Source organism: Rummeliibacillus pycnus (assembly GCF_050459865.1).
Lineage (GTDB): Bacteria > Bacillota > Bacilli > Bacillales_A > Planococcaceae > Rummeliibacillus > Rummeliibacillus pycnus_B.
Window position 1 is genome coordinate 1 of record NZ_JBCMNM010000102.1, and the last position, 50,533, is coordinate 50,533.

General features: G+C 33.6%; 50 protein-coding genes. 44 read left to right on the top strand and 6 right to left on the bottom strand.

Features of this window, described 5'->3' with window-relative positions:
- The first annotated feature begins 355 nt into the window (after positions 1–355).
- Positions 356–913 carry a superoxide dismutase family protein gene (locus tag ABE048_RS18060; protein WP_430312658.1) on the top strand — a complete coding sequence of 186 codons (558 nt, stop codon included), beginning with the start codon at positions 356–358 and terminating at the stop codon, positions 911–913.
- Between the two features lie 54 nt (positions 914–967).
- Here the strand turns inward: ABE048_RS18060 and ABE048_RS18065 are convergent, their stop codons facing one another.
- The gene (locus tag ABE048_RS18065; protein WP_430312659.1) at positions 968–1,906 is read right to left on the bottom strand and encodes an ATP-grasp domain-containing protein; all 939 of its coding nucleotides are present in this window, start codon (positions 1,904–1,906) and stop codon (positions 968–970) included.
- A gap of 175 nt (positions 1,907–2,081) precedes the next feature.
- Here ABE048_RS18065 and ABE048_RS18070 point away from each other — a divergent pair, with 175 nt between their 5' ends.
- Positions 2,082–2,534: an SRPBCC domain-containing protein gene (locus tag ABE048_RS18070; protein WP_430312660.1), complete on the top strand. Its 453-nt coding sequence runs from the start codon at positions 2,082–2,084 to the stop codon at positions 2,532–2,534.
- A 43-nt stretch (positions 2,535–2,577) separates the two neighbouring features.
- Here the strand turns inward: ABE048_RS18070 and ABE048_RS18075 are convergent, their stop codons facing one another.
- The 3 genes from ABE048_RS18075 to ABE048_RS18085 all read right to left on the bottom strand — a co-directional run bounded on the left by ABE048_RS18075 (position 2,578) and on the right by ABE048_RS18085 (position 6,678).
- Entirely contained in the window at positions 2,578–3,390 is an 813-nt protein-coding gene (locus ABE048_RS18075) for an MBL fold metallo-hydrolase (RefSeq protein WP_430312661.1), read from the bottom strand.
- A 346-nt stretch (positions 3,391–3,736) separates the two neighbouring features.
- Positions 3,737–5,083 (bottom strand): aspartate aminotransferase family protein, encoded by a 1,347-nt coding sequence (locus ABE048_RS18080; RefSeq protein WP_430312707.1) that lies wholly within the window; start codon positions 5,081–5,083, stop codon positions 3,737–3,739.
- Between the two features lie 59 nt (positions 5,084–5,142).
- The gene (locus tag ABE048_RS18085; RefSeq protein WP_430312662.1) at positions 5,143–6,678 is read right to left on the bottom strand and encodes a CoA-acylating methylmalonate-semialdehyde dehydrogenase; all 1,536 of its coding nucleotides are present in this window, start codon (positions 6,676–6,678) and stop codon (positions 5,143–5,145) included.
- A gap of 233 nt (positions 6,679–6,911) precedes the next feature.
- Here ABE048_RS18085 and ABE048_RS18090 point away from each other — a divergent pair, with 233 nt between their 5' ends.
- The 35 genes from ABE048_RS18090 to ABE048_RS18260 all read left to right on the top strand — a co-directional run bounded on the left by ABE048_RS18090 (position 6,912) and on the right by ABE048_RS18260 (position 41,068).
- Positions 6,912–8,501 carry a PucR family transcriptional regulator gene (locus ABE048_RS18090; protein ID WP_430312663.1) on the top strand — a complete coding sequence of 530 codons (1,590 nt, stop codon included), beginning with the start codon at positions 6,912–6,914 and terminating at the stop codon, positions 8,499–8,501.
- 750 nt (positions 8,502–9,251) lie between these two features.
- A complete protein-coding gene (locus ABE048_RS18095) occupies positions 9,252–10,493 on the top strand; it encodes a Zn-dependent hydrolase (protein WP_430312664.1) in 1,242 nt (413 codons plus the stop codon).
- A 13-nt stretch (positions 10,494–10,506) separates the two neighbouring features.
- The gene (hydA, locus tag ABE048_RS18100; protein ID WP_430312665.1) at positions 10,507–11,910 is read left to right on the top strand and encodes a dihydropyrimidinase; all 1,404 of its coding nucleotides are present in this window, start codon (positions 10,507–10,509) and stop codon (positions 11,908–11,910) included.
- A 201-nt stretch (positions 11,911–12,111) separates the two neighbouring features.
- Positions 12,112–13,455 carry an NAD(P)-dependent oxidoreductase gene (locus ABE048_RS18105; protein WP_430312666.1) on the top strand — a complete coding sequence of 448 codons (1,344 nt, stop codon included), beginning with the start codon at positions 12,112–12,114 and terminating at the stop codon, positions 13,453–13,455.
- A 19-nt stretch (positions 13,456–13,474) separates the two neighbouring features.
- Positions 13,475–14,746 (top strand): NAD-dependent dihydropyrimidine dehydrogenase subunit PreA, encoded by a 1,272-nt coding sequence (gene preA, locus ABE048_RS18110; protein ID WP_430312667.1) that lies wholly within the window; start codon positions 13,475–13,477, stop codon positions 14,744–14,746.
- 78 nt (positions 14,747–14,824) lie between these two features.
- The gene (locus ABE048_RS18115; RefSeq protein WP_430312669.1) at positions 14,825–16,315 is read left to right on the top strand and encodes an NCS1 family transporter; all 1,491 of its coding nucleotides are present in this window, start codon (positions 14,825–14,827) and stop codon (positions 16,313–16,315) included.
- A 12-nt stretch (positions 16,316–16,327) separates the two neighbouring features.
- On the top strand, positions 16,328–16,543 hold the full coding sequence (locus ABE048_RS18120) for a hypothetical protein (RefSeq protein WP_430312670.1): 216 nt from the start codon (positions 16,328–16,330) through the stop codon (positions 16,541–16,543).
- Between the two features lie 548 nt (positions 16,544–17,091).
- The gene (locus ABE048_RS18125; protein ID WP_430312671.1) at positions 17,092–17,388 is read left to right on the top strand and encodes a WXG100 family type VII secretion target; all 297 of its coding nucleotides are present in this window, start codon (positions 17,092–17,094) and stop codon (positions 17,386–17,388) included.
- 145 nt (positions 17,389–17,533) lie between these two features.
- A complete protein-coding gene (gene esaA / locus ABE048_RS18130) occupies positions 17,534–20,899 on the top strand; it encodes a type VII secretion protein EsaA (protein WP_430312672.1) in 3,366 nt (1,121 codons plus the stop codon).
- On the top strand, positions 20,889–21,371 hold the full coding sequence (essA, locus tag ABE048_RS18135; RefSeq protein WP_430312673.1) for a type VII secretion protein EssA: 483 nt from the start codon (positions 20,889–20,891) through the stop codon (positions 21,369–21,371). Before esaA ends, essA begins: the two co-directional genes overlap by 11 nt.
- Positions 21,364–21,615, top strand: coding sequence for an EsaB/YukD family protein (locus ABE048_RS18140; protein WP_430312674.1), 252 nt, complete (start codon positions 21,364–21,366; stop codon positions 21,613–21,615). The genes essA and ABE048_RS18140 overlap by 8 nt, the downstream gene beginning before the upstream one ends.
- A gap of 14 nt (positions 21,616–21,629) precedes the next feature.
- A complete protein-coding gene (essB, locus tag ABE048_RS18145) occupies positions 21,630–22,922 on the top strand; it encodes a type VII secretion protein EssB (protein ID WP_430312675.1) in 1,293 nt (430 codons plus the stop codon).
- Positions 22,923–22,934: 12 nt separating this feature from the next.
- Positions 22,935–27,380: a type VII secretion protein EssC gene (gene essC, locus ABE048_RS18150; protein WP_430312676.1), complete on the top strand. Its 4,446-nt coding sequence runs from the start codon at positions 22,935–22,937 to the stop codon at positions 27,378–27,380.
- 17 nt (positions 27,381–27,397) lie between these two features.
- Complete coding sequence (locus ABE048_RS18155) at positions 27,398–27,799, top strand: hypothetical protein (protein ID WP_430312677.1); 402 nt, start codon at positions 27,398–27,400, stop codon at positions 27,797–27,799.
- A 1-nt stretch (position 27,800) separates the two neighbouring features.
- Positions 27,801–28,106 carry a WXG100 family type VII secretion target gene (locus ABE048_RS18160; protein WP_430312678.1) on the top strand — a complete coding sequence of 102 codons (306 nt, stop codon included), beginning with the start codon at positions 27,801–27,803 and terminating at the stop codon, positions 28,104–28,106.
- Entirely contained in the window at positions 28,103–28,771 is a 669-nt protein-coding gene (locus tag ABE048_RS18165) for a DUF5081 family protein (protein ID WP_430312679.1), read from the top strand. Before ABE048_RS18160 ends, ABE048_RS18165 begins: the two co-directional genes overlap by 4 nt.
- Positions 28,768–29,079 carry a hypothetical protein gene (locus ABE048_RS18170; RefSeq protein ID WP_430312681.1) on the top strand — a complete coding sequence of 104 codons (312 nt, stop codon included), beginning with the start codon at positions 28,768–28,770 and terminating at the stop codon, positions 29,077–29,079. Before ABE048_RS18165 ends, ABE048_RS18170 begins: the two co-directional genes overlap by 4 nt.
- Complete coding sequence (locus ABE048_RS18175; RefSeq protein WP_430312682.1) at positions 29,076–31,082, top strand: pre-toxin TG domain-containing protein; 2,007 nt, start codon at positions 29,076–29,078, stop codon at positions 31,080–31,082. Before ABE048_RS18170 ends, ABE048_RS18175 begins: the two co-directional genes overlap by 4 nt.
- A 16-nt stretch (positions 31,083–31,098) precedes the next feature.
- Positions 31,099–31,494: a hypothetical protein gene (locus ABE048_RS18180; protein WP_430312683.1), complete on the top strand. Its 396-nt coding sequence runs from the start codon at positions 31,099–31,101 to the stop codon at positions 31,492–31,494.
- 72 nt (positions 31,495–31,566) lie between these two features.
- Positions 31,567–31,953, top strand: a complete 387-nt coding sequence (locus ABE048_RS18185) for a hypothetical protein (protein WP_430312684.1) — start codon at positions 31,567–31,569, stop codon at positions 31,951–31,953.
- A gap of 763 nt (positions 31,954–32,716) precedes the next feature.
- Positions 32,717–33,187 (top strand): hypothetical protein, encoded by a 471-nt coding sequence (locus tag ABE048_RS18190; protein ID WP_430312685.1) that lies wholly within the window; start codon positions 32,717–32,719, stop codon positions 33,185–33,187.
- Positions 33,188–33,481: 294 nt separating this feature from the next.
- On the top strand, positions 33,482–33,877 hold the full coding sequence (locus ABE048_RS18195; protein ID WP_430312686.1) for a hypothetical protein: 396 nt from the start codon (positions 33,482–33,484) through the stop codon (positions 33,875–33,877).
- Positions 33,878–33,904: 27 nt separating this feature from the next.
- Positions 33,905–34,300: a hypothetical protein gene (locus tag ABE048_RS18200; protein ID WP_430312687.1), complete on the top strand. Its 396-nt coding sequence runs from the start codon at positions 33,905–33,907 to the stop codon at positions 34,298–34,300.
- Between the two features lie 154 nt (positions 34,301–34,454).
- Entirely contained in the window at positions 34,455–34,691 is a 237-nt protein-coding gene (locus tag ABE048_RS18205; RefSeq protein WP_430312688.1) for a hypothetical protein, read from the top strand.
- 144 nt (positions 34,692–34,835) lie between these two features.
- A complete protein-coding gene (locus tag ABE048_RS18210; protein ID WP_430312689.1) occupies positions 34,836–35,105 on the top strand; it encodes a hypothetical protein in 270 nt (89 codons plus the stop codon).
- A gap of 666 nt (positions 35,106–35,771) precedes the next feature.
- Positions 35,772–36,008, top strand: a complete 237-nt coding sequence (locus ABE048_RS18215) for a hypothetical protein (protein WP_430312690.1) — start codon at positions 35,772–35,774, stop codon at positions 36,006–36,008.
- 195 nt (positions 36,009–36,203) lie between these two features.
- Positions 36,204–36,683, top strand: a complete 480-nt coding sequence (locus ABE048_RS18220; RefSeq protein WP_430312691.1) for a hypothetical protein — start codon at positions 36,204–36,206, stop codon at positions 36,681–36,683.
- A gap of 4 nt (positions 36,684–36,687) precedes the next feature.
- Positions 36,688–36,933: a hypothetical protein gene (locus tag ABE048_RS18225; RefSeq protein ID WP_430312692.1), complete on the top strand. Its 246-nt coding sequence runs from the start codon at positions 36,688–36,690 to the stop codon at positions 36,931–36,933.
- 202 nt (positions 36,934–37,135) lie between these two features.
- On the top strand, positions 37,136–37,384 hold the full coding sequence (locus ABE048_RS18230) for an Imm59 family immunity protein (protein ID WP_430312693.1): 249 nt from the start codon (positions 37,136–37,138) through the stop codon (positions 37,382–37,384).
- 57 nt (positions 37,385–37,441) lie between these two features.
- Complete coding sequence (locus tag ABE048_RS18235) at positions 37,442–37,699, top strand: hypothetical protein (protein WP_430312694.1); 258 nt, start codon at positions 37,442–37,444, stop codon at positions 37,697–37,699.
- A 126-nt stretch (positions 37,700–37,825) separates the two neighbouring features.
- On the top strand, positions 37,826–38,179 hold the full coding sequence (locus ABE048_RS18240; RefSeq protein ID WP_430312695.1) for a hypothetical protein: 354 nt from the start codon (positions 37,826–37,828) through the stop codon (positions 38,177–38,179).
- A 228-nt stretch (positions 38,180–38,407) separates the two neighbouring features.
- Positions 38,408–38,854, top strand: coding sequence for a LytTR family DNA-binding domain-containing protein (locus tag ABE048_RS18245; protein WP_430312696.1), 447 nt, complete (start codon positions 38,408–38,410; stop codon positions 38,852–38,854).
- A 1-nt stretch (position 38,855) separates the two neighbouring features.
- On the top strand, positions 38,856–39,281 hold the full coding sequence (locus ABE048_RS18250; RefSeq protein ID WP_430312697.1) for a DUF3021 domain-containing protein: 426 nt from the start codon (positions 38,856–38,858) through the stop codon (positions 39,279–39,281).
- 1 nt (position 39,282) lies between these two features.
- Positions 39,283–40,242 carry an ATP-binding cassette domain-containing protein gene (locus ABE048_RS18255; protein ID WP_430312698.1) on the top strand — a complete coding sequence of 320 codons (960 nt, stop codon included), beginning with the start codon at positions 39,283–39,285 and terminating at the stop codon, positions 40,240–40,242.
- Complete coding sequence (locus ABE048_RS18260) at positions 40,196–41,068, top strand: ABC transporter permease (RefSeq protein WP_430312699.1); 873 nt, start codon at positions 40,196–40,198, stop codon at positions 41,066–41,068. The genes ABE048_RS18255 and ABE048_RS18260 overlap by 47 nt, the downstream gene beginning before the upstream one ends.
- A gap of 94 nt (positions 41,069–41,162) precedes the next feature.
- On the opposite strand, the gene ABE048_RS18265 is transcribed toward ABE048_RS18260, so the two are convergent.
- The gene (locus ABE048_RS18265; RefSeq protein ID WP_430312700.1) at positions 41,163–42,155 is read right to left on the bottom strand and encodes a ketoacyl-ACP synthase III; all 993 of its coding nucleotides are present in this window, start codon (positions 42,153–42,155) and stop codon (positions 41,163–41,165) included.
- Between the two features lie 161 nt (positions 42,156–42,316).
- Entirely contained in the window at positions 42,317–42,664 is a 348-nt protein-coding gene (locus tag ABE048_RS18270; RefSeq protein ID WP_430312701.1) for a hypothetical protein, read from the bottom strand.
- A 497-nt stretch (positions 42,665–43,161) separates the two neighbouring features.
- Here ABE048_RS18270 and ABE048_RS18275 point away from each other — a divergent pair, with 497 nt between their 5' ends.
- The 7 genes from ABE048_RS18275 to ABE048_RS18305 all read left to right on the top strand — a co-directional run bounded on the left by ABE048_RS18275 (position 43,162) and on the right by ABE048_RS18305 (position 50,168).
- A complete protein-coding gene (locus ABE048_RS18275; protein ID WP_430312702.1) occupies positions 43,162–43,686 on the top strand; it encodes a sigma-70 family RNA polymerase sigma factor in 525 nt (174 codons plus the stop codon).
- Positions 43,676–45,127 (top strand): hypothetical protein, encoded by a 1,452-nt coding sequence (locus ABE048_RS18280; protein WP_430312703.1) that lies wholly within the window; start codon positions 43,676–43,678, stop codon positions 45,125–45,127. Before ABE048_RS18275 ends, ABE048_RS18280 begins: the two co-directional genes overlap by 11 nt.
- A 184-nt stretch (positions 45,128–45,311) precedes the next feature.
- Positions 45,312–46,496, top strand: coding sequence for a M20 metallopeptidase family protein (locus ABE048_RS18285; RefSeq protein ID WP_430312708.1), 1,185 nt, complete (start codon positions 45,312–45,314; stop codon positions 46,494–46,496).
- A gap of 324 nt (positions 46,497–46,820) precedes the next feature.
- Positions 46,821–47,321 (top strand): preQ(1) synthase, encoded by a 501-nt coding sequence (gene queF / locus ABE048_RS18290; protein WP_430312704.1) that lies wholly within the window; start codon positions 46,821–46,823, stop codon positions 47,319–47,321.
- A 545-nt stretch (positions 47,322–47,866) separates the two neighbouring features.
- A complete protein-coding gene (locus tag ABE048_RS18295) occupies positions 47,867–48,472 on the top strand; it encodes an MOSC domain-containing protein (protein ID WP_430312709.1) in 606 nt (201 codons plus the stop codon).
- A gap of 291 nt (positions 48,473–48,763) precedes the next feature.
- A complete protein-coding gene (locus ABE048_RS18300; protein WP_430312705.1) occupies positions 48,764–49,483 on the top strand; it encodes a Fe-S oxidoreductase in 720 nt (239 codons plus the stop codon).
- Positions 49,484–49,634: 151 nt separating this feature from the next.
- Positions 49,635–50,168 (top strand): cysteine peptidase family C39 domain-containing protein, encoded by a 534-nt coding sequence (locus ABE048_RS18305; protein WP_430312706.1) that lies wholly within the window; start codon positions 49,635–49,637, stop codon positions 50,166–50,168.
- The last annotated feature ends 365 nt before the right edge of the window (positions 50,169–50,533 follow it).

Genomic DNA, 50,533 nt, shown 5'->3' on the forward strand with positions numbered 1-50,533 from the left:
GCTAATTCCACATCATGCATCAGACATAATACTATTAATATTTGTTTAAACACTTTTTCAGTACCTAAAATGTAATGTAGTGACGAGGGGGTTGAAGCCAATCCCGTGGAAAGCGCCGTCTGAAGCGTAACATCCATAAAAAGGTATTGTGTTAAATTGTTTAGTATTTAGGATATATGAAATTGATTCAAAAGAATATTTGATTTAAATAAAGCTGAATTTTGAAATATTTAACCTTTTAATCTATGCAAAAATCCCATCATAATATTCATTATTTATTATCATCTCCAAATTCTAAGAAATTGGATTAAACGATTGTATTTTTGCACATTCTGACAGAAAGGAGTGTTGTTAGATGAAAAGGTTCATTTTAATAGTATCGACAATATTATTAGTAGCAGGCTGTAGTTTATCAAATGAGAAAAAAACAATGACACCAGTAAATGGTGAAAAGAGTACAAGTGCTACTGCGAAATTTATAAATTCTGATGGTAAAGATGTAGGAACAGCGAATTTATCTGAAGATGAAAATGGTGTGAAAATTAGTTTGAAGCTACATGATTTAACACCTGGTGAGCATGGTATCCATATACATGAAGCCGGGATTTGTGAAAAGCCGAAATTTGAATCGGCTGGAGCTCACTTTAATCCAACTCAAAAACAGCATGGTTATTATAATCCAAAGGGCTATCATTTAGGAGATTTACCGAATATTCGAGTGGAAAATGATGGAACAGTAGATGTTGAATTTACGACTAAAGCCTTTTCTTTAAAAACAGGGGTAGCTAACTCACTTTTTGACTCAAACGGTAGTACTTTTATCGTACATGCAGACAAAGATGATTACAAAACGGATCCAAGTGGAAATTCAGGAGGAAGAATTGCATGTGGAGTAATTGAAAAAAATCGTTAAATATAAAATAAGGTGTCATGCGTTTTTTTTGCACGACACCTTATTTTTAGGTTATTATAACTTTTCTAATTCGCGACCAAGTAATTTTGCAAGCTCAAGCATACCGAATTTTTGCGCATTAGCTTCAGCATCGCTATTGTAATTTGTATTTGTATTTACATCGTACGTATAAGCCGTACCATTTTCATCCACTATAAATTCGATGCCAGCAACCTCAATTCCATTTGACGTAAGGAACTTTCCGTATTTTTCGATAAGTTCTTTACGAGGATTTTCAACGATTTCGAATTTTGCTCGCATTTGTGGCTGTTCACCTGCTGGGCAAAATAGGTCACCAATCTGACAAGCATCCGCTGGGCAAAGTTCAAAACCTTCAGATGTATCTACACGTACAGAGTAAATATTTTTGCCACCCACAAATTCAACGCGAGTGATAAATGATTCAGGAGATTTGATATATTGTTGGATCAAAGTAATACCATCAACTGGTTCTTCATAGCTAGTACCATTTACATATTCCTCTAACGCTTGAAGTGAGTAAAATAATTGCACACCAAGACCTTTACCAGCGCGATTATGCTTCGTAATAAATGGTGTTATATTTAGTGACTTTGCAGCTGTTAAAATATTTTCCTTTCCAACTGCTACCACAGTTTTAGGTGTTTGAATGCCAAATTGTTCAAGTTGTGTATATTGTTTTACTTTACTTAACTCTAAACGAAGGGCATTACTACCATTTAACACTTTACGTCCGTAAAATTCTAACCAATCAATTACGGCACCTGTTAGCTCTGGTGCATATCTATGATCACGTGTATGAGATGAAGCACTCATACGATTATAGAAAATTCCTTCTGGAGGTTCTTCGGATAGATTGACTGTACCTGCATCTAAATGCCAAGTTTCATAGGGTAAATTAAGCTCTTCCAAACGTTTCTCAAGATGGTTTGTCCATTCATTATTTTCATGCAAAACATAGATTTTCTTCGTCATTTGAAACCTTCCTTTAATATGTTTTTTATTATTATAACAATATTTGAGGATTAAAGTATCGAAAACTTATGGATTTACTAAGAATAAAATTGATTTGTCACATGAAATGTTTGTTATTACATATTTTTTCAAGTAGGATAAGGTTAACGTGAGAGAAAGCAGGAGGGATGAGCGATTGGAAATTTTAAAATTTGAAATCAAACAAACAATGAAAGCTACATCTGAAAAAGTTTGGAATGTATTAACAAATAATGATGAAATTAAGAAATGGTTCCCTGAAATGAGCTATCATGAAAACGAAGGACTTGGTTATTATCGTTGGTTCGATGGAAATTTAGATATGAAGCTAAACGTTTTTCAAAAAGAGGACAAGCAGTTAATCGCATTTGAATGGGCTAGCAATACAGTACATATTCAGCTCACATCAAAAAATCATGAAACTGAATTCGTTTTTTTTGAATCATTAAAAGACATTGTTGAACATACACCAAAGGATCTAGCAGGTTGGTATGTTTGTATCGAAAAAATTCGCCATCTTGCTGAAGAAACTGGTGAAAAAGTAAATGATGAATTGTGGATAGAAAAATATGAAGAATATCGAAAGATTTTTGGTTTTGAAAAAGTTTAGGACGTCATTCTGACAAATAAACGATTCCTCAAAAGGAATCGTTTTAATTTCCCTCAAATAGAACCGATTCAACAATATGAATTGAATCCCAATCGCCAGAAGAAAAAAGGGTAATTGGATATTTTTTAGGGAAAAGTGATAATTGAATTTCCTTTTTTGAATACCCTTCGCTATGAAGCTTTAAAACCTGATATTGTATCTCCTCTAAATATTCCTTCTTGTGTATGATCATTTCACGACCGTTCGAGACTAGTCCAGCATGTTGACAAAAAACGTCGCCAAACTGATATGTTAATACAGTTTTCAAGGATTCAATTATAGTTGGAATACTTTCAGATTGCATTGTCACTTTTGTTTTGGGATTGACATATAAATCACCAGTGAAAAGTTGACCGGTTTGTTGATTTAAAAAGGCGAGATGATCATCCGAATGGCCAGGTGTTTCAATCATTTCCCAATTTGCATTTCGTGATTTCATTGTATTTGAAAGCGGAAGAGCTTTAAATGATTTTCGTCTACCCCAAAAAAGTTGACGATATATAGGATAATCAGCCTTACCCAAAACTTCCTCTATCGACATGTTATGAATATATACTGGAATGTTACGAGTTTTCTGTATAAAAGCTGCACCGCCAGTATGATCCTCATGATGATGTGTAATCCAAGCTTGATCATAATCCTGTTCAAGTAGAAAAGGTGCAAACTGTTTATGTAAGCTCTCACCACCTGTATCAATAAGTACCCCATCCGTGACATAACAAAATACATTCAAATTAACTCCTTGAAAAGATACTGTACCATTAATACTTTGAACGCCATTTAGCTCCTCTATGAACGCTTTTTTCTTTAAAATCATCATCATCTTCTCCTTTATGTTATTAAGATTTTACAAAAATATAAGTAGAAAGTAAATAATTTCAAATGTAATTATTTTTTATTAGAAACTCTAAATTCTAGATATAAATAAAGTAAAATTATTGCCAGGGAAATTTGAAATTTCAGAAAATTGTTGTCGTAGCTGAGTCGGTGATTTGAGAATTCAAACGGTACCATTAATCAATTAAATAAACAAAAAGTATACAAAATAATTGCCCCATCCAAAGTAAATATGGAAGGGGCAATTTTCATTCGTTACATTAATTATTATTAAATGTCGTCACTTAATAAATATAATAGAAGAAACTCGAAAAATAATTGGTTTTTTACAATGAATCAATGTTTCGAATACTATTCACCACGGTAGTTAAAACCTTTTCAAGATCTTCCTGTGAGATATTTAATGGTGGAGAAAGAGTTAACACATTATTAAAGCCTGCTACTGTTGCACCATTCTTCCCAACCAACACACCATTTTTCTTGCAATCAGCAATAATAGCATTTATTTTTTCGATTGCTAGTGGTTGTTTTGTAGCTATATCTGCTACGAGTTCAATACCGATTAATAGGCCTTTGCCACGAATGTTGCCGACATTTGGATGTTTATCAAGTTTTTCTTGTAGTGTTGCGAGAACTTCAGCACCTTTTAATGCAGAGCGTTCAAATAGTCCTTCACGCTCGAAAATTTCAATATTTTTAAGTGCTACTGCACATGACACAGGGGAACCACCGAATGTATTGACATGACGGAAATAGTCATATGCATCAGTGCCTGTAAAAGCTTCGAAAATTTCACGTTTTACAGCAGTTGCAGAAAGTGGTAAATAAGCACTTGTAAGTCCTTTAGCCATCGTTACAATGTCTGGTTGAACATCGTAATTCATAAATCCGAATGGCTTACCTGTACGGCCGAAGCCACAAATAACTTCATCGACTATCATTAATGCTCCATGTTTTTTACATACTTCTTGAATACCTTTTAAATAATTGTCCGGTGGCATAATAACACCACCACCTGTAATAATAGGTTCTAAAATCATTGCAGCAATTGTACCACTGTGTTCCCATGTCATCGTTTGATCCACTGCCTGAACACTAACTAATTGTTCTGGAGGAATGGATGGATCTTCTGGCTGGCGATACATATCAGGAGGAGCAACATGGATAAAGCCCGGTGCAAGAGGTTCATATTTATATTTACGCTCTGCCTGACCTGTTGCAGCTAATGACCCCATTGAGCTGCCGTGGTAGGCACGATAACGTGAAATAATTTTATAGCGAGAATGTTCACCTTTTTGCTGATGATATTGTCGAGCAATTTTAAATGCAGCTTCATTGGCTTCCGAACCACTATTTGAGAAGAATACGACATAGCCACCTCCAAGCATGTCGTTTATTTTCTCTGCGAGTTCTACTGCAGGAACATGCCCTTGTGAAAGTGGAGTATATGGATTTTTTAACATTTGATCATAGGCAGCTTTAGCAATTTCTTCACGACCATATCCAACATTGACACACCATAAACCAGCCATTGCATCAATAAATTGATTACCATCTGTATCTACTACAGTTGCACCATATGAATCATTGACAACATAAGTTGCTTGAGGGTTGTATGGCTTCATAGAATGCCAAACAAATTGCTCATCTTTTTCTAACATTTCATTATTCATATTTGTTTTTACCACAACTATTCACTCCTTTAATTATTGAATTCAAAAAAATGGATACTTTATTTATTTGATTTCAGTTCATCATTACTAGGGAAGGCAAATGAAGTTGTTGTATCTTCCGTTTCGTCTGGCCATCTTTCTGAAATAGTTTTCGCTTTTGTGAAGAATCGAGCTTGGTCAGGACCAAACATATGACCTTCACCAAATTTAGAACGTTTCCAACCACCAAAATTGTGGTAGCCAACTGGAATTGGGATTGGCACATTGACACCAACCATTCCAACTTCGATTTCTTCTTGGAATTTACGTGCAGCAGGGCCACTGTTTGTGAAAATTGTTACACCGTTACCTAGTTCATGATCATTAATGAGGTCAATTGCTTGTTGTAATGTTTCTACGCCAACAACGATCCGAGCAGGTCCAAATACTTCTTCTTTGAAAATCGTCATTTCTGGCTTTACATCATGTAAAAGAGTTGGGCCTAAGTAAAAACCGTTTGATTTTTCACAAATACTTGGTGTACGGCCATCAACCGCGATGCTAGCACCTTCTTCAAGAGCCAAGTCGATATGTTTAATAATGTTTTCTTTTGATTGTTTTGTAATAACTGGACCAAAGTCAACAGCAGGATCTGTATGAGGTCCAACTTTTAAGTTAGCTATTTTTTCTTTTAAGATTTCTATGAATTTTTTTTCTGTTTCTGTACCAACTGCAATGGCACCAGAAATCGCCATGCAGCGTTGAGAAGCGGCACCATAAGCGGCACCAAGGAATGCATTTGCAGTTTGTTCAAGGTTAGCATCTGGCATTACAATCATGAAGTTTTTACCGCCACCAAATGCAGCTACACGTTTATTGTTTTTGGTACCCGTTTGGTAAATATACTCAGCAACTGGTGTAGAACCAACAAATGAAATAGCTTGAATAGTTTCGTTTTCTAACAGTTCATTTACAGCATCTTTATCACCATTAATTACTGTCCAAATACCATCTGGTAAGCCAGCTTCTTTCCATAAATTGCTGATGTACAACGCAGAAATTGGCACGCGTTCAGAAGGTTTTAAAATCACTGCATTACCAACTGCAACAGCCATGCTTGTGATTGCAAGAGGTACCATGACAGGGAAATTAAATGGTGCGATACAAGCTACAACGCCAAGTGGTGATTTTGCAGAAAAGGCGTTAATATTGCCACCAACGTTAACGGAATACTCACCTTTTAACATTTGTGGAGCAGCAATCGCCATATCAACGGATTCAATACCACGGACAATTTCACCTTTTGCATCTTCTCTGGTTTTCCCGCTTTCTTCACAAATCACATCAATCAAATTTTCTTGTCTTTCAACTAATAATTGACGGAAACGGTGTAAAACTTCTACACGCTTTCCAATGGAAGTTTTTTTCCAACCAGGAAAAGCTTTTTTAGCAAGTTCAATAGCATTTTGAACTTCTTCTTTTGAGGCAAGTGGAACTTGTGCAATCACTTCGCCTGTTGAAGGATTAAAGACATCAGAATATCGAGCGCTTGTGCCATTTACCTCTTCACCATTAATAAAATGAACTAATGTTTTTACTTTTTGTTCTACTGTCATCTTAAAGCACCTCTTCCGATTACTGTTTTTGGAATTATTATTCTATTTAAGTCTATCAATTTTCCAATGCTAGACGAATAGACAAAACGTTAAATAAAAGATGCTGAAGTTTTACTAATCGTAAAAAGAGTGAAGATAATATAAACTAGAAAAAAATGATTTTTTTTAGAATAATAGGGATTTAGAAAGTGCTCTGATGTCGTAGGAATTATTTTATGATTGGAGGATTTCGAATGAATCAATATACAATGCAAGTTAAGGATGTTATGAAAAGTCCACTTTTTAATTATGCAGAAGTAGTTGCTGGGGAAAATGGAATGCAAAGGATGATTAAATGGGTTCATGTTGTCGAAGTTGTTCAAATTGAAAATTTATTAGCTGGTAATGAATTAATATTAACAACAGGGATTAGTCTAAAAGAGAGTATTCAACAATTTCAACTATTTGTAAACTCACTTATTGAATCTAATTGTGCCGGATTATGTATCGAATATGGAAAATACATTCAATCCATACCTGAAGAAGTTATTGAATTAGCTAATGCGCATGATTTTCCAATAATTGTTTTTCGCGAAGTAGTATCTTTCGTTAGTATTACACAGAATTTACATAGTTTAATAATGAATCAGCAGTACTTAATGATCTCTACACTTGAAGCCTATTCACAGCAACTTAATAAAAGTGCATTAAGTGATCAAAATATTGATGGTATTTTAAAAAATATGCATCTCCATATAAACAGTCAAATTTACTTGAATATTGAGGGAAGAGAACCGATATTTTATCCCAATATGACACAGAAAAGACGTCTAGATTATATAAATCGACTTGAAGTAGAGGAAAATAAACATCGTATAAAACAACAACCAATTTTCATACTTGATCAACATTATGCAGATTTGATGATTTATAAAGAAAATGGCGTATTTACAGAATTTGAGATGTTAATTTTTGATCGAACAACAACAGCGCTCGCTCAAATTTTAATGCGTGCATTCTATATTGAGGAAAAGCGTGATATTGAAGATGCCGAAACATTAAGTTACTGGATTGACGACAAGCTGACAAAAGAAGAGATTTACAAATATGTGCTTTCGCATCAGGCAAATTATGAAAATAATGGTGGAACAGTATTTGTTTTAGCATCACCTCATGCAATGCATAAATCTCATGAAGACATCGTGTATAGTAAACTATATTATCGTAATTTATTTGAACGGAATGGATTTATTCCTTTTTTACTTGAACGTAAAAACTACATTGCATTTATTTTATTAAATAAACAAAGATCACAAATGACGAGAGCTAATTTAAATAAAATCATCCAAACATTGAAGGATTCTAAATTTTACTTGAAACAACAAAAAAAGGGCTATCAATTTGCAGTGGGGAAAATTGTTTCTTGTATCTCAGAAATTTCAAAGAGCTATCAAACTGCACTAGACACACTATATATTTGCCGAAAAGTAAAAACGAATTCCTATTTTTATGATGATTTACACCTATTTCATTTAATCTATAAGCTTCAGATGCAATTGAATTTAAAAGAAGTCGTCCAAGATTATTTACAACCAATCATTGATTACGACGAAAAACATAATGGACGATTGATGGAAACACTAGAAACTTACTTACAGACAAATGGCTCAAAGCAAGAAACAGCCAATCAACTTTTCATCGTTCGACAAACGCTTTATCATCGATTAAAAAAACTTGAAGCTATTTTAGGAGAAGATTTTATGAACGGGTATAACCGAATCACACTTGAATTTATGCTTCTCGCCAATACACTAATCGAAGGCTCAGAAGAAAAAAATATATAAATGAATCGATTTCATAATGTAAAATTCATATAAAATATACGAACATTTTATAATGGTCAATTTTGTTCATTGTTGAGCGAAAGAAGGCGACTCCTCGAAAATCCATTCGAATTCCTTCATGCAATCTACGGGAAAGCTTGAGCTGAAAGCCCCTGAGTAACATAATGGAGGGCACTGAAAAAGTAAAAAAACCTAAATTTTTATGATAAAAATCTGGTATGGCTATCTTAGTTGAAGTGGAATTAGCGTAGACTCCTGTGGGAAAACGGACTAGACGAGACCCCGCAGGAAGCGAAAATTCTTTTTGCTTTGCAAAAGGAATTTTCTGCGACGAGTAACCGCAGGAGCAAAGGGTTTTCGCACGAGGAGGCTCGTCAGTTCGCCCACGGAAAGCGAAGCTAATTCCACTTCATGCAGAAAAATAAGCAAAAAAGAACCTTGAGCGGAAGATTTAATGTGAAAGCTTTTTTGCTTGTCCGTGAAGAGAACAGTTTTTATGTAACCGATGATAAATGAATTAATGAATTCTCATAAAAATCATCCATTCCATGCAGGTTAATGTCCCAAAAAATCCTCTATGATTAAACAAAGAAAATCATATATACATAAGCTTCCTCATATTATTTATTGCCCGAAATAGATTGACAGTTTAGAATACACCCATCTATAATAAATCTAAATTTTCTAAAAATTCCTTCATCTGGGTGATTTAAAGCTTATTAGGGAATGAACAAATTAAGGGGGAATATCATGTATACATGTAACAAAAGTAGACTTGAAGCTACGCTTAATGAATTTAGTTCGTTTGGTAAAACTCCTAATAATGGTGTTACAAGGCTTTGTTTCTCACAAGAAGATGTACAGGCGAGAAACTATTTTCGTAAGTGCTGTGAAGAATTAGGGTTAGATGTTTTGTGGGATGATATGGGGAATATGTATGCAAAACTTGAAGGTAAAAAGGACATACCTCCAATCGTCATTGGATCACATCTTGACTCAGTAGAAAAAGGTGGACGGTTTGATGGGGTTTTAGGCGTTTTAACCGGACTTGAAGTTGTTAAAACATTAATTGATCACAAAGAAGAGCTTGAGGCACCCATTGTGATTATGAACTTTACGAACGAAGAAGGAGCAAGATTTGATCCAGCGATGATGAGTTCAGGTGTTTTAGCAAACAAGTTTGATAAGGAAAAAATGCTTCATTCAAAGGATAAGAACGGAGTGATGTTTAAAGATGCACTTGACGCAAGTGGCTATGTAGGGGATGAGTCGAATCGATTAAAGAAAGCGCTTGCATACTTAGAGTTACACATTGAACAAGGTCCTGTTCTTGAAAGTGAACAACTTGAAATTGGTGTTGTTGAAGGCGTACTAGGCATGGTATGTTATGAAATCACAATTGAAGGTGAATCAAATCATGCAGGAACAACACCAATGAAATTACGAAAAGACCCATTCTTTTTAGCAACAGATTTGATCACAGAAATGCGAAAACAATTAAGCGATATTGATGATCAACTTGTCTTTACAATGGGCCGTGTCAACGTAACGCCAAATATTCATACAGTCATTCCAAATAAAGTTGTCTTTACTTTAGAAGCGCGTCATCAAGATCCTGGAAAGATAAAGGAAGTTGAAGAGGTTATTTTCGGTTTACCGGAAGAAGAAAATGGCTGTCGAGTTTCCTTTGAGAAATTATGGAGTCGAGATACAGTAGAATTTGATGAATCCATTTGTGCCCATGTTCAAAATGCATGTGAGGAATATAGCTACTCGTACAAACGTATGTATAGTGGTGCAGGACATGATGCACAATTTATGGCAAGTTATATTCCTTCTGCTATGATTTTCGTACCAAGTGTTAATGGGAAAAGTCATTGTGAGGAAGAGTTAACAAGCTTCGAAGATTGTGCTAAAGGAGCAAATGTTTTACTGCGTACGGTCCTTGCTTTACAACAAAAAATTTCAAAACAAGAATTGAAAACTTTGTAAGGGAGCAAACAGTATGAAAAAAATTATTACAGGTGGAACTATTGTAACAGCAGCTGATAAGTATGAAGCGGATTTATTAATAGAGGATGGAAAAATTACAGAAATTGGACAAGGTATTCGTTTAGAAGATGCAGAAATCATTGATGCGACTGGAAAGTATGTTTTCCCAGGTGGTATTGATCCACACACACATTTAGACATGCCATTTAATAACACAGTGACAGATGATGATTGGAAATCAGGCACTATTGCGGCTGCTTTTGGGGGAACTACGACGATTCTAGATTTCTGCCTTTCGACTGGTGAAGCTAGATTACTAGACGCGGTAGATAAGTGGCATGATAAAGCAAAGGACAAGGCAGTCATTGATTATGGTTTCCACTTAATGATTGCTGATTTAACAGAAGATACATTAAATCAACTTCCAGAAGCATTAGAAGTTGCTGGTATAAACTCAGTTAAAGTATTTTTGGCCTATGCCAAAGAATTTCAAGCAACAGACCGTACATTATTCCAAGCATTTAAAGTAGGGAAAGAAAAAGATGCCATTGTGATGGTGCATTGCGAAAATGGATCAGTTATCGATGAACTTGTTGAAGAAGCAAAATCATTGGGACATAAAGAACCAATTTACCATGCACTTACCCGTCCACCTCAATTGGAAGGGGAAGCGACAAAACGTGCGATTGAGTTAGCGAATCTTGCTGGTGCAAAGTTATATGTCGTACATGTAACTTGTAAAGAAGCAGTGGATGAAATTATTCGCGCACGTGAAAAAGGCTATCAAGTATATGGTGAAACTTGTCCTCCGTATTTAGTACTAGATCAAACAGCATTAGAAAAACCAAACTTTGAAGGGGCAAAATATGTTTGGTCACCACCACTTCGACCAAAAGGGCACCAAGAAGTTCTTTGGAATGCATTAAAAGCAAAACAGCTACAAACCATTGGATCTGACCAATGTTCATTCAGTTTTAACGGCAAAAAACAACTTGGTAAAGATGATTTCTCTAAAATTCCAAATGGTGGTCCCTTCATCGAAGATCGCTTGAGTGTTCTTTATTCAGAAGGGGTTGCGAAGGGAAGAATTACACTAAATGAATTTGTTGATATGGTATCAACAAGTGCTGCCAAAACGTTCGGTCTTTTCCCGCAAAAGGGAACTATCGCAATTGGTTCAGATGCCGATATCGTCTTATTTGACCCAAATGTAGAACGAGTGATTTCAGCAGAAACACATCATATGAACGTAGATTATAATGCGTTTGAAGGACTTGAAGTAAAAGGTGAACCAGTTAGTGTACTAAGTCGGGGTGAATTTGTCATTAAAGACAAAGAGTTTGTTGGCGAACTAGGAAGAGGACAATATATTCGACGTGAAGTGAATAAAGAAGAAAAGCCAGTTATTACGAAATAAAATACAATACAACAAAAAAACAGGGGACACTGAAAAGTCTAAATGATAGAATTTTTTAAATAAAAATTCTGTATTGCTATTTTTGATGAAGTGGTATCAGCGAAGATTCCTGCGGGAAAGCGTATGATTCCACTTCAGTAATAGCGGCTTTGTACTATATTTCAGTTTTCAGTGCTACCTAAAAAACAGGGGGCATTAGCTATGAAAGAGTTGAGCTCATTGGAAAAGAATTTTGATGAAGCGTATAGCGGTTTAACACCATACGCTGCTCTTGAAGAAGCGAATCGATGTTTATTTTGCTATGATGCACCGTGTATTCAAGCATGTCCAACAAGTATCAATGTGCCAAGTTTTATAAAGAAAATTGCATCAGGAAATTTGAAAGGCTCAGCACATGTGATTATGGATGCAAATCCAGTTGGGGCTAGTTGTGCACGTGTTTGCCCAACAGAAGAGCTTTGTGAAGGGGCTTGTGTACTCAATCATGCAGAGAAGCCGATTAAAATCGGTGATTTACAACGACATGCTACGGATTGGGCTAGAGAGAATCAGGTTTCATTGTTTGAAGCACCACCAAGCAATGGTAAGAAAATTGCTATCATCGGAAGTGGTCCAGCAGGATTATCTGCAGCACGTGAACTTCGTCGTTTAGGTTATGATGTCACAATTTACGAAGCTGAAGCAGAAGCTGGTGGTTTAAATCAATATGGAATCGTCTCATTCCGTCTACCACAACATATTGTTCAATGGGAAGTAGAACAAGTCGAAAAACTTGGGGTCGAAATTAAAACGAATCATCGAGTTGGTGACAACATTTCAGTAGACGAAATTGTAAATAACTATGATCGTGTGCTGATTGCTGTAGGAATGAATACAGTACCAATGCTTGGAATTGAAGGTGAATCATTGAATGGTGTGTACGATGCCATTGAATTTGTAAAAAGTACGAAGAATGATATCACAAATGATTTTGTTGGTAAAAGTGTTGCCGTTATTGGCGCAGGTAATACTGCAATTGATGCAGCGACATGTTCTATTCGCTTAGGTGCGGCACAAGTACAAATTATTTATCGTCGCACAGCAAAAGAAATGACAGCATATCCGTTTGAATTTGATTTTGCCAAGCAAGAAGGTGTCGAATTCCGTTGGCTATCATTACCTAAACGTATTATCGGTGATGATGAAGGCAATGTTATTGGATTAGAGTGTGTAAGAATGGAGTTAGGTGAAGAAGTGGATGGCAAAGCGAACCTCCATGAAATCAAAGAGTCAAATTTCATCATTCAAGTTGATGCCGTTATTCGAGCAATCGGACAGACACGCCATACAAATTTAATCGAACAGTTTGGTCTTGAGCATAACAGAGGAATTGTAAAAGTTGATCAAACAACATTACAAACATCAAACCCAAAAATCTTCTCATGTGGTGATGTCATCTATGGAAATGGTTATGGTGATGCAACCGTTGTATCAGCTGCACAACAAGGTAAAGATTGTGCTTACGCAATTCATCGACAATTAGAAAGTATAACCGAAATCGCGTAATTCCTTGGGGGGGACTATTATGGCAGATTTACGAATTAACTTAGCTGGTATTGAATCACCAAATCCATTTTGGCTCGCATCAGCACCACCAACAAACTCGGGCTACCAGGTCCAGCGTGCTTTTGAAGCAGGTTGGGGCGGTGCTGTTTGGAAGACATTAGGAGATCCTATTTTAAATGTATCATCTCGATTTGCTGCTGTTAGTTTTAATGGTCAACGTGTTGCAGGCTTTAATAATATTGAATTAATCACGGATCGACCGTTAGATGTAAATTTAAAGGAAATCTATGAAACAAAAAAGAGATTTCCCAATCACACCATTATTGCATCACTGATGGTGGAGCCAAAACAGGAAAAGTGGCATGAGATTGTAAAACGAGTAGAAGCTGTTGGCGTAGATGGTTTTGAATTGAATTTTGGATGTCCACATGGGATGGCAGAACGAGGAATGGGCTCTGCATCTGGGCAAGTACCTGCACTTGTTGAAAAACAAACAGCATGGGCTAAAGAAGCAGCGACAAAACCTGTGATTGTCAAATTGACACCAAATATAACAGACATTACTGTTACAGCGGAAGCTGCCGTCCAAGGTGGTGCAGATGCTATAAGTATGATTAATACCATTAATAGCTTAGCGGGTGTCGATTTAAATACATGGGATACAATCCCACATGTTGCGGGTAAAGGTGCACATGGTGGTTACTGTGGTCCAGCTGTCAAACCGATTGCATTAAATATGGTTGGCGAGTGTGCAAGAAATAAACATATAAATGTTCCTATATCAGGTATTGGTGGCATTTCAAATTGGCAAGATGCTGCAGAATTCTTGCTTATGGGTGCAACAGGCGTGCAAGTATGTACAGCAGCAATGCATCACGGATTTGGCATTGTGGAAGATATGATTGATGGATTAAATAACTACCTGGATGAAAAAGGACTTGCTTCTGTAATGGATCTAGTAGGGCGTTCCGTTCCGAAATACTCCGATTGGGGCGATCTAGATCTCAATTATCAAATTGTAGCTAATATTAACAATGATGTGTGCATTAATTGCAACAAGTGTCATATTGCATGCGAAGACACATCGCATCAATGTATTGAGCGCTATACGGATGTAGGCACAGGTAAACCAATGCTAAGGGTTCGTGAAGAAGACTGTGTTGGTTGTAATTTATGTTCCATTGTTTGTCCAGTTGATGGAGCAATAACCATGAAGGAATTGCCTCATAAAATACCTGCAATGACATGGAATGAGCGCCAAGCAATGCTTAAAACTTTTGCAAATAATTAGTTATTTGTAGTTATTTACGATGAAAGGTTACCCATTTCAAAAGCCAATGGACTATTCGAATATGGAGGTTAAGTGAAAATGAGCAATAACAATGATTATTTAAAGTCTCCAGATCTGTTGCCGATTACTCATGATCAACGAAAGATTAGTGCATTTGGATTTTCAGTTATTTGGATAGGAATGGCCATCGTACTTGCAGCATTCGCAATTGGTGCAGCAGGCATTATACATTTGTCAATGCCTATGTTAATTGTAGCAACATTAGTTGGATCGCTCCTTATTGGGATATTCATGGTGCTCATTGGTGATATTGGAGTTGAGCACGGTATCTCCTTTCCGGTTTATATGCGAGCACCATTTGGAACGATTGGGACTCATCTCCCTTCGCTAGCACGTGGGTTTACAGCTTCATGCTGGTTTGGAATCAATACGTACTTCGGTGCGCTTGCCATTAATGGGATATTAAATATTCTATTTGGTTTCGATAATTGGTTCATTTGTTTCCTTCTATTTGCGGCCGTGCAACTCTTTAATACTTCACTTGGCATTAAATCAATTGAACGATTTGCTGATTTAGCAGCTCCAATCATTATCTTAATCTCTCTTTGGATGTATATTACTTTAGCTGATAAAGCAGAGGCGTCAGGTAAAAATGTTTGGACATGGGTCGAATCACCGACAACAGGAATGGCAGCATTTACAGCGTTTATGATTGTAGTTATGGCGAATATGGGCTTCTGGGCAACCCTAGCTGCTGATATGCCAACCTTATCACGCTTTTTCAAAGCACCTGCCAATGAAAGGAACTGGTTTAAACGTAATCATACACAATTGGTTGGTTCATTAATCATAATGCCAATTGTCAATACATTTATGATTGTAATTGGTGGAGTGTGCTACATGGCAGTAGCATCAGCAGATCCGATTAATGCATTACAACAATCAGCAAGTGGCTTTATATTAGCTATCTTGTTACTCATGATCGTTCTAGCGCAGTGGTCAACAAATACGTCAGCAAACGTAATTCCTGCTGCTACAATCTTCTCCAATATAGGAGGTCCACGTGTACCTTTCTGGGTGGGGGTAGTCATTGCGGGCATCATCGGAACTTTATCACAGCCATGGAGTCTATTTGAAATGCTAAATTCTGTCCTTCTTATTATTGGAGGGATCTTAACATCTATTGTTGGTATATTATTTGCTGATTATTATCTATTACGGAAACGTCGTGTCAATGTACAAGGATTATATGAGGCAAATGGACAATTTAGATATTTAGGCGGTTTTAATTTAGCAGGTTTTATCTCCTGGATTATTGGAGGAATTATTGCAAATCTATTTCCTATGTATTCGTCACTTATTGGCTTTGTCGTAGGAGCTATTTTATATTATATTCTTGCAAAATATTGGTGGTTTAATAAGTATCCGCAACAAGAAATATTAGATCCAGATGATGGGAAATATTTGGGTATTACTATCGGAAATAGCTGGACAATTGAACCCGATGAAGACACAGCCTTAGTACCTGAAGTAGCACATAATAGCTCAACAAAAGTAGGGCACCAATAGAGGAGGGAGCATATGTCAGAATATGTACAGGTAGCTGCTGAAATTACGCAACTTGATGCGTTCTTAAATAAGCAATATCTGATTGAATCGATAATAGAAAACTTAGATGGTGCTCAAGTAGTTCTTGGATTTGAAAATCATCAAACAGATTTGTGCATTACAACAGCTGAAGCTCGTAAATATCTATCCGTAAAGTTACAAGAACAATTATCGAAACAACCGCAATAATTACTTATAGTTCTTCAAGCTATAGCCATTTTTAGTCTGGCTATAGCTTTTTTTATATAAATGAGAAGAGTATTTCCAATTATTAATCCTAATTTGTCCATTGTAAAAAATATATCAATATAGCATAAAGCGCTTTATAGAAGCAATTAGGCGGCTAATTGTATAATTAAGTAAAAAGAAGCAAATTGGCTATAAATATCTAATAAAATTGAACTTGTTGAAATTTGTCGAAAGGAAAATAAAATTAAAATTTTTAAGGGGATAGCGATTTAATTTATTATTTTTAATAGTATTTTATCAATCTAAATTTAGTGAAATTTTTAAATAAGTACTTTTGGGCATTATTTAGAATGATTCTAATTATATTACATTAAGCCCGGAAAATAAGCATCTTTACTATTTGTTACATACTATCTCTATTTCGAGATTTAATATATATTAATATAGTTTTAATTGACTATCTAAGTCTAATTCAATAAACTAATTTTGTAACAAAATTCCAATATTTTATATGAATTACAATTAAATGTGATAAGGAGCTGGTAGACGTGGCAGGACAAATTCGTATGACCCCACAGGAACTAAAAAGTAAAGCGAAAAAATATGATACATGTGGTGAACAAATTATCACAATGTTAGGTGAATTGGATGGATTGCAAGGTCAATTACGTTCTGAATGGGAAGGTAAAGCTTTTCAACAATTCGATGCTCAATTCGAACAATTAAAACCAAAAGTAAAAAACTTTGCAGAATTACTTAAAGCAATAAAGGAACAACTAGATCAAACTGCTGACGCAGTAGAAGAACATGACATGCAGCTTTCTAAAAACTTCGGATTACAATAAAACAAATTGTATATTCAAAGAGGGTTCACTTCGCTCATCGATGTACAAATATAGTAGTAAAACTACTAATATACGTAGAGTAATTTAAGGACCGTTGAGTTATCGACGGTCCTATTATCTTTATAGGAATTAATGAGGTGTAAAAATGACAAAAAAAAATCGTTTGCCACTTTTTATCGTACTAGCTTTTCTTCTTGCTGGGATAATTGCATACATACCATTTAATTCTGCAACGAAGGAAAAAACAGAGAAAGCAGAATTCAAAATGGATGTTGCAGTAGTTAATCTAGATGAACCTGTTGAATACCACGGCAAATCATATAACTTCGGAGAAGAATTTAAAAAGAGTTTAGAAAACAATGATACACATAGATTCCATTTAGTCGACTCTGCAGAAGCAGAAGATGGTATTTTAGATAAACGCTATAACATGGCTATAACTATACCAAATGACTTTACAAAACGAGCTCTTTCAATTGACAACGTAAGTCCAGAGCCAATTGAACTTTCTTATAAATTAAATGAATCGGACAATGAAATCACAAAAGCACAAGCACAAAAAATTTCTGGAGAATTATTAAACTCGTTCAATGAAAAAGTAATCGATGTCTTTTTTGCAAGTGTCATTGGAAACTTACAGTCTGCTCAAAAAAATTTGAAAAACATAGTAAAAAAACAAGATCAATTAGCTTCAACATATGCCACAAATATCAACGACCCTATAAAAGAATATACAAATAATTTAACTCAAATTAATGATAATACAAATTTTACAAAAGATTCTTTTAATGGGCTTAACAAAGATTTAAACATATTTCAAAAAGATGCAAAGAACAGTTTAGATAGCGCTACAACTACAAGCCAAACGATGTCAACTATGCAAGAATATCTTGTGAAAGGTAATGAAAGCTATAACAATCTTACTAATTTAATTAATGATAGTAATAATCAAGTTACAGTAGATAATGCGGAAGAAAAACTCCAAAGTATTAGTGATGAACAAAAATTACTAGGTCAAAAATTAGGGAAGGATATGACACTAGTTACATCTGGCATTGTTACCAACTTAACTTCAACACAAGAGAATATTAATCAATATACGGTATCTTTAAAGAAAAGAATTGATGAAGATATTTCAAAAGAAGTTGCTGAATTTGTGAATGAATCTTTAAACGATGCATTATCTACACCAGAAAATACAGCCAAAATTAATACTTTGTTTTTAGCACCTAAAAGTAACATTGAAAACAACTTATTACAAACCATTGATCAACTACCATCTTTGGATGAACAACAAGTAAATTATTTAGATGTTTCTCAATCAACAAAAGATCAACTAACTAAAATAATCTACGCAGCCAAGAAATATGCAAAGGAAAAAAATCATTCATATTCAACGGATGGTCAATTTTCAATTCAGTATTACATTCAGGAAATGAAAAACAAACTAATGACAGAAGGTACTGTATTATCAGATGAAATGAAAATTCCAGCACAAGAAGCTGGAAAAAGAACATTTATAATCAATGCTCCAGCAGGATTTGTAACAAAGAATATTGTTTTAACACTACCAGATGGCAAGGTTTTAAATGTACAGCCAGGCGTAATAGATTTGCCAGCTATATCAAAAGGAAAAATAAAAGTTTCTGCTACATTTGCTTTAACTGATTACAGTGTTGATATTTTTTCACCAGTAAATTGGAGTTGGACTTTAAAAAAACATGAAGAGGATATTACTGCAGTCATACATCATGTCATTACGCGAGTATCTGATTCAAAGGATGTAGAAAATTCTCAAGAAGAGCTGAATAATACTGCTAAATCAGAAGATCAAACTCTTAAAAAAGATGAAAAGCAAGAAGAAAATAAAGAAGATCAAGTTAATACAAAAGATATAACGAATGAAAAAGAAAAAACATTGATTTTAAATAAAGAAGAGCATAGCAATCAAAAAGCAAATACTAAGTCTGTTGAAACAAAACAATCAAATGATGCAAATCAAACAAATCAAACAAATCAAACAAAAACAATTACTAATGAAACTATCCATCATGAAATTACATCATCTCTAGCAACACAGGAAGAAATTCCAGATCAAGTTGCTAAGTCTATTTGGAATTATCAACGATTACAAGCGTTATTCAGGTTGTATTTTGATATTGATGTTACAAATCCAGATCAATTCACACAATTGAGCAATAGTTCGTTTGAAAAAATTGGTAGTTCAAATACAGACTCTTTGTATTATGCACTTTCAAACAAAGGTATGAAAGCTTTTATCATTTCTTTAGTTAAAAAATCATTAATTGAACAAACAACTTCAAAGCTTTCAGATGATTTAAAAACCGTCAATGATAAAGTGATAGGTTATAACGAAGAATTATCAACCATTTTAAAAAATTTTCCACTTCTTATTAAGCAAATAAATGAAGCAACAGAAGTAGCTAAAGAACAAAATGACGAAATTACAAAGCTTATACCTGTAGCCCAACAATGGAAAGAAACGAGTAACCAACTAGTTAAATCAAGTTCACAAGTAACTGAGAATAACGAAAAAGAGGGGCAAGTTAGTATTAATTTAGGAGAGGGAATCAGCGATTTACTTTCAAATAGTAGCACTGTGGCAGAGCAAGCAGAAGCAGCAAACTTACAAGCAAGCTCCGTATACGATTCATTTGATGGAATCAATGAAAAAGCAAAACAAGTAAAAAGTGGTGGACATGAGCTAACAAATAAAGCTGATCAGTTAGCGAATGACTTAGTTAAAAAAGTATCAAATGATAATGAATATGCGATGAATTTTAGCAATGTATTAGCTAATAGTAAAATTGGAAATGCACAAAATGAGGAATTATATGATTTCTTATCTAATCCAATTAATATGACAAAACAATCTATTGAAAATGCGCGTGATACAAGAACAACATTCTATTTGATAGTAATTGCTTCATTCTTAGCATTGTTTACTGCTTATGTTATGTCAGGATTTAAACAATTTGTATTCAAAAAATCAGATTTCGAAAATGCAGAAGAACAAAGCTTATATGCTAAAAACTTACCGATCTCGTTATTTACAACTGCAGTAGCGATTATCGAAGGTTTAATAGTTGGAACAGTTTCATTAATGACTTACAAAGGAATTGAGATCTCACCGGTAATTTGGATTACAATCATTACACTATTAATGACGTTATTAGTACTTGCTGCTACTTACTTATTACGACAATTCAAAATGATTGGTATGTTTATCATTTTAGTGAGCATTAGTATGTACCTATTCTTTACTGAAGCGCTTGGTTTTGATTTTGAACGATCACATATCATTCAACAAATATCACTTTTATCTCCATTACACTATTTGGAAAATAATATTTCTAATATTATAAACAGCACTAGTAGCGGAGTAATAATAATCGGAGTAATGTTTATTCTTGCCATTTTGTTCTTTGTTCTCAATTTATTTGTTGTAAAGGGACTTCCTCCGAAAGAAGAGACTGTAAATGAAGCATAAATGGTTAGGTGCTTTTATCATTGGTGGGGCAATCATTACCACGAGTATTCCTGCACATGCAAATGAAGATAATGGACATTTAAAAATTGATATTAATCGTATCAATGAGAATAAGACAAAAATTGATTCTACAGATAATTTAGTAGAAGGAACTGATGAGCTTTTTACTGATGAAAGTATAAAAGTAGAAAACTATTTAAAACAAAATGAACAAATGCAGGAGAAGACGACATTAAATTCGCTCTTTCAAGAAGGTTACATGAATGAACAAAACACGAATATATCATCTGCAACGGAACAGTTATTTCAAGAAAAAATAGCTGTAAAAAATATACAACAGAAAAGTTCAAAAAAGGAGAGTTTAGCTGACGGCTGGCTCTTCATGACTCTTATTACAATCACAATCATTTTCTTATGCATGGGACTTTTCATATTCTTAAGAAAGCTAAATGTAGGTGAAGCGCATGGATAATCATAAACGAATAACAATTGACTTTTCAAAGTCTGGCGGTAATACCTACGATTTGGCCATTTCAACAAAAATGACCGTAAAACAGTTATTATTCGCTCTTTCTACAAGTTTACAAGAAAAAATTAATAGTAATAGCGTTATTAAATTACCTTTAAAACAAATAACACTACAACCTGAAGATCAATTATTAGATTGTTCTATTTCAAATGGTGAACTTCTCATCGTTGAAAATGAGCATAACTAAAAGGGGTATTACGCATGGAAAATAAACTAAAATTAGGTGAAGTGGAGCTGTCCTTAAAAAACGAAGAAAAACAGCTTATCTTGACTCTGCCTCTTGCAGAAACATCTATTCAATCAGAACAAGAGTTACATCTTTTAAATCAGGATACGAGTAATTTTTTACATTTCGATGTAAAAGTAGCTGGTGAAAATATTGAATTTGAATATACGTTAGAAGGTTTCCAATCTTTTGAGAATATCAAAAAATTAGAAAGAGTCGATCAATTACGTTTACTCCATAATATTGGAAGGTTTTCAAAACTCCTAAATGGAAGAACAACAGTTATTTTAAATCCAAATAATTTAGTTTACGACCTTAACTTAATGCCTCTTATGATATATAGAGGAATCAAGAATATCTTACCACCTTTAAATAATTCAAGCGATGAATTTCTTAAAGCATATAAATGCATAGCAATTGCTACATTTTCTAGTGAGTTTCAGTTTGAAGATTTAATGAAGGGAGCACTTACTCGAGCAACATCCACTTCATATGAAAAAGCTGTACAAGAAACAGAAACTATTGAAGCGCTTCAAGAGTTGCTTTTTGAATATTACGGAAAAGAGAAAAAGAAAACACTAAAACAGTTTGAAAAAGTTTCTAAAAACAAATTTAAGGGATTTAAAATTGCCACGTTATCTTTATCAATCGTAAGCATTATTTTATTATCACTTGTACTTTATGCATTTAGCTCAAAAATTCCTACAGAAGAGTTATATAACGAGGCAAATGCATCATTTATAAATGAAAATTATGTAGATGTAAAAGAGCAATTAAAAGATCAAAAGCTTGAACAGCTACCAAAAAGTATTAAAAAAATGTATGCCATTTCAAGTGTTAAAACGAGTGGGCTAACAGAAGAACAAAAAACAAATTCAATTAATTCAATTGCAACTATATCTGATGATCGTTTATTAAGTTATTGGATTAATATTGCTCGAAATAACTTTAGCGAAAGTGTGAAACTTGCGCATAGCTTGGATGTAAATGATTTAACAAAATATAGTTTAATCCTTTATCAAAATCAATTGAAGAAGAATACAACGATGGATCAAGAGAAGAAGGATGGAAAATTAAAAGAAATCGAAAGTGAATTAATAGAAATCCAAGATAAAGAAGAAGCAGCGAAAATGGAAGCTGAGTCCCAAACTCAAAAAGCAATGGAAGAAAAACAAAAACAAGAACAGATAGCTGAACAACAAAAGTTAGAAGATCAAAAGAAACAAAAAGAAGCTAAGAAAATAGAAGAGAAAAAGAGCAAAGAGTAGGAGGTGAATACAATGCGCTATATTTTAACGGTAGTAGACGGAGAGTGCTTTCATCGCTACGAATTTAAAGAAAAACAACAAGAACAAATAATGATTGGTCCAGATTTAAAAGCGACCATTACCGTTCCCTCTCTTCAAAAAGCTATTCAATGTAATTGGAATGGAAAAGAATTATTAGTTAACAATCAGTTGCTTGGACTTGATCAAAAACAAGTCATTTCATCAATTGCCTTGACCTTCATTGGAGCAGAGGACAGAAGATATGACTTAATGGATTCTCCACAATGGACTATTGGAAATGAAGATGAAGATTCAATTATTTCTGAACTTCCAGGAAGGGTTATTATTCAGAAAGTAAAAAAACATGAATATAAGTTTTTTGTATTTCATGGTCAATTTTATGTGAACAATAAAAAGGAGATAAAGGGTAGTTTTCAAGACGGAGATTTACTTTATATCAATAATCTATTACTTTCAATCAACAATGATATTTTAACAATTACATGTGAAGAAAATAGCTGTAATATTCAATTACCAAAAATCACATCTAAACTACAAGAATATAAAAATACTTATCATCGCTCACCACGTGTAAGATATCACCAACCAGATGATGATAAAGTTATTGCTTCACCGCCAACACGTCCAACAAAACCAAGTGAGCAATTAGGAAGAATTATAGTTCCACCACTTGTTATGTTGGCTGCCATGTTACTTGTTTCGCTTTTCAGACCAACTGGAATTTATATTGTTGTCATGTTATCCATGACAATTGTAACAGTAATTTATTCAATTCTTTCTTATATTCGAAATGTCAAAAAGTATAAAAAAGATACGAAAGAACGGAATGTAAAGTTTAATGCCTACTTACGACAAAAGTCTAAAGAATTATATGAAGCTCAAAATGATCAATATAGCGCACTCAAGTATCATTATCCTTCCATACCTGAGTTAGTAGAATTATTACGGAAGCAATCAGCAAGAATGTATGAGAAAACACCATTTCATAATGACTTTTTGTTTTATCGTTTAGGTGAGGGAACAGTTGATGCCAGTTATCCAATTAAGATAAATATTGAAGAATTTACGCTCGAAGAAGATCCTTTAATGGAAAAAGCTATTCAGTTAGAAAATCAATATAATCATATTGATCATGCACCAATTATCGTTGATTTGGTCAATGGTGCAGTTGGATATATTGGGAAACGTCCTCTCGTTCTACAACAACTTAAACAAATGATTGCACAGTTAGCATTTTTCCATAGTTATCATGAAGTTCAATTTATCATGATTTTTAAGGAGCACGAAAAAAAGCAATGGGAGTGGATGCGTTGGCTTCCACATGCAAGTCTACAAGCAATCAATGTTCGTTCATTTGTGTATCATGAACGTTCAAGAGATCAGGTAATGAACTCACTTTACCAAATGCTTAAAGATCGTAAACAACAAGTCGAAAAGAAAAATTCAAGAGAAGCAAGTGTCTTTGTTCCACAACTTGTAATTGTGATTACTGATGAAACAATTATCATGGATCATACAATCATGGAATTACTACAAGAAGATTGCCGAAAATTAGGTGTTTCAGTGATTTATGTTCAAGACGTTTTGGAGTCATTACCAGAGCATATTTCAACTGTAATTCGGATTAAAGATTCTACAACAGGTGAGTTATTTATTCAAAATGAGGAACTAAAAAGACAAACATTTGATCTAAACCAGGATGTTTCAGATGATTTACTCGAAGAACTAGCTAGAAGATTAGCTGCATATGATCATCTTCAAAATTTAGAAAACCGTATACCTGAAAGCATCACATACATGGAGATGTACGGTGTTTCAACAGTTCAAGAATTACAAGTAGCATCAAGATGGCAAAGTCATAAACCGTATAAGAGTCTGGCCGTACCACTAGGGGTTAGAGGTAAGGATGATATTGTGCTTTTAAACTTACATGAAAAAGCACACGGTCCTCATGGTCTAGTAGCAGGTACAACTGGTTCAGGTAAATCAGAAATTATCCAATCATATATTTTGTCATTAGCAACAAACTTCCACCCATATAATATTGGATTTCTTTTAATTGACTATAAAGGTGGAGGGATGGCTAATTTATTTAAAGATTTACCACATTTACTTGGTGTCATCACAAACTTAGACGGTGCACAATCCATGCGTGCATTAGCATCCATTAAAGCAGAACTTAGAAGAAGGCAGCATATATTTGGCGAAAATGAAATCAATCATATCCATCAATATCAAAAGTTATATGAAGACCATAAAGTGAAAGAGCCTATGCCTGAACTCTTTATTATTTCAGATGAATTTGCAGAGTTAAAGGCAGAACAACCAGAATTTATGAAAGAACTTGTATCAACTGCCCGTATCGGTCGTTCACTTGGTATACATTTAATTCTTGCAACTCAAAAACCTAGTGGGGTAGTTGATGATCAAATCTGGTCTAACTCTAAATTCAAATTGGCTTTAAAAGTACAAAATGAAAGTGATTCAAACGAAGTATTGAAGACTAAAGATGCTGCTGATATTACTCAACCAGGTAGAGCCTATTTACAAGTAGGAAATAATGAAGTTTACGAACTGTTCCAAAGTGCTTGGAGTGGAGCTACATATAAAGGAAATCAAATGGTCGAGGATGTTGAAGATTTTACAATTTATTCTATAAATGATCTTGGTCAATTTGAAGTATTAACTGAAGACTTAAGTGGATTAACACATAAAGAGATGCCGAAACAACAATGGACTCAACTAGAAGCGGTAATTGCAGAAATTCATGAAACAGCGGTAACTCAACAGATTAAAGCATTACCAAGACCGTGGTTACCTCCTTTGGAAGAAAGAATTAGTCGATTTGATCTTGAATACCAACCATTAGAAACTAATCATTTAGTTGCACAAATTGGCATGCTTGATCTACCACATGAACAACTGCAAAAACCATTCACACTAGATTTTATGAGAGATGGTCATGTCGCAATCTTTGCAAGCCCTGGCTTTGGAAAAAGTACAATGTTGCAAACTATTGCAATGCAAATAGCAGATAACTATACACCAGAAGAAGTTCATTTTTATTTACTGGATTTCGGTACTAATGGGTTATTACCATTACAAAAGCTTCCACATGCTGCAGATATGATTCGATTAGATGAAGATCAAAAAATGCAAAAATGGATCAAGCGAATATCTAGTATTATCAAAAAACGTAAAAAGTTGTTGAGCGAACATGGAGTTCCTAATTCGGCAATGTATAAAGAACTAACACAAGAAGTATTACCGGATATTGTGATTTTTGTAGATGCAATGGATGCAGTAAGTGAATCATCATTAAAAGATCAATTCGATGAACTTATGATAAAAATCGCACGAGATGGTGTGGGGCTTGGAATTTTCCTAGTCTTAACAGCTAGTCGACAACTAGCAATTCGAACACCGATATTAATCAATATAAAAACTCAAATTGCTCTTTATATGATTGACCAATCAGAAAGCAGAAGTATTATGGGGAAATCAGACGTAGCAACCGAAGAAATAGCAGGTCGAGCACTTATCAAGTTAGAAGAAGTAACACTTATGCAAGTAGCAATGCCTGCTAAAGGTGAGGATGATCTTCAAGTATCTGCAAACCTGAGAAGCCATATTGAAAATATAAGTCGTAACTGGAATGGTAGGATACCTGATGGAATTCCGATGGTTCCAGAAAATGTTACAGATGAATTCTTCCTTGAATTGCCATCTGTTCAAAAGGCATATGCTGAAAATAGATTGCCATTTGCAGTTGATTTGGAAAATGTAGAAGCGGTGTCATTAGATTTCAGCACACAACAACATCTATTTGTGATTGCTGATTCGGAACGAAGATTTATGCAAGCATTCGAATCAATTTTATACACAATAGAACATTCAACAATTGCACCACAATTATTAATAGTGGATCAGGTGACTGCAATGTATAGCGCATTACAAAGGGCTAACTATCAATATATTCAACAAATGGACGAAACAACAGCCTTAATCGAACAATTATTGGAAGCACAGCAAGCTCGTCAAGAATCATTTATTGAACAACGAGAAAGTGGTATCTCTTCATTAAGAGAATTTATACAACAAATAAGTCCAATTGTTGTTATTTTCACGGACATGGAGGCCATTAATAACCAGTTGTCATCAACTTCACAATCTCAACTGGCAAAAGTAATTTCAGATGGAGCAAATTATGGAATTCATTTGATTTTTGGTATGAATAGTCAAATGACTAGAAGTTACGATGAGACTTCAACTGCCATGAAGAAATTAAACACGGCTATTTCAATGGTACGTTTAAATGATCAATCAATCGTAGAAGTCCAAAGACCATATCGAGAAAAAGAATTGAATGCATTTGAAGCATATATGATTCGTGGGAATCATACAGAAAAAATAAAAATTTTATTTTATCGGATATGAAAGTCGAGGTGTTGTAAATGGAATGGGAAGATTTGAATGTCTTTAACTGGGGATTAAGTGGTTATGAAATTAAAGCAAAAAAGTATCGTCAGCTTTCTAGAAGCTTATCAAATGATAAGGGTGATTTGGGAGATATAATCGAAGACATTGAAGAATCAACCGACGCCTATAAAGTAGAACATCCAAATATGAAAAATGAAGGATTCCCTGCATCTCTTTATAAATCAAAACAAGAAATTGTTGACAAGAAAATGGAAGATATAATGACTGATTTAAAAGGTGAAAAATCTACTTATTCAAATGCAATATCCATTGCAAATGAACGTGCGGGGTATTATCAACGTTTAGCAGAAGAAGAAAAACGTAAAGAACAAGAACGGCGTGAAAGAGAACGTGAAAAGGCTGCAAAGGAGGGATAGTATGTCTCAAAATGTTGAAATCACTGGAGGTAGTTTGAGCGAAGCAATAGAACAAGCAAAAATCATTAAACGTTCTCTATATGATGCAAAGGCAAGTGCAGAAGGGTTTTCAAGTACACTCAGTGGCTCGCAATGGTCAGGTCGTTCGAAAGATGAATTCCAAGCTTTTTTGGACATTATTATTCAATATCATGACGACATTTGCACGGCTGCTGATCAAAATGTAAAAGCTTTAGAAAATCTAAAAAAAGACATGGATAAACTTATGAATGAAGCCATTGTCAATGAGGTGGAGGGTATCGGATGACCGCACTTTATACTGCAGAAGAACTTTTGTTACTCTCTTCAGCATTTGACTGCAAAATGCTATTTGGACTTCCAGATCGTCAATTGCTCGTTATGAAAAATCGCCAAGGATTTGAAGAAGCGAAAAAAAGCCTTATTGATAAAAAACTAATGACTTCAGATGAAAAATTAACAAAAGACGGAGCGGTTGTTATAAGCCTATTAGAACAATACGCTTCTAGTGATCGATACATCCGATTGGATAATCTTATGACTGGCTTCGGGCAAGATGAACATCTCATCACGATCAAATGGAGAGAAGATGGTGATTTCCAATTATTCGTTCATCAAGACATTGCCTTTTTAAAAAGAATTATGGAAGGTTATCCATTATTTAAGCGAGAACCATTACCAGAGGATACAACCTATTTAAAGAAATCAATTGGAGTAAATGATGTAAAGGACTATTTTGAAAAAGATGAAGCAACTGTTCAGTTAGAATGTTTTACTATCAATTACATTGAAAAAACAACATCCGTAGAACAATGGATGTTTTTCGAAAAAAATGGAAAGCTTCAAGGGATTGACGTGAATAACGAAACCACATACCAACTTAGTCAATATTTCCTTGTGAAGAAGATTTATGATTTCTATCGTTTTCCTTATAAGGAGGCGGATGTAAGATGAGCAAAGAAATAAAAATGAATGTGGATGAAATGATATCTTTTATCCAATACATTCAAAAAATCATGACGGAGCTTGAAGACAAGATGAAACCAGCTATTGAAGCCCTAAATGATATCAAATTTTATGAACAAGGAAAAGCAAAAGAGAATATGGGTTCTTACGCCGATGCAAATAATCGAATGTTAGAGCTAAACAATCTTTATAGCCGTGCTTTTACAGTGATCAATGACATTATGAACAGTATGATTGAAGAAGATAAAGCCTTAGCCACAGAAATTGCCAAAGGATTGGGGCTGATGGCTGAGTGAAGCTTCTGTATGAAGAGGATAAATGGTCAAAAGTCTCAAAAGCACTATCTCATGTCAATGAAGCACATAAGTATGACAATAAATATGAGAACGCAGACCATCTTTTCGACGATTCCAAAAAGGATATCGCTGAAAAAGATGTCGATGGTGCGATTACTTTTAAACCTCAAGAATATCAACCTGAAGCAAAGCCAATTCGCCAAGACTATAAAAAACTGTATGATTATGCCAAAGGGATTGGTAAAATTATCGATGAAAAGGTAGATACACCCTTTAATAAAGCGATTGATGAGTACATTCAAAAGATGGCCGATTTGAATGTAACATCTTACAGTACAGCTAACACGATAAACGTTCAAGAAGGATCCTTATTTTCAGGTGCAAAAGATAAAATTACACTAAATGACTTATACGATGCGGATACAACCTACTCAGCCAATCTCAAAACTGAGTACGAGGCTTGGAAACTTCAAAATCCTAGTGAAGAAGCCTCGGAAGAAGATTATCGTACAGCTTCACTAAACAGCGGTGCATTCGAATATGAAGGAATTCGAGCAGGACAAGAGAAGAAAGAGTTTTGGTACAATCTGATTGCAGCTGGTGTTGTAATAGGATTGTCCATTGTGTGTCCGCCAGCAGGACTAGCCGCAGGTGCTATCTACACAGCAATCGATGTAGCAGGAGCTGTCAAAGGAGAAGATCTGATCTCTGGAAGAAAGCTCTCCGATGAAGAACGACTGATGCGAGGCGTTTTTGCGATCGCACCAGGAGTAGGGGGACTCGCCGTAAAATCCCTGTTAAAGAATGTCCCAGCACTAGCCAATGTTCTGAAAACAACTGCTAAAACAATAGATGATGCCGTCAAACCTCTTAAAAACACCATTGACGGAGTGAAAATCCAATCAAAAGCAGTGTATTCGACTGTGGTGAGTAACGCCAAAAAATTAGGTGGTCAGCATGTAAATCAACTCAAATACGCCCTGTCCCATCCGGTAGGTGCAGCAGTAACATCAAAGACAGGACAAAAAACTATTCGAGAATCTGCTAAATTTATTGATAACGCTTTAAGACCGGTTCATGTAAGAGCTGCGCAAACTCCTACTGGGCAGAATATAGTTACTGGACTTGAACGAGGACCTTCAAAAGGTGTATTTAAGAATAAGGGCGAGGACTTTATTTCTAGGATACAGACGGAGAAGGAAATTTCATTAAAAAATCAAGAGCTAAATAAATTAGATTCCTTTGAAGCATTAATGAATGAGGAAGATGTAAAAAGATATAATCAGTTTTGGGACAAAACTGAAATTGGAATGAATACCAATGTTCGAGTTTCAACGAATTTACAGAGTGCAGATAGCTTTGTAAATAGTATACTTCCTAAGAAGTTAAAGGAACATAGTTTAAGTTACGATGATTTTACAAACTTACGATTAAAACCTGATTACCAATTAAACGAAACTGAACAAAAAATAATGCAGGATATTCGTAATTCGGTTGTTCGCCCAGATGTCAAGACACCTTTAATTAAGAATATACCTGCTAATGACATTCAGAAATATCTTGACGGTAAATATACGACAGTTAGAGGTTTTATTGCAAAAGCAGAAGATAGTGCTCATATTCATGATTATAATCACGTAAGAGAATCCATGAGGTTAGACTATTCTTATTATGATGATTATAAGGAACAAATCGTTAGACCGTATCCTGAAGATGGTAATGCATATGGTTATATTGAATTTAAGGCGAAAAAATCGAAAAGTTTTTCTGAGAAGAGTTTAGAAATTCCATATGGAAATAATATGAATAATCCTTATAGAGGATGGGAAGAAAATGGATGGCCATGGACAGGAAATGGTTTTACTTCGTCAAGGAATGGAGAAGTTATTCCTGAGTGGGTTTTTAATGATTTTATTGAACTAGCTGAGGGTGCGAAGTTGCATAGAGTAATTAATGGAAAAGACGAAGTTATTTCAGTATTTAATGGTAAAGTATTTAAATAAATATGAGGTGAATTACATGTTGAAAAGTGGAATTTATGGTAAATACAAAAATATAGAATACGAAATAACTAGAGACATGGAAGACAATGTCCTTATTATAACTGAAGATAGAAATAAGATTGACGAAACGTTTAAAGATCAATATAATAGTGGGATTTTTAAGAAAATAGTACAGCCAAGTGAACTTTCAGAATGTATAAGTATTACGCCATATGGAATCATAGAGGGTGAAAAATTGCAAATTTTGCAAGAACGTGAAAATCAATATCAAGTAGGAACGGGTGTTTCATTAATCGGCTCTAAACTAAACTTACCAAGAGTAGATAGAGATTCATGGCTCGGATGGGTTCCTAAAAGTGATGTAATTTTAATAGAAGAAAAAGAACTAGTTGATCCTAATGATTTAGTGTAAATAAAGGGAAATTAAGTTCCATTTTTTTGAAGTAGTTTTAATGATTTTTATTGCTAACGGAGGGGAATGGCATTGAGTATAAAAGTCATAAGAAATACAGGCATGATGGGTGGAGCTTCGCCTGTCTCTTTACAAGTAAACAGTCAAGTAGTTAAAAAGTTAAAAAATAATGAGGAATTTACAATCTCTTCAGATTCAGAAAAAGTAAATGTTAAAGCGAATCAATGGTTTTTCGGAAGTGAAGAAAAACAAGTCGAAAAAGGTAGTACAGTTGATATTAAAGTAAATAGTAAAGCAATAATGTTATATCTTATTTCTCTAATTGTCGTATTTTTAGGCGGTTTTTCTAATGTAATCCTTTTAAGTTTAATAGGTTTGATTGGAATTATTATTACGATCATTTATTCTACAAAACACTGGTTTAAACTTGAGATTGAAAACATAGTTGAACCAAACTGAAAATCGAAATAGCTAAAAAAAGAGCATCAAAGAACATATTAGTTTGTTTTTTGGTGCTTATTTAATAATTCAATTTAAAAAAACATAAGATATGGGTGCTAGGTAACCAAAACAATTCTGAAAATAAGCTACAAATAAAGTCTTCAAACCTTTCAAAGGTTGAAGACTTTTTAATTAGGTAATCTGATTCTGATGAAACAGCATCAAAAAGATTATCGCCAAGCAGCTTTAACGGGCGATATTGCCCCAACAATAAAGTTCAATTTAATAAAAATGATATAAGAGGTGTTCTCTATATGCAATACGAAGAAGTGAAACGAATACAACTAGACCGAAAGTTCGAAAATTACTTGTTTTTTCAAACTCCTAACTATGAAACAAATCATGTGGGAATATTAAGAAAAGATAATTCCTATTAAGTATTTAGTACATCAGAAAGAGGAGCTATTTCAGGAATAAAAACTTTCGATTCAGAAGAGGAAGCTCTTGATAATTTTATATCAAGACTTGAATCATTAAATCGATTACTTAAAAAAGGTTATTTTACCGGATTGGAAGCCTAAACCTGGCGATTATCCTTTTAAAGGAAAAGGATTTACAGGTAGTACAGATGTTGTCTTATGTGAATATTTTTAATATACAAGAAAATTTGTGGACATAGATATTATTAAGATTATAGATAGTAATACAGGTAAAGTAGCACAACAGTTTATCTATGATATGGATACAAATTTGAAGTGGGTTTTGATAGGAGGAAATTAAAGTGATCTATGCTATTTACAAAAATAAAGTATATTTAGCCAACGTAAGAGAGTCAAAAGTTAGACTGAAAACAAGAATTGCTGAACTAGGATTCAATGAATTGGTTGATTTAGCAGGTAATATTCATAACAATATATTTATAAAAGAAGTAAGTGTAGACGATTTAGAATTTGCATATGAATTAAAATATAAAGTAATATATAACAATTTAGAATTTGAACCATGGTCTATAAGCAAACATATACTATATGAAGAGAAAATTTCATTGTTTACAAGTAATTCAGATTTAGCATCACTATATGGATTTACTAAAGAAGAACAATTCGTATTTAAAAAAGAACTAAAATTAAATGATATAGAAGCTTTAATTGAAATAAAAATACCAATATTAAAGTTTAATCATATGAAAGAAGAAAGAACTAGAATAGAGCAAAAGTATATTAAAAAGTATTTTGAAGATATCATTTTATAGTTACTGCAAAATTAAATAAAAATTAACTGCATTGAACAGAATGATTTAAGACTAAATTAAAATTTATCAAAAATTGACAGATACTCGTGGATTAATGAAAATGAAGCTTTTGATTTTTTCTATGACACAAATTTATTCTATAGTTAAACACTAAAAATGTAATACCTGAGTGGACTGCAATTGATTCTATCGATATAAAAGAGAGTGCAAGATTACATAGAGTAATAGATGGGAAAGATGAAATTATTGCAATATTTGATGGTAAATCATTTAGATAAACATGAGGTGAGTAGTATGTTGAAACGTGGAATTTATGGGGAATATAAAAATAAAGAATATGAAATAACTAAGGACATGGAAAATAATGTTATTGTTATAACGGAAAATAGAGATAAAATAGATGAAACTTTTATAGACAAGTATAATAATGGACTATTTAGGAAAATTGTAAAACCAAACGAACTTTCATTATGCTTAAGAATAAAACCGTATGGAATGATAGATGGTGAAAAAGTGCACATTTTGCAAGAAAGAGAGGATAAATATCAGATAGAAACGGCTGATTTACTAGTTGGTCCAAAACTAAACTTACCAAGAGTAGACAGAGATTCATGGCTCGGATGGGTTCCTAAAACTGATGTCGTTTTAATAGAAGAAAACGAACCAGTTGATCCTAATGATTTAGTGTAAAATTTTAATAATTATGAGGTGAATTAAATGTTGAAATACGGTGATTACGGAAAATATAGAAATAAAATATATAAAATAACAGTTGATATGGATGATAATATTTTTATTATGACTAGGGATAGTGAGAAAATTGATAATTCCTTTAAAAATCCTAATAATACAGGTCTTTTTGAGAAAATTGTAAAACCAAACGAACTTTCAGATTGCATAAGAATAAAACCCTACGGAATCAAAGATGGTGAAAAATTGGAGATTTCGAAAGAGAGAGAAAATGAATATAAAGTGGTGACAAGCGATTTATTAATTGGGACTAAATTAAAATTACCAAGAATTGATAGGGTCTCGTGGATGGGCTGGATTCCAAAAAGTGATGTAACCTTAATAGAAGAAAGGAAACCATTTAATCCTTACGATTTAGTGTAAATTACGGAAAATACAAGTTTCTGCAGCCCCATAGAAAAGTAATAAAACAGGTGATGTATTGATGGAAGAAGGAGCATATCAAATCGTTACACCTCTAAATGGAACAATATTAGAGAAGATAGGAATTATACCAAAATACTAGGAGATGTGAGAATTGACAAAAGAAGAGTTCGTTGAGCTCATAAAAAGAGAAAATATTAGATCAGGAGAATATTTAATTGTTCTTGATCAAATAACAGATGCTCCTTTAGTATTAGGATGTGTTTTAGAAGGGAATGTATGGAAAGTATACCAAACAAAAGAACGTAGTGGACATTTTATTCTTGAGGAATTTAATAATGAAAATGAAGCTTTTGATTTTTTCTATGACACAATTTTATTATATAGTTAAACACAAAAAATTATGAAAAATAGTAATTGATAATAAAAGTGGAAAGAAAAAATGTTAAGTTTTTGGTTCTAGGTACCCGAATATACTGAAAATAAGCATAAGCTACAAATAAAGTAAGGATACTAATTGGTAAGGTGTGCGAGAATGATTAACACTAAAATAAATATTATTTATGAAGACTTTGATAAAGATAACATAATTCTTTATTTTGAAAAAAACGGAATAAATATGTGCCTTACTTTTGGATTATATGAGTTTGAAAATGAGATGGAGTATTGGGATATGCCAACTAAATTAAAAAAATATAATGGTAAAATGGGGTTTGTTTTTGATAAAAATATTAATAGAACTGATTTGGAAATGGAAATAGATCGTTTTATAAAACATAATGATTTAGGAAAACTAGATTTTTAAGATGTTTTCAAGATATAAATAATATTATAGCAATAGAATAAGACGAAAAAATTAAACATAAAGCACTTCGTTGTCTACTAAAGACTACAAGTGCTTTTTAACGATGAAGAACGGCTGATGCGAGGCGTTTTTGTGATTGTACCTGGAGCCGGGGGACTTGCTGCAAAATCCCTGTTAAAGAATGTCCAGCACTAGCCAATGTTCTGAAAACAACTGCTAAAACAATGGATGATGCCTTCAATCCTTTTAAAAACACCATTGACGGAATGAAAATCCAATCAAAATCAGTGTATTCGACTGTTGTGAGTAACGCCAAAAAACTAGGAAACTATTTTTCGATAACGCCTTACGACCAGTCGAGGTTAGAACCGTACAAACCACAACAGGTAACAAGGTATTTGCAGGATTTGAACGAGGGAAAGCAGATAATTATATAGCTATAAAGCAGGTGAAGTAGGATGCTATAAAGGTTACTAAGGGTACGAGTGAAGTTAATAAGATAGCCAGTAGACATCAACAAAATAGATGGATTGAAAGTCCCAACAGGTATCGAAGCTGGGGCATGGCAAGGATATGGATTCCAGGGGGATATACAAATAATGGGATACCAGAAGCAGTTATTAATCAAGTTCCTTCTGAAGGATATACAGTAACGGATGTTTTTAAATGAGGAAAGGTGTGAATTATATGGAAGAAGTATATGCAGGAGATGGATTTGCAGTAATAAAGAATGGAGAACAGTATAAAATAGAATGGCCACAAGGACCATTTGATCAAGTAGTTTCTTATCCTATAACTAAAGAACTTGCTGATAAAGCATTTAGGTCTTCTCAAGATGCTTATGAAGTAATGATGTATGCACAAACAGGAAGATGGCCTGTTAGAAGTACAGAAGATGAGTAAAAAGTAAGAAAGTTTATTAAGCAATTTCTAGAGTTGCTGATTCAAGTTCCTGATATAGTGATTTATTCACAGAGGCAGAACTAAAAGAACTAATTCCATTAGCAGAAAAAAATATCAGAAAAATAACAACTGATAGAACAGCAATTTTTCTATGTTGAGAAGCTTGGTTGGCTTGAATTAAAGTGAGGTGTAAAAGTGTCTAAAGCATATTGTATATATAAAGGTAAAACTTTTATACTTGATATTTATAATAATACATTAGAATTAATAAGTAATAAAAGGGAAGATGTAAATAATGGATTTAAAGAGTATGTTGATGTGTTAGGAAATAGACAAAGTGATATATTGGTAAAAGAAATAAGTGTAGACGATTTAGAATTTGCTTATGAATTAAAGTATAAAGTTATATATAACAATATAGAATTTGAACCATGGTCTATAGGAAAATATATACTAAATGAAGAGAAAATTTCATTGTTTACAAGTAATTCGGATTTAGCATCTCTATATGGATTTACTAAAGAAGAACAATTCGTATTTAAAAAAGAAATAAAATTAAATGATATAGAAGCTTTAATTGAAATAAAAATACCAATATTAAAGTTTAATCATATGAAAGAAGAAAGAACTAGAATAGAGCAAATGTATATTAAAAAGTATTTAAAGGAGGAATAACACTTTGACTAGAATAGAGTATGAAAACTTTTTAGTAATGCAAAACATTGATATAAATAAATTAAATCTAGTTGGTGAAAAAAAGGTAATTCCTTACTTTACAGGTTGTTTCGAAGAAGATGGTGTATGGAAAATCTATATGGTAGGGGAACGTCAAGACTTTGATATTGTTCAAGAAGGAACTGAAGAGGGAATATTTAACATTATACATAGTGTCACTAAGAGCAGAGTTAAATGCAATAATAATTAATTCTTAACAATCGATATAAATAAAGGAGGATCTCAGTGTTTTTATAACTAGTGATTCTTTTTTAATATACTAAAAAGTAAACAACTGTATAGTAGAACTCTAAATGAGGAAAAGGAGGCGCCGTTCAATATAAATTTAGTCTTACGGTAGAACAATTAGAAGGATTAGGTTTGCTTAAGGAAATTAAATAGGAGGTTAAACCATGAATATAAAAGAGGCAATAAGAATTATACATGAGGAGAAATTACAAGATTATAATATGAAAGAAGAAAGGGATAATAGAGAAAATGAAGTTGTGTTAAGGCATAAGAATGATAAATGGATTGTTTATGTAACAGATGAAAGGGCTAGCAAGATTACAAATTCACAAGATACCTATGCGGATGAGGAAGAAGCATTAGATGATTTTATTGATAGATTAAGAGCTGATAAAATATTAAGGGAGCTATAAAGTTGTTTGCACTTCCATATATCGACATGATAAAAAAGACACACAAGCTTAGTCGAGATGACATTTAATTGTATGACGGGTACAAAGGCATGGAAAACAGATAAAGCTAAAGTACTCGTACAATTGGACGTTCTTTTATTAACTATACAAATAGAACTTGTCTTACGATGTATTGTTTGGCTTACAATTATCATTCTGGTTATAAACATCATCCGTAAGTGTTTTTTGAAACCAATTGTACTAGCAGCATTTAACAAAACATCTGGCATAGTGCTTGTTTTAAGCGGTATATTTATTTCAACCGAAAAAGCATAAAGAATAAGGTTATATTAAAACTTTAGAGAAAGCCTTTTCTGTTCTACGTCAATTTGTCTCAAGTTCTGCTAAAGTTTATCCAAACATACTATTGATGGAAGAACAATTTTGTTTGGAGGTCAAAGTATGAAGGGAAAACGACATATCTTAGTGGGATTCATATTTGCATCTGCAATCATTTTTTCGTTTACTTCTATTACTATTAATCATGATAAACAAACGCTAGTTCAAACTATGGCAGCATTTACAGATGAAAATAATAATATTGAAAAATTATTAGAGACAGTCTATAAAGAATTAGAAAAAAATTATGGCGAATTAGGATTAAGCTATTCTCCTGATGAACGTATACTCACTGTAATAGTTAAAGATCAAGAATTCATCAGAAAAAATCAAAAGAAAATAAAAGAACAAATTAATAAAATCCTAAAAAATATGGAGATGGACGATGTAAAAGTAGAACTGAAAACAAGGTTATAAGAACGATATCATCCTTTGAGTACTTACTTTAAATTTGGAATAAAATGCAAAAGAGCTGATTGGTCTAATGAGGACAAATCAGCTTTTTGCTATGTTTTTTATTCAGAAACAAATGCAATTTGCTAGCCAAAAACGACCACTTAAACCAATTTTTTTACCACTTAATAAAAAATAAGAAAATACAGAAATTTATATGCTATAGTCAAAATGAAGAAAGGGGAACGACGGATGAAGGTTCAGGTCACGTTAGATGACAAATATCAAGAGATTGAAGTTCAAATAAACGCAAAAAGCTTTGATGATGAAGTTGAGCAGATCATGAGGCAACTAAAAACACCTTTAACTAGTGTAATAGATGGTTATGTTAATCAGGAAATTCGCATGTTAAAAGTTTCGGAAATTTTCACCGTATATGTTGAAGAAGGAAAAGTATATTTTCAAACGGATGAAGAGGAGTATCAATCCAAGAAGAAATTATTTGAGATAGAAAAAATGTTTGAGAAGCAATTTTCACGTGTAAATAAATCGATGCTTGTTAATTTAGACCATATTCGATCCTTTAAACTGGATCTTCTTGGTACTACCGAATTAATTTTGCATAACGAAACAACTGTGCATGTAAGTCGCAAATATTTAAAAGATTTAAAGAAAAAATTGGGGATAGGGAGGGAGTAATATGCGGAGATTTGGATTGTTGCAATCAGGTTTAATCGGCTTCCTTATCAGCCTGAGTACCTCTTACTGTATGGTCACACTAGATGTATTAAATACAAATGCAACCATAACAGGGCATGATCTATTAGAGCAAGTTTTCGTAGCCGCAATCCTTGGTATTGCTATTGGCATTTGTACGATGATTTACCAGATCGAACAATTATCGTTTTTTGTTCAAATCATCATTCACTTTATTTTGGTCACAATTTGCGTTGGCGTTGCAGGGTATTTTGGTCATTGGTTTGATTTTAATAATATTTGGTCCTTCGTCAATGTTTTTATAAGCGAATTGATTATTTATACGATTGTTTGGTTCTTCTTTTATACAAAAGCAAAGCATGATATTCGAGAGATGAACGAATTACTTCAAAAAAGGCAGGAGATGTAAAATGACGAATGCTATAGAAGTACAAAATTTGAAAAAAAGCTATCAGGATGTTGAAGCAGTAAAGGGAATTACTTTTGAAGTCAAACAAGGATCACTATTTGCTTTTTTAGGAACGAACGGTGCAGGTAAATCAACGACAATTGATATTTTATGTACTTTAACTAATAAAACAGCAGGCACGGTGAAAATTGCGGGTCATACAATTGGCTCAAATCATGCAAATGATCAGATTCGAAAAGAAATCGGGGTTGTTTTCCAGGATAGCATATTAGATGAGCGATTGACCGTTTACGAAAATATTTGGCATAGAGGGGTTGCCTATGGCTTAAAAAGTGAAGAGTTAAAAGCAAATTACAAATTTGTTGTAACTCATTTGCATTTAGATGATATAGAAAAGAAAAAATACGGTAAACTTTCTGGTGGTCAAAGGCGTCGTGCAGATATTGCACGTGCAATTATTCATCGTCCATCCATTCTCTTTTTGGATGAACCAACAACTGGTCTTGATCCAAAGACTAGACAATTTGTATGGCAAGCTATTAAACAGCTACAAGAGGAAACAAATATGACCGTATTTTTGACAACTCATTATATGGAGGAAGCAGCGGTTGCAGATGAGATTGTCGTTATTAAAAAAGGATCGATTGTGGCTCAAGGAACACCAAATGAACTTAAGGAAAAATATGCATATGACCAACTGCTCGTTGTGTTTCAAGAGGATGTTGAGGGAGCGAACTATTTATCTGCATATAAATATCAGTTTCAGCAAAATACATTTACGATTCCTTTAAAAACAACAAAAGATGCACTGCCAATATTAAAGGAACTTGAGGCAGTAATGCAATCTTTTGAAGTAATCAAAGGTTCGATGGATGATGTATTCATAAGAATTAATGAGGAAGGGGAGATGGTACATGACTACAGTAATGAGCTTAGTAAGCAGACACACAAAAGTTTTTAGGAGAGAGCGAACAACTGTCTTTTTCTCATTGTTATCTGTGATGATTGTGATTTTACTCTATGCCTTGTTTTTGCAAAAGACTCAACTGGATACAATTTCTCAAATGGTAAAGGTCACAACGGATATAAAAGCAATGGTGAATCAGTGGATGGTAGCTGGCTTACTGTCCATTTTAGCCATTACAACAACTCTAGGCGCGTTTGGAATTTATGTGCGTGATTTAGAAACAAAGCGTGCTGAAGATTTTTTAACAATGCCTATTTCTAGAGGAACGTTGCTTATCAGTTATGTCATAAATGCATTTGTAATAGGAAGCGTATTCTCGCTAATTGCATTCATTGGATGTGAAATTTTCCTTGTATCTAGTGGCGCCGAATGGGTCGATTTTCTAACCTTCCTCAAAATCATTGGTGTGTTGTTAATAGCCGTTACTTTAGCAAGTACTTTTAATCTTCTATGTACACTACTAGTTGAATCTCAAACCGCTTTTTCTACATTAAGCACCATTATTGGTACTGTAATTGGTTTCTTATGTGGAGTTTACGTTCCGATGGGAGCACTACCTGATTATGTTCAAAAGTTCATGATATATTTTCCATTAAGCCATCCAACGGTAATGTTAAGAGAGTTATTTATGAGTGATTCGTTAGATACAGTTTTTAAAGGAGTACCTCAAGCAAAAGCAGAATATATGTCTAATTATGGTGTGACCTATGAATGGAGTAATCATGTCATGTCACAGAGTACACATTTATTTATTATCATTAGTTCAGCAATTGTTTTTTGTATATTATCAATTTTCATTTTTAGAGTGAAGAATAAATAAACATAACCTTTTAGATAAAAAAGAAGCCTAAAAATTAGACAATTTTAAGTCTATTTTTAGGCTTTCATTTAAATAATCATACAATATGTAATTATTAATATTTAAATAGTACTGCAATCAATTGATAACCAATACCAACAGTCCAGAATAGTACTGTATCACCGTGTTTAATACGTCCATTTTGAATTCCTTCGTGTAATGCTAGCAATGGACTAGTTGTACCTGTGTAACCAAAATGATCTCCAGAATACATCATCTGTTCATCATTCAAATCATAGTGTTCTTGAAAACTATTGATATTTGCAATAGAGAATTGAGATAAGCAGTACGCATTAATATCCTTAGGTTGTAGGTGATTTCTTTCTAAAAGTGTATCAATCATTTCGTATGTATCAGGCATACAAACAGCTCCATCAAATGGCTGCCAATTCAAATAATTATTTGTATCAAGTTCTTTGAGTTTTTTAGCTAAACCATTTCGAGGGAAAGTGACTTTATCAAAAACAGTTGGATTTGTACAATGAATCGAATCAATAAATCCAGTTTCTTCATCTGTTTTTTCTAAAATAACAGCACAAGCAACATCCCCAAAGTTAGAGTATGTAACGCTATCTTCTGGATTAGCAAGTAAAGAAAGATAGTCTGCACCTACAAGTAAAAGTTGGTTCATATGAGGGTTTGCCAATAAATAACGTGAAGCTTGATCTAATGCAGAAGTCATACCTGAACAATTTGCATTAACATCTAAAACACCAGTGCTTGTGCTTGCTTCAATGGCACGATGAACTAATACTGAGTTTGTTGGAAAAATATATTCAGGAACTTGGGTTGCAAAAATGATCATATCTAAATCTTGTGGTTTAATATTTGATTTTGCTAACACAAGCTTAGAAGCGTCAATTGCCATTGTCAATGAATTCTCTTCGTCTTGATCAATAATATATCTCGAATCTTTACCCAAAATATTGGTTATGAAATGAGTATAGTCTTCTCCATGCAAATTTTTATAGTGTTCTATATAAAATTCACTTTCCACTTGATTTTCCGGATGGTAGATTGCAATGTCTCTAATTTTTACACTAGGCATAAAAAAATAGACCCCTTTCAAGGTAATAGATTCGTTGAAATTGAAATAGTTTAAATTCAATATGAAATGGATTAATTTTTGTATAAATTATTACAAAAATTAACTTTATAATAGTAAAAAACATCCGAAAGATGCTTTTTACTATTTAATGACTATTTCATTTAAATTTGCACAAATTCAGCATTTGTAAGACCAATTTTACGTGCAAGACGGCTTACTTGCATTTTAAGAACGACACTATTAGGGATTTCGAAAATGACTTTTTGAAATCCTGTTTTTTTGTACATTTCATAGCAATTTTCTAATAATGGCACTAATTCTGGAGAAACAAGATGTAAATCTTTGCAATCTAATCGTAAATTATACTCTGATGGTTTAATAGAGTTCACATTACGATCATAATCTTTAACAAATTGGTCTACCTTTTCAGGTGAAAAAGTGCCATTAATTTGCATGTACATTTCTTTTTTTAGTTTGTCTAATTTGATTATGTAAGTTCCGTTAGTCATTTGTTCTTATCTCCTTTTGATTCTAATTTCCTAAACATTAAATATTATATACTAGTTTAATAGTCATATAAACACTTTTTTAAACAAATTGTAATTTAATAAAAAAATTAACATTATGTTTGCTAATTTATATAAATTGAAAACCCCACAGGAACTTAGTTAGGGTACTGAAAAAATGTTTAAATACAAATATTAATCTGCTTCTCGCGAGCGTTGAACCTCCTGGGAATCCTTTGCTCCTACGGTTTCTCGTCGCAGAAAAACCCTCTGCTCCTGCATCGCTACGCTAACTTAAAGCTAAGCACGTGGAAAGCACCCTTCTGTAGCGCAACATCCAAATCGGAATATTGACAAGTAAATGTTCTTATTTAAAAACCGAAAATAGATTTATGAAATTGACTAAGTTGTGTTTCTTTTTAATGAATTTACTTTTTTTATCAAAAATGAAACTTTTTATAACGGAGCGTTGTCTAACACATACCAAGGGGGTAGGGCAGATGGAAAAGGAAGAACGCAATAGGCTATTACAACTGGCGATGGATTTACATGGGAAGTATCTTGTTCGACTTGCGTATACCTATGTGAAGGATGAGGCAAAAGCTGAAGACCTTGTACAAGAAGCATTTATACAATATTACATACACCTTGAAAGTTTTGAAGCAAGATCGAGTGTTAAAACATATCTTTATCGTATAACGGTAAATCTTTGTCACAATCATTTAAAAAGTTGGTCACATCGTAAGCTTGAATGGACTGAAACGATTTCGAATTGGTTTGTTTACAAAGAAAGTCCTGAACAAGCGGCTATTAACAATGAAAAAAGTGATGAAGTAAATACATTACTTGCAGCATTATCACCTAAATATAGAGAGGTACTTTGGCTCTATTATATGGAAGATTTTTCGATACAAGAAATTAGCGAAATATTAGAATGCTCTGTGAACACAGTAAAAACGAGACTTGCAAGAGGGAGACATTCAGCAAAAACGACATTTGAGGAGGGCATGCTTGATGAAAACTAATTGGAAAAGTATATTAGACCATTTAGTTCCAAAACATGTAACATTAAGTCAAGAAAAACAGCAGAAAATTCTTGAAGAAGCAGAAGCACGGCTTTCTGGGCAAAAAAAGCCTAATCTCAAATGGCAACCCGCTGTTGTCGGTGTCGTACTTGTTGCAATGAGTTGTTTACTTATGGTTATGTTTTTAAGTCAAAAAGCAACACAAAATGAGAAACAAGCAGATGTGAAGTTTGAAAGAATAGTCATGCCATATGAATATTCTGACCTTATGCATGCACAATATGACTATATAAACCATTCATTTATAATGTTAAGTTCAGATCGTAAGAGTATATTAAACTATAAATTGGATTGGATACAAGAAGAACAACTAATTAAGCCAATTGAAGATACTATTATTGATGCTGCGGTAAACGAAGAATGGTTAGTATATGCGACTGATGAAAAGATTTACGTACAAAGTCGTAGTACTAACAAAAAATATAACCTGAATCAGCAAATTGCCCATGGTATTCAAATTTTTGGAGACAAAATTGCTTATTTAGCATTTTCTTCAGATAAGGTGAGTTACCGAATTGTAAATCTTGAGTACAAAAATATTATAGAAGTTCCAATTGATTTTAAAGAAACAAGTAGTCATATAGTGTTAACTACTCATTATCTTCTTGTTTCAAATAAAGAAGAAAATCAATCAGCCATAAATATTTATAATTTATCGACCCATGAAATGAAAAAATTTAACGTATCAGCTGATAGAATAACCAATCTTTCCTATGCAAACGATGCAGTCTATTATCTTGCAGATGATAAACTACAACGTATGAATCCAAAAACAGGTAAAGTGACCACTATAAAAACAAAAAAATGTAATTACTTTGCTGTTTATCAAAATTACATTGCAATAGAGACAGAGAGTACTGTAAAACTCTATACTATTTCAGATACAAAATTAAAGGACACACATGTATTCGATAAAATTTCGGCAAGGCTCGTACATCCTAGGTTTTCAGAAGAAGGCGTACTCGTAGTTAACTCAGAGGATGCGGATCATTCTATCTACACATTCGATACCAATGCAAAGAAATCACATTTTGCCGGTGAAAGTAAAAATTGGAAAGCAACATACGAATATACAGGATCAGAGATTTGGAATGAGAATTATGGAAGACTAAAATATCACAGTAAAGATAACGGGCAATTAATAATTCGTTTTAAAGGTGATTTAAAGGATTTAGCCACATCAGGTGAATTGCATATTTCTTATGAAGCTGGTTCATCTAGTAGTAAAATGAATGAAGATTTAAATGCATCTACTGTACGAAAGGAATATAAAATGAATGATAACTCTATAGGTGGTGCGCTATTGAAAAATCAAGAAATTCTTAAAGTAAAGGTAAAATGGGGTAATCATCAAGAAGAAATACAATTGAAATTAAAGTAAAAAGCAAAGATCGTTCTATTAAATGGAGCGATCTTTTTGTTATGTGAATGAATTTGTTGAAATTTCAAGAATCAAAAGGAATTTTAAAAGCTATACAGAACATATTGTATAAGATGCTGAAAATGTAGTAATTATATAATTTTTGAAATAAAGATTTATTAGGGAGTGAAGAAGTTTGGTTAAAATGGATCCATCTTTAGAAAATTCTTTAATTGAAATAAGACATCATTTACACAAAAATCCTGAATTGTCTTTTCAGGAATTTGAAACTTCAGCTTTTATAAAACAAACATTAACGAATTGGGGCATCCCATATAAAGAAATTGCAAACACAGGTGTGTTCGTAGATATTGTAGGAGATCAACAAGGAGAAACCATTGCTTTAAGAGCAGACATTGATGCTTTACCGATCAAAGAGGAGTTTCTGAGCGAATTTCAATCACAGAACCAAGGCGTCATGCATGCATGTGGTCATGACGGTCATACAGCTATTTTACTTGGAGCAGTAAAAACGTTGTATGAAAATCGATCACTTATCAAAGGAACCGTACGCTGTATTTTTCAACCAGGTGAAGAAGCAGATGGAGCAGCTTTACGACTTGTAAATGAAGGTGTATTACAAAACCCAAATGTAAAATCAATTATTGGCTTACACTTATGGCCACATCTTCCATTTGGTCATATCGGCATTAAAAAAGGTAATGCAACAGCTGCTTGTGATTCATTTACCATTTGTATTAAAGGAAAGGGTGGTCATAGTGCTCGTCCTCATCAAGCACTAGACGCTATTGTAATAGGGACTGAATTAATTCAGCATTTGAATCACGTCAATATAAAGAAATTCAATCCTTTAGAGCCTCATGTAATTCATATTGGTTCCATACACGCTGGGGAAGCTGCAAATGTTGTAGCAGACGAACTAATAATGACAGGGACTTCGAGATCCTATTCGAAAGATCTAAGGCAAAGAATAGATGGAGAAATAAAAAATATTTGTGATAGCTTAGCTAAAATGTGGAATGTGCAAATTGATTATCAAATGAAATTTGGTGCACCCCATATATTTAATGATTACTTTTTAGCAGAACAATTAGAGAAATGTGCGAGAGCTTTCATGGCAGATGATGAAATCGATTTACTAAAAGAACCTTCCATGGGTGGGGATGATTTTGGCTATTATGCAGATCAAATCCCAGCCCTCTATTTCAGACTTGGTATCGCAAAAGAAGACTCGGGAAACCTGGACTTACATCATCCTAAATTTAACTTTGATGATCAAGTCTTGACTAGAGGAGCTGAAGTCTTCAGTAGGCTGGCAGTAGATTTGTTGAATGTTTATCAGCAAACTGAAAATGAGTCGACAAAATAATAATTTTTTAACAGAATATTTTTTAGAGGTAGTGGTTGATTAGGAATAACATTTTCCTACTAGCATCTTTTCTTGACTATCCTAAATTATTTAAGTATTATATTTATGATTTTACTAAGAGGTTCATAGCGCAAACCCTCTTTAAAAAACTATGGAACATGCGAATAATGCCATGTCCACTTTTTGCGGATATGGCTTTTTTATTTTGCCTCAAATGCTGGCTGCTTGAGAGTTATCAATTTGGATTGATAGCAGAAGTAATAGAGTTTTTCATATTAGTTTTAGGGAGTTTTAGTTATGTGCTTTTTTATAGGAGGCAACATGATGTCAGGAAGAACAAATGAAGAAGGATTAAAAGATTTAACGCTACTAGGTAATCAAAATACAAAATATTCATATGAATATAATCCAGATGTACTTGAAGCGGTTGATAATTTACATACGGAGAACGATTTCTTTGTGAAATTCAATTGCCCAGAATTTACAAGTCTATGTCCAATGACAGGTCAACCAGATTTTGCAACGATGTATATTTCTTTCATTCCTGATAAAAAATTAGTTGAAAGTAAGTCGTTGAAATTGTATTTATTCAGTTTCCGTAATCATGGAGATTTTCATGAAGACTGTGTCAATATTATTATGAAAGATTTGATTAAACTACTAGATCCACGTTATATCGAAGTATGGGGTAAATTTACACCTAGAGGTGGTTTATCAATTGACCCATGGTGCAATTATGGACGTCCGGGTACAAAATACGAAAAAATGGCGGAACATCGTTTGATGAATCATGATCTTTACCCAGAAAAAGTGGATAATCGATAAAATTGGGACAAAGCGCAGATATTGCTAGATATTATGTACAAGTACTGAACATTAAGCATTAATGCGATGTAAAAAATAACTATGAGACAGAAGCCGAGAATGTGGGAAGTACCGATATTCTTGGCTTTGTTTTAATTAAAGCATAAAATCTAGTTTTCAAATTCCGTAAGCGATGTCATGATAATTCCGAATCAGGATTCTGTCTCCATATAGGAGTTGATGTAGCATGTATCCTATCAAGACCGTGATTATAATACGGATATAAAAAGAAACGCTGGTGAAATAGAAGTTGAGTTCTCCCATAACCGCCCTCTCAATATAGTCTACTTTTTTGTTTAATGAAAGGATTATGAAAGTTACAAAAATACGTTAGATTTAAGAAAGAGTTTGTCTATATTAAATAAAAAGATTGTTGATATGGTATAATTAGGTACTATTGATAGTTGGAATTATTCAGTACATTGGTTACTAAAGGAGGAGCACAACAGTTGAAAGTGCATGATAAATCGAATATTGCGAATTTTTCGATAGGTTTACCAAAGGAAATGAGATACGGAAAAGGTCAGGTAATGGATACTGGGATTTGTAAACAAGCAATTGATGAGGCGTATCTCACGAAAGATGGATTTCATGGGGATGGTGTGGCAGACTTAAAACATCATGGAGGCTTTGATAGAGCTGTATGTATTTACCCATTTGAACATTATGCTAAATGGGAAAGTGAATTTGGAAAACCGTTGGATGCAGCTGCTTTTGGAGAGAATTTAACGGTTACCAATATGTTAGAGGAAAATGTTTGTATTGGAGATATTTTTCAAGTTGGAAATGCAGTCATTCAGATTACACAAGGGAGAATTCCATGTAGCACTATTTCTAATAGGGTAGATAATCCACTCATTTTAAAGAGACTTGTGGAGACTGGATTTGTAGGCTATTTATGTAGAGTAATAAAAGAAGGTACTGTAAGAAGCGATTCCGTGATCTCGTTAGTGAAAAGACATCCTCAAGAAGTCTCTGTTCTATATTGTATGGATATTTACTTTAACCGTACAAAAGATGTAGAAGCTATGAAAAAAATTCTAAATGTACCAGAATTAGCAGATGTATGGAGAGAAAAATTGGAAGCACGTGTTGAGAAGTATTCAATCTAAGCAGGGTTCAATTTTCCCTACATATCAATTTTAAATTTTATAAAAGGTTAAAAGGTTTATACGTAAACTCTCTCTAAAAACCAATAGAATATCTAAGTAATGCCATGTCCAGTTTTGCGGTCATGGCTTTTTTCATTTGAAAAAAAGACTGGGGGGAAAATCGAAATACATTCAATTTATCATCTACTATAGTGCTTAAATAAAATCCCCAGATAAAAGTATCATTTTAGCTAAAAATCAAAATTTGTAATATGATAGAGAAGAAAAATTATGAAGTAATCAGGTGATACAATGCCAGCACTAACAATGGATCAAATATTAATGCTTGATTCGTATAATATATATACGACAATACCAGAGCGATCTCTTTTTACACTTGAGCGTGTGCGCAAAGAATTTTTCCAAGAAGATGAGTTTGCGGATTTAATGCTAGGAATTACAAATGCGACATCGAAAACAGCAGCCATTTCGCATTTTTCAAAACGCTATGGACAATTTATCGCAATGCAATTTTATATGTTAACAGCTTACGACGAAATTTGGGATGGCCATGATCGTGATTTGCAATTTGATGCAACAAAAGAAAACGGACTCTATACGGTGTGTATGTTTGCCAATCCAAATGACTGGCGCTACGTTGACGATTCAGAACGAAAATATGTGATGTCAACGATTTTATACAAACAGTGCTATCAAATCGTTCAAGATTTACGTAATACAACCTCGATTTCTCCACGCGTTATTTGGGATAACTTATTCGTACATATGGTAAGCATTTATGCTAAATTGCTCGATAATCCATTACTTGCCGACCGAGCTATGGATGATTTAGAAATGTTAGAATCGAATGAAGTATGGGCTCGTTTTAGCGATAAGTCTTTATTTTATGATTATACAAAAGGGATTGCGCCAGCTTCTCTCGTGAATCAACCAATTCGAAAATCATGTTGTTTATCAAAAGATATTCCAGGACTCGGTGCTTGTGGTTATTGTCCTCTTGAACGCGAGTAAAGAAAAGGGAAGCACACTGAAAAAATGTGCTCCCTTTTTTGCATAAAAAAGGCACGTCATTTCAAATGTATAATCATTAAAGTTACATAAACTAATTTTTATATTTTAAGGAAAATAGATATCAATTGTTAATTGAAGGGAGAGAATCATTTTGAACTTTTGTCTGAATATGCCACGTTTTGGGCAGCACTTTGAAAAAGGAGAATGGCCAGAAAATGCACTTGTAGAAGGTAAAGGTTCAGATTATTGGGGAGAGAGTGTTTGCGGTTTAGCATGTATTCGTATGATAATGGGACATTACCAAATACCAGTAGCTTCAGCTTATGACTTACTCACTGATGGAATTCATTTAAATGCATATTGTGAAAAAGGATGGATTCATCAAGGCTTAGCAAATATTGCAGCAAAATTCGGCTTAAATGCAAAACCTATCGCTATACAAAATGGTGAAGAACTTGAAAAGTTACTAACAAATTATGGACCTGTTATCGTCTCAGTAACTGGTCAACTTCCGGAAGATGGTCGAAAGGGAGGTCACCTTATCGTTGCATGCGGAAGACATATGGAAAAGGGTGAATATATGATTTCATTCCGAGATCCATCAAAATGGGGCAAATCCAATAGCATTGTGTCAGAAAAAAGATTCTTAGCTAGCTTTACAGGTCGAGGAATTGTGTTTATGTAGAAATCTAATGTTTGATTACTATAGTTTGTGAGAATCAATTTTGAAACTGATTCTTTTATCATTGAAGTTAGTTTAAAAAAATTGAGTAGATTTAATTCAATAATAAGGAAAAAGAGAATGAAAAAATAATTTTTGTTTTAACTGGAATAACATTTATTCTTATCAGAATCCAAAAATTTTATTAAATATACGAATGTTAAATGATACCCTATTTTGATCATAGTGGAGCGAAAGACGGCGACTCCTACGGGAAAAGCTTGAGCTGAAAGCCCCGCAGGAACGAAGTGACGAGGAGATTGAAGCCAAGCCCGTGGAAAGCGCCGTCTGTAGCGGAACGTTCAAATCTGAATATTGAAGTTAATATG

What these genes read in the sequence shown, in the direction of transcription:
- ABE048_RS18160 (WP_430312678.1), top strand. Translation starts at nt 27,801, where the DNA reads ATGTCTCAAAATGTTGAAATCACTGGAGGTAGTTTGAGCGAAGCAATA.
- esaA (WP_430312672.1), top strand. Translation starts at nt 17,534, where the DNA reads ATGACAAAAAAAAATCGTTTGCCACTTTTTATCGTACTAGCTTTTCTT.
- ABE048_RS18165 (WP_430312679.1), top strand. Translation starts at nt 28,103, where the DNA reads ATGACCGCACTTTATACTGCAGAAGAACTTTTGTTACTCTCTTCAGCA.
- ABE048_RS18245 (WP_430312696.1), top strand. Translation starts at nt 38,408, where the DNA reads ATGAAGGTTCAGGTCACGTTAGATGACAAATATCAAGAGATTGAAGTT.
- ABE048_RS18235 (WP_430312694.1), top strand. Translation starts at nt 37,442, where the DNA reads ATGACATTTAATTGTATGACGGGTACAAAGGCATGGAAAACAGATAAA.
- ABE048_RS18115 (WP_430312669.1), top strand. Translation starts at nt 14,825, where the DNA reads ATGAGCAATAACAATGATTATTTAAAGTCTCCAGATCTGTTGCCGATT.
- ABE048_RS18065 (WP_430312659.1), bottom strand. Translation starts at nt 1,906, where the DNA reads ATGACGAAGAAAATCTATGTTTTGCATGAAAATAATGAATGGACAAAC.
- ABE048_RS18075 (WP_430312661.1), bottom strand. Translation starts at nt 3,390, where the DNA reads ATGATTTTAAAGAAAAAAGCGTTCATAGAGGAGCTAAATGGCGTTCAA.
- ABE048_RS18260 (WP_430312699.1), top strand. Translation starts at nt 40,196, where the DNA reads ATGACTACAGTAATGAGCTTAGTAAGCAGACACACAAAAGTTTTTAGG.
- ABE048_RS18285 (WP_430312708.1), top strand. Translation starts at nt 45,312, where the DNA reads ATGGATCCATCTTTAGAAAATTCTTTAATTGAAATAAGACATCATTTA.
- ABE048_RS18230 (WP_430312693.1), top strand. Translation starts at nt 37,136, where the DNA reads ATGAATATAAAAGAGGCAATAAGAATTATACATGAGGAGAAATTACAA.
- ABE048_RS18085 (WP_430312662.1), bottom strand. Translation starts at nt 6,678, where the DNA reads ATGACAGTAGAACAAAAAGTAAAAACATTAGTTCATTTTATTAATGGT.
- essC (WP_430312676.1), top strand. Translation starts at nt 22,935, where the DNA reads ATGCGCTATATTTTAACGGTAGTAGACGGAGAGTGCTTTCATCGCTAC.
- ABE048_RS18200 (WP_430312687.1), top strand. Translation starts at nt 33,905, where the DNA reads ATGTTGAAATACGGTGATTACGGAAAATATAGAAATAAAATATATAAA.
- ABE048_RS18195 (WP_430312686.1), top strand. Translation starts at nt 33,482, where the DNA reads ATGTTGAAACGTGGAATTTATGGGGAATATAAAAATAAAGAATATGAA.
- preA (WP_430312667.1), top strand. Translation starts at nt 13,475, where the DNA reads ATGGCAGATTTACGAATTAACTTAGCTGGTATTGAATCACCAAATCCA.
- ABE048_RS18105 (WP_430312666.1), top strand. Translation starts at nt 12,112, where the DNA reads ATGAAAGAGTTGAGCTCATTGGAAAAGAATTTTGATGAAGCGTATAGC.
- ABE048_RS18255 (WP_430312698.1), top strand. Translation starts at nt 39,283, where the DNA reads ATGACGAATGCTATAGAAGTACAAAATTTGAAAAAAAGCTATCAGGAT.
- ABE048_RS18295 (WP_430312709.1), top strand. Translation starts at nt 47,867, where the DNA reads ATGAGATACGGAAAAGGTCAGGTAATGGATACTGGGATTTGTAAACAA.
- ABE048_RS18300 (WP_430312705.1), top strand. Translation starts at nt 48,764, where the DNA reads ATGCCAGCACTAACAATGGATCAAATATTAATGCTTGATTCGTATAAT.
- ABE048_RS18170 (WP_430312681.1), top strand. Translation starts at nt 28,768, where the DNA reads ATGAGCAAAGAAATAAAAATGAATGTGGATGAAATGATATCTTTTATC.
- ABE048_RS18240 (WP_430312695.1), top strand. Translation starts at nt 37,826, where the DNA reads ATGAAGGGAAAACGACATATCTTAGTGGGATTCATATTTGCATCTGCA.
- ABE048_RS18215 (WP_430312690.1), top strand. Translation starts at nt 35,772, where the DNA reads ATGAGGAAAGGTGTGAATTATATGGAAGAAGTATATGCAGGAGATGGA.
- hydA (WP_430312665.1), top strand. Translation starts at nt 10,507, where the DNA reads ATGAAAAAAATTATTACAGGTGGAACTATTGTAACAGCAGCTGATAAG.
- ABE048_RS18095 (WP_430312664.1), top strand. Translation starts at nt 9,252, where the DNA reads ATGTATACATGTAACAAAAGTAGACTTGAAGCTACGCTTAATGAATTT.
- ABE048_RS18140 (WP_430312674.1), top strand. Translation starts at nt 21,364, where the DNA reads ATGGATAATCATAAACGAATAACAATTGACTTTTCAAAGTCTGGCGGT.
- ABE048_RS18265 (WP_430312700.1), bottom strand. Translation starts at nt 42,155, where the DNA reads ATGCCTAGTGTAAAAATTAGAGACATTGCAATCTACCATCCGGAAAAT.
- ABE048_RS18120 (WP_430312670.1), top strand. Translation starts at nt 16,328, where the DNA reads ATGTCAGAATATGTACAGGTAGCTGCTGAAATTACGCAACTTGATGCG.
- queF (WP_430312704.1), top strand. Translation starts at nt 46,821, where the DNA reads ATGTCAGGAAGAACAAATGAAGAAGGATTAAAAGATTTAACGCTACTA.
- ABE048_RS18080 (WP_430312707.1), bottom strand. Translation starts at nt 5,083, where the DNA reads ATGAATAATGAAATGTTAGAAAAAGATGAGCAATTTGTTTGGCATTCT.
- ABE048_RS18270 (WP_430312701.1), bottom strand. Translation starts at nt 42,664, where the DNA reads ATGACTAACGGAACTTACATAATCAAATTAGACAAACTAAAAAAAGAA.
- ABE048_RS18250 (WP_430312697.1), top strand. Translation starts at nt 38,856, where the DNA reads ATGCGGAGATTTGGATTGTTGCAATCAGGTTTAATCGGCTTCCTTATC.
- ABE048_RS18280 (WP_430312703.1), top strand. Translation starts at nt 43,676, where the DNA reads ATGAAAACTAATTGGAAAAGTATATTAGACCATTTAGTTCCAAAACAT.
- essA (WP_430312673.1), top strand. Translation starts at nt 20,889, where the DNA reads ATGAAGCATAAATGGTTAGGTGCTTTTATCATTGGTGGGGCAATCATT.
- ABE048_RS18060 (WP_430312658.1), top strand. Translation starts at nt 356, where the DNA reads ATGAAAAGGTTCATTTTAATAGTATCGACAATATTATTAGTAGCAGGC.
- ABE048_RS18180 (WP_430312683.1), top strand. Translation starts at nt 31,099, where the DNA reads ATGTTGAAAAGTGGAATTTATGGTAAATACAAAAATATAGAATACGAA.
- ABE048_RS18275 (WP_430312702.1), top strand. Translation starts at nt 43,162, where the DNA reads ATGGAAAAGGAAGAACGCAATAGGCTATTACAACTGGCGATGGATTTA.
- essB (WP_430312675.1), top strand. Translation starts at nt 21,630, where the DNA reads ATGGAAAATAAACTAAAATTAGGTGAAGTGGAGCTGTCCTTAAAAAAC.
- ABE048_RS18210 (WP_430312689.1), top strand. Translation starts at nt 34,836, where the DNA reads ATGATTAACACTAAAATAAATATTATTTATGAAGACTTTGATAAAGAT.
- ABE048_RS18155 (WP_430312677.1), top strand. Translation starts at nt 27,398, where the DNA reads ATGGAATGGGAAGATTTGAATGTCTTTAACTGGGGATTAAGTGGTTAT.
- ABE048_RS18090 (WP_430312663.1), top strand. Translation starts at nt 6,912, where the DNA reads ATGAATCAATATACAATGCAAGTTAAGGATGTTATGAAAAGTCCACTT.